Source organism: Candidatus Villigracilis affinis (genome assembly GCF_016705895.1).
In the GTDB taxonomy this organism is placed as follows: domain Bacteria; phylum Chloroflexota; class Anaerolineae; order Anaerolineales; family Villigracilaceae; genus Villigracilis; species Villigracilis affinis.
Map to the genome: position 1 here is coordinate 1 of NZ_JADJKT010000010.1, position 57671 is coordinate 57671.

Annotated in this window: 52 protein-coding genes and 2 tRNA genes (1 of these 54 running past the window's edge); 32 read left to right on the forward strand and 22 right to left on the reverse strand. The window is 51.0% G+C overall.

Going from position 1 to position 57671, the window contains the following annotated elements; genetic code table 11:
• Positions 1-36: 36 nt before the first annotated feature.
• The 5 genes from IPI86_RS06795 to IPI86_RS06815 all read right to left on the reverse strand — a co-directional run bounded on the left by IPI86_RS06795 (position 37) and on the right by IPI86_RS06815 (position 6473).
• Complete coding sequence (locus IPI86_RS06795; RefSeq protein ID WP_345297238.1) at positions 37-807, reverse strand: hypothetical protein; 771 nt, start codon at positions 805-807, stop codon at positions 37-39.
• A gap of 129 nt (positions 808-936) precedes the next feature.
• Complete coding sequence (locus IPI86_RS06800; RefSeq protein WP_345297239.1) at positions 937-2067, reverse strand: hypothetical protein; 1131 nt, start codon at positions 2065-2067, stop codon at positions 937-939.
• Between the two features lie 104 nt (positions 2068-2171).
• Entirely contained in the window at positions 2172-3491 is a 1320-nt protein-coding gene (locus IPI86_RS06805) for a cytochrome P450 (protein ID WP_345297240.1), read from the reverse strand.
• Positions 3492-3640: 149 nt separating this feature from the next.
• On the reverse strand, positions 3641-4279 hold the full coding sequence (locus IPI86_RS06810) for a response regulator transcription factor (protein ID WP_345297241.1): 639 nt from the start codon (positions 4277-4279) through the stop codon (positions 3641-3643).
• Between the two features lie 103 nt (positions 4280-4382).
• Positions 4383-6473 (reverse strand): sensor histidine kinase, encoded by a 2091-nt coding sequence (locus tag IPI86_RS06815; RefSeq protein WP_345297242.1) that lies wholly within the window; start codon positions 6471-6473, stop codon positions 4383-4385.
• Between the two features lie 51 nt (positions 6474-6524).
• Between IPI86_RS06815 and IPI86_RS06820 the strand changes: the two genes are divergently transcribed.
• From IPI86_RS06820 to IPI86_RS06860, 9 genes are all read left to right on the forward strand, one after another.
• Positions 6525-7784 carry a GAF domain-containing sensor histidine kinase gene (locus tag IPI86_RS06820; protein ID WP_345297243.1) on the forward strand — a complete coding sequence of 420 codons (1260 nt, stop codon included), beginning with the start codon at positions 6525-6527 and terminating at the stop codon, positions 7782-7784.
• 69 nt (positions 7785-7853) lie between these two features.
• Positions 7854-7926 (forward strand) — tRNA-Ala (locus IPI86_RS06825).
• A gap of 22 nt (positions 7927-7948) precedes the next feature.
• Positions 7949-8024: transfer RNA gene (locus IPI86_RS06830), tRNA-Ala, on the forward strand.
• A gap of 512 nt (positions 8025-8536) precedes the next feature.
• Complete coding sequence (leuS, locus tag IPI86_RS06835) at positions 8537-11383, forward strand: leucine--tRNA ligase (RefSeq protein ID WP_345297244.1); 2847 nt, start codon at positions 8537-8539, stop codon at positions 11381-11383.
• Between the two features lie 428 nt (positions 11384-11811).
• Positions 11812-12441: an MEDS domain-containing protein gene (locus IPI86_RS06840; RefSeq protein WP_345297245.1), complete on the forward strand. Its 630-nt coding sequence runs from the start codon at positions 11812-11814 to the stop codon at positions 12439-12441.
• Between the two features lie 40 nt (positions 12442-12481).
• Positions 12482-14788: a PAS domain S-box protein gene (locus IPI86_RS06845; protein WP_345297246.1), complete on the forward strand. Its 2307-nt coding sequence runs from the start codon at positions 12482-12484 to the stop codon at positions 14786-14788.
• Positions 14715-18386: a PAS domain S-box protein gene (locus tag IPI86_RS06850; RefSeq protein ID WP_345297247.1), complete on the forward strand. Its 3672-nt coding sequence runs from the start codon at positions 14715-14717 to the stop codon at positions 18384-18386. The genes IPI86_RS06845 and IPI86_RS06850 overlap by 74 nt, the downstream gene beginning before the upstream one ends.
• A gap of 11 nt (positions 18387-18397) precedes the next feature.
• Positions 18398-18847: a response regulator gene (locus tag IPI86_RS06855; protein WP_345297248.1), complete on the forward strand. Its 450-nt coding sequence runs from the start codon at positions 18398-18400 to the stop codon at positions 18845-18847.
• A 48-nt stretch (positions 18848-18895) separates the two neighbouring features.
• Positions 18896-21238, forward strand: a complete 2343-nt coding sequence (locus tag IPI86_RS06860; RefSeq protein WP_345297249.1) for an HD domain-containing phosphohydrolase — start codon at positions 18896-18898, stop codon at positions 21236-21238.
• Positions 21239-21249: 11 nt separating this feature from the next.
• Here the strand turns inward: IPI86_RS06860 and folK are convergent, their stop codons facing one another.
• The 3 genes from folK to IPI86_RS06875 are packed head-to-tail and all read right to left on the reverse strand — an operon-like array spanning position 21250 to position 22858.
• Positions 21250-21729 carry a 2-amino-4-hydroxy-6-hydroxymethyldihydropteridine diphosphokinase gene (gene folK / locus IPI86_RS06865; protein WP_345297250.1) on the reverse strand — a complete coding sequence of 160 codons (480 nt, stop codon included), beginning with the start codon at positions 21727-21729 and terminating at the stop codon, positions 21250-21252.
• Complete coding sequence (gene folB / locus IPI86_RS06870; protein ID WP_345297251.1) at positions 21722-22078, reverse strand: dihydroneopterin aldolase; 357 nt, start codon at positions 22076-22078, stop codon at positions 21722-21724. Before folB ends, folK begins: the two co-directional genes overlap by 8 nt.
• Positions 22079-22105: 27 nt before the next feature.
• Positions 22106-22858 (reverse strand): SDR family oxidoreductase, encoded by a 753-nt coding sequence (locus IPI86_RS06875; protein WP_345297252.1) that lies wholly within the window; start codon positions 22856-22858, stop codon positions 22106-22108.
• Positions 22859-22994: 136 nt separating this feature from the next.
• Between IPI86_RS06875 and IPI86_RS06880 the strand changes: the two genes are divergently transcribed.
• A complete protein-coding gene (locus tag IPI86_RS06880) occupies positions 22995-24008 on the forward strand; it encodes a hypothetical protein (RefSeq protein WP_345297253.1) in 1014 nt (337 codons plus the stop codon).
• Positions 24009-24071: 63 nt separating this feature from the next.
• Here the strand turns inward: IPI86_RS06880 and IPI86_RS06885 are convergent, their stop codons facing one another.
• Positions 24072-24518 carry a hypothetical protein gene (locus IPI86_RS06885; RefSeq protein WP_345297254.1) on the reverse strand — a complete coding sequence of 149 codons (447 nt, stop codon included), beginning with the start codon at positions 24516-24518 and terminating at the stop codon, positions 24072-24074.
• A 199-nt stretch (positions 24519-24717) separates the two neighbouring features.
• Between IPI86_RS06885 and IPI86_RS06890 the strand changes: the two genes are divergently transcribed.
• The 13 genes from IPI86_RS06890 to IPI86_RS06950 all read left to right on the forward strand — a co-directional run bounded on the left by IPI86_RS06890 (position 24718) and on the right by IPI86_RS06950 (position 38139).
• Complete coding sequence (locus tag IPI86_RS06890; protein WP_345297255.1) at positions 24718-26823, forward strand: hypothetical protein; 2106 nt, start codon at positions 24718-24720, stop codon at positions 26821-26823.
• Positions 26824-26941: 118 nt separating this feature from the next.
• Positions 26942-27385 carry an HNH endonuclease gene (locus tag IPI86_RS06895; RefSeq protein WP_345297256.1) on the forward strand — a complete coding sequence of 148 codons (444 nt, stop codon included), beginning with the start codon at positions 26942-26944 and terminating at the stop codon, positions 27383-27385.
• Between the two features lie 258 nt (positions 27386-27643).
• A complete protein-coding gene (locus IPI86_RS06900) occupies positions 27644-28063 on the forward strand; it encodes a hypothetical protein (RefSeq protein WP_345297257.1) in 420 nt (139 codons plus the stop codon).
• A gap of 207 nt (positions 28064-28270) precedes the next feature.
• Positions 28271-28804: a DinB family protein gene (locus IPI86_RS06905; protein ID WP_345297258.1), complete on the forward strand. Its 534-nt coding sequence runs from the start codon at positions 28271-28273 to the stop codon at positions 28802-28804.
• A 176-nt stretch (positions 28805-28980) separates the two neighbouring features.
• Positions 28981-29751: a hypothetical protein gene (locus IPI86_RS06910; RefSeq protein ID WP_345297259.1), complete on the forward strand. Its 771-nt coding sequence runs from the start codon at positions 28981-28983 to the stop codon at positions 29749-29751.
• Positions 29752-30277: 526 nt separating this feature from the next.
• Complete coding sequence (locus IPI86_RS06915; RefSeq protein ID WP_345297341.1) at positions 30278-31543, forward strand: sorbosone dehydrogenase family protein; 1266 nt, start codon at positions 30278-30280, stop codon at positions 31541-31543.
• Positions 31544-31912: 369 nt separating this feature from the next.
• The gene (locus IPI86_RS06920) at positions 31913-32458 is read left to right on the forward strand and encodes a sigma-70 family RNA polymerase sigma factor (protein WP_345297260.1); all 546 of its coding nucleotides are present in this window, start codon (positions 31913-31915) and stop codon (positions 32456-32458) included.
• On the forward strand, positions 32445-32990 hold the full coding sequence (locus IPI86_RS06925) for a hypothetical protein (protein ID WP_345297261.1): 546 nt from the start codon (positions 32445-32447) through the stop codon (positions 32988-32990). Before IPI86_RS06920 ends, IPI86_RS06925 begins: the two co-directional genes overlap by 14 nt.
• Positions 32991-33041: 51 nt before the next feature.
• Positions 33042-33827: a hypothetical protein gene (locus tag IPI86_RS06930; protein ID WP_345297262.1), complete on the forward strand. Its 786-nt coding sequence runs from the start codon at positions 33042-33044 to the stop codon at positions 33825-33827.
• Positions 33791-34309 carry a hypothetical protein gene (locus IPI86_RS06935; RefSeq protein WP_345297263.1) on the forward strand — a complete coding sequence of 173 codons (519 nt, stop codon included), beginning with the start codon at positions 33791-33793 and terminating at the stop codon, positions 34307-34309. The genes IPI86_RS06930 and IPI86_RS06935 overlap by 37 nt, the downstream gene beginning before the upstream one ends.
• Positions 34310-34396: 87 nt before the next feature.
• The gene (locus IPI86_RS06940) at positions 34397-35878 is read left to right on the forward strand and encodes a DUF1800 domain-containing protein (RefSeq protein ID WP_345297264.1); all 1482 of its coding nucleotides are present in this window, start codon (positions 34397-34399) and stop codon (positions 35876-35878) included.
• Positions 35879-35941: 63 nt separating this feature from the next.
• Positions 35942-37156, forward strand: coding sequence for a DUF1501 domain-containing protein (locus IPI86_RS06945; RefSeq protein ID WP_345297265.1), 1215 nt, complete (start codon positions 35942-35944; stop codon positions 37154-37156).
• Between the two features lie 65 nt (positions 37157-37221).
• The gene (locus IPI86_RS06950; RefSeq protein WP_345297266.1) at positions 37222-38139 is read left to right on the forward strand and encodes a hypothetical protein; all 918 of its coding nucleotides are present in this window, start codon (positions 37222-37224) and stop codon (positions 38137-38139) included.
• A gap of 78 nt (positions 38140-38217) precedes the next feature.
• On the opposite strand, the gene IPI86_RS06955 is transcribed toward IPI86_RS06950, so the two are convergent.
• The 3 genes from IPI86_RS06955 to IPI86_RS06965 are packed head-to-tail and all read right to left on the reverse strand — an operon-like array spanning position 38218 to position 42478.
• A complete protein-coding gene (locus tag IPI86_RS06955) occupies positions 38218-39255 on the reverse strand; it encodes a CAP domain-containing protein (protein ID WP_345297267.1) in 1038 nt (345 codons plus the stop codon).
• 3 nt (positions 39256-39258) lie between these two features.
• Positions 39259-41493 (reverse strand): hypothetical protein, encoded by a 2235-nt coding sequence (locus tag IPI86_RS06960; protein WP_345297268.1) that lies wholly within the window; start codon positions 41491-41493, stop codon positions 39259-39261.
• A 19-nt stretch (positions 41494-41512) separates the two neighbouring features.
• Positions 41513-42478 (reverse strand): glycosyltransferase family 2 protein, encoded by a 966-nt coding sequence (locus IPI86_RS06965; RefSeq protein WP_345297269.1) that lies wholly within the window; start codon positions 42476-42478, stop codon positions 41513-41515.
• Positions 42479-42527: 49 nt separating this feature from the next.
• On the opposite strand from IPI86_RS06965, the gene IPI86_RS06970 reads away from it, so the two are divergent.
• Together IPI86_RS06970 and IPI86_RS06975 are read left to right on the forward strand one after the other, a co-directional pair.
• The gene (locus IPI86_RS06970; protein WP_345297270.1) at positions 42528-43679 is read left to right on the forward strand and encodes a response regulator; all 1152 of its coding nucleotides are present in this window, start codon (positions 42528-42530) and stop codon (positions 43677-43679) included.
• A gap of 10 nt (positions 43680-43689) precedes the next feature.
• Positions 43690-45138: an ATP-binding protein gene (locus IPI86_RS06975; RefSeq protein WP_345297271.1), complete on the forward strand. Its 1449-nt coding sequence runs from the start codon at positions 43690-43692 to the stop codon at positions 45136-45138.
• A gap of 188 nt (positions 45139-45326) precedes the next feature.
• Here the strand turns inward: IPI86_RS06975 and IPI86_RS06980 are convergent, their stop codons facing one another.
• The 5 genes from IPI86_RS06980 to ssb are packed head-to-tail and all read right to left on the reverse strand — an operon-like array spanning position 45327 to position 47859.
• A complete protein-coding gene (locus IPI86_RS06980) occupies positions 45327-45743 on the reverse strand; it encodes a nucleoside 2-deoxyribosyltransferase (RefSeq protein ID WP_345297272.1) in 417 nt (138 codons plus the stop codon).
• Positions 45740-46360, reverse strand: a complete 621-nt coding sequence (locus IPI86_RS06985; protein WP_345297273.1) for a hypothetical protein — start codon at positions 46358-46360, stop codon at positions 45740-45742. The genes IPI86_RS06980 and IPI86_RS06985 overlap by 4 nt, the downstream gene beginning before the upstream one ends.
• A 21-nt stretch (positions 46361-46381) precedes the next feature.
• A complete protein-coding gene (locus IPI86_RS06990; protein WP_345297274.1) occupies positions 46382-47029 on the reverse strand; it encodes a haloacid dehalogenase in 648 nt (215 codons plus the stop codon).
• Between the two features lie 5 nt (positions 47030-47034).
• The gene (locus IPI86_RS06995) at positions 47035-47373 is read right to left on the reverse strand and encodes a DUF3467 domain-containing protein (protein ID WP_345297275.1); all 339 of its coding nucleotides are present in this window, start codon (positions 47371-47373) and stop codon (positions 47035-47037) included.
• 54 nt (positions 47374-47427) lie between these two features.
• On the reverse strand, positions 47428-47859 hold the full coding sequence (ssb, locus tag IPI86_RS07000; protein WP_345297276.1) for a single-stranded DNA-binding protein: 432 nt from the start codon (positions 47857-47859) through the stop codon (positions 47428-47430).
• A gap of 210 nt (positions 47860-48069) precedes the next feature.
• On the opposite strand from ssb, the gene IPI86_RS07005 reads away from it, so the two are divergent.
• From IPI86_RS07005 to IPI86_RS07015, 3 genes are all read left to right on the forward strand, one after another.
• Positions 48070-48273 carry a hypothetical protein gene (locus IPI86_RS07005; protein ID WP_345297277.1) on the forward strand — a complete coding sequence of 68 codons (204 nt, stop codon included), beginning with the start codon at positions 48070-48072 and terminating at the stop codon, positions 48271-48273.
• Positions 48252-48401, forward strand: a complete 150-nt coding sequence (locus IPI86_RS07010) for a hypothetical protein (RefSeq protein WP_345297278.1) — start codon at positions 48252-48254, stop codon at positions 48399-48401. Before IPI86_RS07005 ends, IPI86_RS07010 begins: the two co-directional genes overlap by 22 nt.
• Before the next feature lie 103 nt (positions 48402-48504).
• Entirely contained in the window at positions 48505-48870 is a 366-nt protein-coding gene (locus IPI86_RS07015; protein ID WP_345297279.1) for a hypothetical protein, read from the forward strand.
• A gap of 31 nt (positions 48871-48901) precedes the next feature.
• Here IPI86_RS07015 and IPI86_RS07020 read toward each other — a convergent pair whose 3' ends face one another.
• Positions 48902-49456: a DinB family protein gene (locus IPI86_RS07020; RefSeq protein WP_345297280.1), complete on the reverse strand. Its 555-nt coding sequence runs from the start codon at positions 49454-49456 to the stop codon at positions 48902-48904.
• A 107-nt stretch (positions 49457-49563) separates the two neighbouring features.
• Between IPI86_RS07020 and IPI86_RS07025 the strand changes: the two genes are divergently transcribed.
• Positions 49564-50514 carry an NBR1-Ig-like domain-containing protein gene (locus IPI86_RS07025; protein WP_345297281.1) on the forward strand — a complete coding sequence of 317 codons (951 nt, stop codon included), beginning with the start codon at positions 49564-49566 and terminating at the stop codon, positions 50512-50514.
• A 41-nt stretch (positions 50515-50555) separates the two neighbouring features.
• Here IPI86_RS07025 and IPI86_RS07030 read toward each other — a convergent pair whose 3' ends face one another.
• The 4 genes from IPI86_RS07030 to IPI86_RS07045 all read right to left on the reverse strand — a co-directional run bounded on the left by IPI86_RS07030 (position 50556) and on the right by IPI86_RS07045 (position 55362).
• Positions 50556-51743, reverse strand: coding sequence for an alkaline phosphatase family protein (locus IPI86_RS07030; RefSeq protein ID WP_345297282.1), 1188 nt, complete (start codon positions 51741-51743; stop codon positions 50556-50558).
• 55 nt (positions 51744-51798) lie between these two features.
• Complete coding sequence (locus IPI86_RS07035; RefSeq protein WP_345297283.1) at positions 51799-52284, reverse strand: pyridoxamine 5'-phosphate oxidase family protein; 486 nt, start codon at positions 52282-52284, stop codon at positions 51799-51801.
• A 1-nt stretch (position 52285) separates the two neighbouring features.
• Positions 52286-54628 (reverse strand): S8 family serine peptidase, encoded by a 2343-nt coding sequence (locus IPI86_RS07040; protein WP_345297284.1) that lies wholly within the window; start codon positions 54626-54628, stop codon positions 52286-52288.
• A 68-nt stretch (positions 54629-54696) separates the two neighbouring features.
• On the reverse strand, positions 54697-55362 hold the full coding sequence (locus IPI86_RS07045) for a hypothetical protein (RefSeq protein ID WP_345297285.1): 666 nt from the start codon (positions 55360-55362) through the stop codon (positions 54697-54699).
• A 35-nt stretch (positions 55363-55397) separates the two neighbouring features.
• On the opposite strand from IPI86_RS07045, the gene IPI86_RS07050 reads away from it, so the two are divergent.
• The 3 genes from IPI86_RS07050 to IPI86_RS07060 all read left to right on the forward strand — a co-directional run.
• Positions 55398-55841 carry a GNAT family N-acetyltransferase gene (locus IPI86_RS07050; protein WP_345297286.1) on the forward strand — a complete coding sequence of 148 codons (444 nt, stop codon included), beginning with the start codon at positions 55398-55400 and terminating at the stop codon, positions 55839-55841.
• Positions 55842-55926: 85 nt separating this feature from the next.
• Complete coding sequence (locus IPI86_RS07055; protein WP_345297287.1) at positions 55927-56937, forward strand: lysylphosphatidylglycerol synthase transmembrane domain-containing protein; 1011 nt, start codon at positions 55927-55929, stop codon at positions 56935-56937.
• A gap of 127 nt (positions 56938-57064) precedes the next feature.
• Positions 57065-57671: the 5' portion of a response regulator gene (locus IPI86_RS07060; protein ID WP_345297288.1), read on the forward strand. 56 nt of this gene lie beyond the right edge of the window; only the first 607 of its 663 coding nucleotides appear in the window; it begins with the start codon at positions 57065-57067; its stop codon lies beyond the right edge, outside the window.

Consider the following 57671-nt stretch of genomic DNA (forward strand, 5'->3'; position numbering starts at 1 on the left):
CGCCTCATCTGTTTTTGATTGTCTTAAGTCGACTGGCTATTCCTCTGGAGCGTAGATGTTGAAATTGTCGATCTCGAAAACTGCCTTATCGCCTGCGTCTAGAAAAACGCCGATGCCGAATTGCCCGGAAGGATAGGTTGAACTTTCCACCTCTCCTACAATGAATTGATTAACGCAAAATGTATACGTCCACCCATGGACATATACAACGAATTGGTTGCTTTGATCTTTTTCTACATGATTCGAGTATTTTACAAGCCAGTCATCCTGCCATACCCCGCCAACATCACGCGGAGTAACCGCAACCATGCCAGAATCTTGTATGCTGAAAACAACCTGCCGTTCTCCGCGTGCGCGAAACACAACTCCATATTCTGCATCGCGCGGCCCGGATACTTTTTGAATGTCAGCGGTCATGTAGAAATTCTCCAGACTCTTGCCCAGACCCGGGTGCTGATGGGAATACACCCCTTTGTGAGCAGACACTTCATAACGAAGAACGCCGCCTTCCATCATCAGGTTGGTGGTGTCATATTCGTCGGAGGCTTTCCCGAGCGGCCATTTATTTACATTTTCGTCGAAGGTGTTTTCCTTTACGATCCTCCACCCTTCGGGAACTCTTGGACAGGCAACGCTCGGCTCTATCGAGTCCTCGATTGCTGGAAATTCTTGTTGGGTTGCCTTGTTTGCAAGAAAAAGTGCTGAAGAAAAACAGGCACAGATTCCCGTTGTAACGAGACAACTCGAGATCAGCAGGAAGATAAAGACCTTTGTTTCCCAGCGCATGGATTCTGTTTGACCATTCATGTTTTCCACCTCTTGGTATGAAAGATGATTTCACGGTCATTGTAAAACTTTGATTCGCGCGGGTCAAGCAAGAAGTGACGAAAGGCATACAAAAAGGGATGACAGACAGAACTGCCATCCCTTTTTGTTTTACGGTCGCGGACCGCCGGGGCCTCCGCCGCCGGGTGCGCCTGGTCCTCCGGGCCCGCCTCCACCCGGGGCACCAGGACCGCCGCCACCGGGGCGCCCACCGAGTGACATCTCGAACTGACCGAGTCCGCTGCGGGCTTGCGGCATTTGTCCACGGGCGAACTGGGTGGTGATGTCGTTGAACTTTCCGCTCATTTGGGTGAAATCGAGCGTTCCACCGCCGGGCAGGCTGGGTCCACCGCCATTTTTGCCGAGCTCCATGAAGCCAGCTTGGGCGTTCTTGCCGAGTTGGGCCAGGTTCATCAACTCATCTCGGGAGAGTTTGTTATCACCCATCGCAAGGTTGGCAGCATCGACGAAATCGAAGGCGCTTTGCAAAGCTGCGATCTGGTCGGTGGGGATGTTGTTCGGTTGGATGCCAGTGATCGCATCCACGCGGCCCTGCTGATCTGTCTTGACCACTTCGAGCATATCCTGCGCCTGTCCTTTCACGGCTTCTGCTTTCACCTGTGCCTGTTGGGCGGCATTCTCCAACTGAGCAATGCTTTCTTCCGCCAGTTCAAGGCCTTGTTCCAGCGTGGTGCTGATCTCCTGCAGAGACTGGTCAATGGAGACCAGCGTTTCATTCAATTGATTCAACTCTGCTTCGATGGCCTGCATTTCAGCGATGGCTTCGTAGGCGAGGTCTGAATACAGTGCGTAGTATTCTGCCATCAGGTCTTCGGCGTATTCGACGTAGTAATCGGCGTAGTAATAATAATCGTACACATAAGTGACTTCTTCGGTGGTGACCGCGTCATCGCTGGTGGTGGTATATACCGAACTGGTGGTGGCTTCAGTGGCGGCGACAGCTTCAGCGACGGCTTCATCAATGAGAGCGGCGAGCTCTTCTTCGGTCAGTGCCACGTAGTCTACAGTGGGACCGGGGGTGGGGGTGGCGGGCATGGCGGTGAGCACATTGGCATTGACGGTGGCTTGCGCCAATGCATTTGCCTGCTGTGTCCCTGCGATGGCGGTATTGATGACGATGTTCGGGTCTTGCGCGGCTGGGGTGGCGGCTGTGCCTCCGCAGGCGAGGGTCACAGCCATGAGCAAAATTACGCTGATGATGATCTGAAGTTTGTTTTTCATTGGTTTCTCCAATATATTTATGAAAGGTTGTGTAGTGGCGACTTCAGTCGCCTTTACTTGAACGACTAAAGTCGTTATTACGTTTTGTGAATTCTGATAATTCACTATACATCTCTCTTTTCAATAAGCACCTTTACACCTTTGTTGGGCCGCAAAGTGACGCTGGGTTTCGGCGCCGCGTGTTTGGTTTGAGTCGGAAGCACCTGCCAGCGGCGCGAGATCATGGCGAGGATGGCGATGGCTTCTGTCATGGCGAAGTGCTCGCCGATGCAAACCCTGTTGCCGCCGCCGAATGGGAAGAAAGCGTAACGGGGAAATGGAAGCCTTTCGAGCTCCGACCAGCGTTCAGGTCGGAATTGAAGCGGTGAGTCATAAAATCGCGGGTCATGCTGGGTGACCCATTGACTCATCAGCACGACCGATCCAGCCTTGATATCCTGTCCGCCGATTACACAATCTTGCACGGCCTGCCTGCCCAATGCCCATGCGGGCGGGCGCATTCGCAAAGTCTCTTTCACGACCAGGCGGGTGTAGTTGAGGTTTTTGATATCTTCCGGGGTGGGGAAGCGGTCGCCGAGCACGGCATCGGCTTCGGCTTGCAGTTTGCCCTGCACGAACGGGTCCTGTGAGATCATGTCCCAACACCAAGAGAGGAGCAACGCGGTGGTTTCGTGACCCGCCAGCAAAAAGGTGAGCACATGCGCGTGAATTTGCTCGTCGGTGAATTGGTCGCTGTGTTCGTTTTTCAAAATGTTGATGAGCGCGCGCTGTGCCTGTTCCGATTGCGGATTGGCAAGCAGGGTTTCGGTGACGATGTTGAGGTCGGACTTGGCCTGCCTGAATTTGGGGAATAACATGCGCGTCGCCTCCGGTAACGGAAGCTGGGCCAGCGGAAAGAGGCGGATCAGCGTCTTCATCGCTTCGCTCACGCGTTCCACCGAGCCTTCGGGTGCGCTGCCGAAAAACGACCACAGGGCGATGTTCAAGGTCAACCGCATCATTTCATCGGACATATCCACGACCGAGCCGTGCTGCCAACGGGTGAGATGGTCGAACGTGCTGACGCCCATCACGGGCAGGTACTCTTCCATCTTTGTGCGATGGAAGGCAGGCTGCAAGGCGCGGCGCTGTGAGAGGTGTTCGTCGCCTTCACTGGTGAGTAAACCTTCTCCAAGGATGATGCGTGCGCGCTGCAGGCTGGGCCCTTTGATGAAATTCGCCTGCTGTTTGACCAGCACTTCTTCGATGAATTCGGGATGATTGAGCAGGTAGAAATCACGTTTCGGCATTTTCACATGGGCGATATCGCCGTTGTCACGCGCAAGGTCGGCCAGCGTATGCAGCGGACTGCGCAGCATGCCCCAGATAAATCCGAGCGGTGAAATGTCCGCATCCATTGTGCTGAGAGTGAGATTTGTTTCCATGTCTGTCTCCTTTGTTCTTGTTACCCCAAGGATACAGGCGCTGGCTTTGTTATGTATGCCCGCCGTGGTGGGTGATTCCTCCCCCTATTTAGTGGGTCATCTCCTTCCCCTATTTCGGTTTTTGAAATGGGGAAGACTGCGATGGGGGGTCAAAGTTCTTCTGGCTTTACCAACCCAAACCGCACCGCCATCAATGCGGCTTGCGTGCGGTCATTCACCCCCAGCTTCATCAATACATCGCTGACATATCCCTTCACCGTCATTTCGGTCAAGGTCAACGCGGCAGCGATTTCCTTGTTGCTCATGCCGCGGCCGAGCAATTTCAAAATTTCGCGTTCGCGTTCGGTCAATTTTTCGAACGGGTCTTCGGGCATCGGCGCGCGCGCCATCAGGCGTTTGGCAATATCCGGGTGCAATTGCGGTTTGCCTTTGGCCGCGCCGCGAATCGCCTCGACCAATTCATCTCCGCCCATTTCCTTTAGCAGAAATCCGCTTGCGCCTGCGCGCAATGCCGCATACACATGCGCATCATCGGTGAACGAGGTCAGGATCAACACAGGCAGTTCGGGGAATTCAGGGCGGATGGTCTTCAATGCTTCGACGCCGTCCATCTCTGGCATTTGCAAATCCATCAGCACCACATCGGGGCTGTGCTTTTTGATGAGCGCCAAAACCTCCGTGCCATTTACGGCTTCGGCCAGCACCTTCAAATCTTTTTCGGCTTCGATCGTCATCCGCAATCCGCGGCGGACGATCTGATGGTCATCGGCGATGATTATTTTTAGCATGGGCTCTCTCCATTTCTTAGCCACGGATAAACATAGATGAAAAGTATTTTCGACAGCATCATTAAAATCAGAGTTTATCTGTATTCATCTGTGGTTAAATTTTTTATGGTGCTGCTGGCAACGGCAAAGTAAACGAAACAACTGTGCCTTCGTCAAGGTCAATTTTCAATTCACCGCCGAGGGCCAGCACGCGTTCGCGCATTCCGCGCAGGCCGTAATGCCCTGCAGGCAGATTGTTCACATCGAATCCTTTTCCAAAATCCCGTATCGTTCCATGCAGCATTGCATCCTTTTGAACGGTCACTTTTGCATCGCGGCTTTCACTGTGCTTGATGATATTTTGCAGCGACTCGCGAATCACCCACAGGGCTTCATCGGCAATGCTTTTTTGGAGGATGACTCCCTTTGGCATCTCCAGCGTTATCGAAAGGAGTGGCCCGCCTTCAGGTCCGCTTCGTTGAGCGAACGCTTCGCACACGCCTTGAACTGCTTCCGTCAAATTGACATTTTCTTCGGCTGCGGCATTTCGCAATTGATCCAACAGCAGGCGCATTTCACGCAGGGTCTCCCGCGCCTGAGTCTCCAGCGCGACCAGATCCTCCCTCATCTCAGGCGTGGATTTGGCCGCCAATCCGCGTGCCATGAGGTGCATGCCGAACAGGCTTTGCGTCACCGAGTCGTGCAGGTCACGGGCGATTCTCTGCCGTTCTTCATACGCCGCCACCGATTTTTGATTCGCAAGCGCAAGCTGGGTCTGTTCTTTCACGCGCTCTTCAAGCGTTTGATTCAACGCATACAAATTTTCATACGCGTTCGCATACGCCAACGCAAAAGCAGCCTGCTGACCCAATGCGCTCAAGCGTGCGCGTTCATCCGAATCATAGAGCGGACCCGCTTTGCGCGTGCCCAGCCAGTAACCGCCAAAAGAAACACTCCCTGCGATCAGGCGGGTGTTCCAGCCTGGGGTCAGGTGCGGGGGCGGCACATCGGGTTCGGGGAATAATTTCAACGCGCCCCATTCCGCTCCGATCTGCGCGGGGAAGACTTCATTTAGAAGGTGGATGATCTGCTCGCGGCGGTTGGCGCGTGCCAGCGAATTTTGCATCTCCTGCACGGCGTTTTGGAATCGCAGCCTGTCGGGGTAGAGGATTCGATCCAGCCAGGTTTGGACGAATTTGCGAGTCGGTTCGAAGAGAATGGCGGCGATGAACAAACTGACCAAAGGTGCGATGGGCCGCGACGTAAGCGAATCCGCAAAAAGGGCGGTCATGCCTGTGGTCAGAGCCAGATACAAGGTTAAGAGAAGAATCGAAACCGTTCCGTAGGCCAGAGTCCGCCTGAGGACTCGGTCAATGCCGAAGAGGTCGTGTCGCAATACGGCGTAGGAAATCCCCAAAGGCACAAAAAGCTGGAAGAACAGCACGACGTTGTAGGGCAGGGCGTCGAGATTGAGGGCGATGGAAAATGGCCGCATCAAAAGCGGAATTTCTGCAACGGCGATGCTGAAAAAAACGATGCGCGCGCGTTGGGCGTCTTGAAGGTTTTCTGTATCTCTCGCAGCTCTGAGTAAATTGATGAAAAAGAAAGCGATTGCAACCAGAAACCATCCCAGTGTGGACATGAGCATGATCAACCTTTGCCACGGGTTGGACGCGATCAGGAACAGGAACAGCAATGTGATCGAAAAGATATATGCACCCACGATCGTGCGCGTGGGCATGGAGTTGCGTCTTGGAAAGCGTGCACTCATATGGATCGCCATCGGTAAAAGGATGCTTCCATTGATGAGGCGCGAAAGGATCAGCGGCGGCACGAATTGAACCAAAGGTGCGCCAGGCTGGGCAAAAGGCATGTCGCTGATTTCAAAGGGGATGAAAAGTAGAAAGGCAAACGAAATCGCAAAACAGGCAACGATGGTGTGACTCTCCTGCGGGCGGACGATGGCAGGCAGCAGGCCGGTGATCAGGATCAAAATGGAAATGACCAGCGAAAAAAGCGAAGCCACCTGCGGCAGCGTTCTGCCATCTGCGCGCACTGCCCAGAATAATAAGATCCCTTGAAATACGAGGGTTCCTAAAATAGGCAGATGGAGGCGGATAAAACTTTTCATCGTGCTTGAATTGTAGGGTGTGCGGGGGAGCGGGTCAAGGAAAAGAGATGCATCCTTTGTACCTGCCACGTTTTTGACATGCAATTCGGACAACTGGGGCTTGAATTCACTTTGAAAAAGAAGTACACTGTTCGCATGCCAAACCTTTCAAAGACGGGTCAACTCAAAGAACTTGAAGGCCGACACAGCCTGCTTTTGCGTCTTGTGGAGTTAAGTGTCACGCTGAATTCCACGCTTGATCTCGATGAACTGCTCCAGCTCATCACCGCAACCGCAACCGAACTGTTGGAATGTGAAGCATCATCCATTTTGCTTTATGATGAAAAGAATCCGCGCCTGTTCTTTGCAGCGGCTACAGGGTCAGATCCTGCGAAATTGGCGGAGATCCCCGTTCCCATTGATAGCAGTCTCGCGGGTACGATCTTCCGTACGAACAAACCGCTTATCCTGAACAATGCCGAGCAGGATCCGCGTCATTACGCCCCTGTTTCAGATCACATCAAATTCAAAACGAACACATTGCTTGGCGTGCCCATGCCCATTAAGGATCGCACGATGGGTGTGTTGGAAGCGGTCAACAAACGTGACGGCGCCTTTACCGACAGCGATGTGGCGACCTTATCCGTCATTGCCGCGCATGCTGCGATCGCGATCAACAACGCGCGTTTGCTGCGCACTACACAACAGGCTTTGGAAAAAGTTAAGGTAACGAATCAGATCAAGAGCAATTTCCTTTCGCTGGCTTCACACGAATTGCGTACCCCGCTTGGGATCATCATCGGTTATGCCACCTTCCTGCAGGAAGGTGCCAAAGGTGAATCATCGGATCATGCCAATCAGGTGCTTGGCGCGGCGTCGCAGATGCGTTCGCTCCTCGATCAGATGAATAACCTGACATTGCTTCAGGCCGATGAGATGGAAATGCGGCCCATCCGCATCTCGATTCAGGATGTTTTGAACTTTGCGGTGGATGAGATCAAATACTTCGCGGCAAGGCGTGACCTGAGTCTGGTTCTCGATTTTCAAGAGACTCCCATCTTTGTGAAAGTCGATGCGGAGAAGACTGCGCTGGCATTTGTTAACCTGCTCAATAATGCGATCCGTTTTTCACCTGAAGGCAGTGAGATCGTCATCGGCGCGGCTGAACAGGGCAAGCAGGTTGTGGCATGGATACAAGATCACGGTATCGGTATTCCTTCTGATAAATTACAAAAAATATTCGAAGAGTTTTATCAGATCGAACCGCCGAACACCCGTCATTATGGCGGGTTGGGCATTGGCCTTACCATTGCAAAGGGATTGATCGAAGCGCAGGATGGAAAGCTCTGGGCTGAATCTGACGGGGCAGGGCAGGGTGCGACCTTCAAAGTTTCACTTTCGGCGGCACAGGGATAGTCCACAAACCCATTTTTCCACATTGACATTCCCAAATGCCTCAGGTAGAATACGCTTCGCCTTATAAACGGGCCTGTAGCGCAGTTGGGAGCGCGCCTCAATCGCACTGAGGAGGCCAGGGGTTCGAATCCCCTCAGGTCCACTGCTACAGAAAAAATTTATATGGGCCCATAGCGCAGTTGGGAGCGCGTCTCAATGGCATTGAGAAGGTCGAGGGTTCGAATCCCTCTGGGTCCACCAAATTAAAAACTGAAAAGTCATGACAGGAGTAGTAGGTCAACCCGTCAGCGAGTTGGGAGAGTGAGGTGGAAGCCCAGCACCAGTGTCAACGGGGCACTATTCGAGAAGACCGAACTCGCCTGTTATCTCGTAAGAGGACTTCGCTGGTGAAACAAAGTAGTCAGCGACGGGTAAGCCCGTTACAGCAACAAAGAGCGTTTGAAAGTTGAAAGGTTGAATGTTGAAGGGAAACCTGCAACTTGTAGCCTTCAAACTTTTCAACCGAATCTGGGTGGTACCGCGGAGTGAACTCTTCGTCCCTGATGTGGATGAAGGGTTTTTTGTTTAAGTTGGATGGTTGCCTAAAGAAAAGGAGGCTCGTATGAACATTCGGATCAATTACATCTTCTGGAAACAGGGGCCTCTTCTCTTTGGCCTTGCTCAGAACAAGCCTCAACGCGCTTACAGCAGCAGAGGATGACGAAACTGAAATCGAAATATCAATCGATGAGAATATTTATGATGAGGTAAGAATGGCGACTACAAAAAAGAAAACAGTCAAAAAGGCGACTCCCAAGAAGGCAGTTGTAAAGAAGACCGTAAATGCGGCCAAGGCAGCTCCGAAAGCGAAACCTGCTGTCAAGAAAAGCACGGCAAAGAGCAAACCCGCAGCCCAAAAAGCTGTAACGAAGAAGGTTGCTGCAACATCGTCCCCGAAAGGGAAAAAGGCGGTTGTAAAGAAAGCCGCGCCTAAATCAACGAAGAAAACCACAATGGCGATCGAGCCTGTGAAGAAGATGGCCTTGGTTGTGGTGGCTGAAAAGCAGAAAGCTGTGGTGCCCGTGACCGAAAAACCAAACGAGATCGTCCCTGTCAAAACAAAAAGACCCGCCGATTCCGCTCCGAACTGGCAGGATAAAGCCTACAACCCGAAGGAAATCGAATCAAAATGGCAGAAAAAATGGGAAGCGGACAAGCTGTACCGCGCGGTGATCGATAATAGAAAACCGAAGCATTATGCATTGACCATGCTGCCTTACCCCAGCGGTGACTTGCATATTGGTCACTGGTTTTCGATGATCCCCCCGGATACGCGTGCGCGTTTCATGCGGATGAAGGGCTACAACGTATTGTTCCCGATGGGCTTCGACGCATTCGGTCTGCCCGCAGAGAATGCAGCCATCAAAGATGGCGTGCACCCGATGAAGCGCACCTTCCAAAATATCGACCGTATGCGCACACAGATGAAGACCATGGGCACAATGTTCGATTGGGAGCGTGAGGCCATATCGGCGTCACCTGAATATTACAAATGGACAGAGTGGTTCTTCATTCAGTTGTACAAGCAGGGATTGGCCTATCGCAAAATGTCTGCGGTGGACTGGTGCCCGAAATGCAATACGACTTTGGCACGCGAGCAGGTTTGGGGAGATGACCGTCATTGCGAACGCTGCGGCACTCCAGTCATCAAAAAGAATCTGGACCAGTGGTTCTTCAAGGCCACCAAGTACGCTGATGAATTATTGAACTTCGATGGCATTGACTGGCCCGAACGCGTGAAAACCTTACAGACGAATTGGATCGATCGCAGTGAAGGCGCATCTGTCGTGTTTAAGACTGAAATTGGCAACCATGATGTGGAGATATTCACCACTCGTCCCGATACATTGTGGGGCGCGACGTTCATGGTGTTCTCACCAGAACATCCATTGGTGAGTGAAATTACCACGCCTGAAAATAAAACTGTTGTTGAAGAATACAAGGCACAAGCCGCGCGTCAAACTGAAATTCAACGCGGCGCAGTGGACAAGGAAAAGACGGGCGTGTTCACGGGCGCGTATGCCATCAACCCTGTCAATCAGGCACGCATCCCAATTTGGATCGCGGACTATGTCATGATGTCCTACGGCACGGGCGCGATCATGGCGGTGCCCGCGCATGACGAACGCGATTTTGCTTTTGCCAAAAAGTATGAACTGCCCATCGTACCAGTCATCAAGCCCGAGGTTGAGTCCGAAGCGGATGGAGCGGAGTTAACTGCCGCTTTCGTTGGAGCAGGCGTAATGGTCAACTCAGGCATGTTGAACGGGACGAAGGTCAACACAGAAAAAGGAAGAAAGAACCCGAGCATTGCGGCCGTGTTGGATTGGCTGGCACAACAGGGCATTGGCAAAGAGTCTGTCAATTATCGTTATCGCGATTGGTTGATCAGCCGACAGCGTTATTGGGGCGCGCCGATCCCGATGGTCAATTGTGAGATACACGGCTGGAACCCTGTGCCTGATGACCAACTGCCCGTGACACTGCCCGAAGATGTGGAATGGCGCCCAACTGGCGAAAGTCCGTTGAAACTGCATCCGACCTGGAAGAATACAACCTGCCCTGTCTGCAACGGACCCGCGACTCGCGAGACCGATACGATGGATACATTCATGTGTTCATCGTGGTATCACCTGCGCTACCTGTCGCCGCATTATGATAAGGGTCCGTTCGACCCTGCCGAATATGATTACTGGATGCCCGTTGACACATACACGGGCGGCATTGAACATGCCACCATGCATTTGCTGTACACACGCTTTTTCCATAAGGCGCTGCGCGATGCGGGCATTGTGGAAGGTCACGAGCCGATGCTGCAATTGCGTAATCAGGGCATGGTGCTGGGCGAAGACGGTGACAAGATGTCGAAGAGCAAGGGCAATGTGATTGCCCCCGATGTGTTGGTGAATAAATACGGTGCAGATAGCGTGCGTGCCTACATCATGTTCTTCGCGCGTTGGGAAATGGGTGCGCCGTGGGATTCGCAAGGCATTGAAGGATCAGTACGTTGGATACGCCGCGTGTGGACTTTGTTCACGGATCCGACTCCGCCGATCACTGCCTCTGACGAAACGAAAAAGAATCTGCGCCGAAAGGTCCACCAGACCCTGCGCCGTGTGACTCGCAACTTTGAACAATTTGAGTTCAATACAATCGTTTCATCCTTGATGGAATTGATGAACGAAATGTACAAGGCTCGTGAGGCAGGCGCGGCAGGCACTGACGAGTGGAAGGAAGCACAGGATATTTACTTGAGAATGATGGCTCCTGTCACCCCGCACATTGCCGAGGAATTATGGTTACAGTTGGGCAAACCTTACTCTGTTCATACCCAGCAATGGCCCACCGTGGACGAAGCCGCCGCGAAAGAAGATGTCATCGAATTGCCCGTCCAGATCAACGGTAAAGTGCGTGACCGCATCACCGTCGCAGCTGAAGCCACCGAAGAGGAAGTCAAGGCTGCGGCACTGGCGAGTGAAATTGTCCAGAAATATTTGGAAGGCAAGGAACCTCGCAAGGTGATCGTGGCGAAAGGAAAATTGGTTAGTGTGGTTGTGTAATAAAAGGTAGAAAATTGACAGGAAAAGTCCCTGATGGTTATAAAACCATTAGGGATTTCTTGTTCAAGGAACTTCGAATACCAGTCGATACCTGGGATATGATCGGATTTAGATTGTCCGGTATTTTGATGATTTTTTGCAGTAGAAAAATACCTTTGAATGTGTCAAAATAAGAGATACAATAAGTCTTATTGATATCCAGCTTCCACCCCGGGAGGTTTTTATGCAATCTTGTCATCAGAAGGATCAGGCGGGGGGAAGAGTCATTTCATCCCAAGGGGGGATTGTTCGGATGAAAAGCCCAAGGCAATGATGTGCTAAAACCAGTCCGGACCGTTACCGCTATCTTTTGGCCGTAACGCAGTTTGGTGTGTATTTTATACCCACAGGTAACCACATTCTGCCTGGGTGTTGCAAAGGAGCTTGTGATGAATAGTTTGAGAAAAGAAATAAACATGGACTTCACGAAGACTCATTTTCCTGAGGGGGTCCATATGTGTCTAATCTATGACAATGATGATGACCGTCAAAGGATCGTTTCAGAGTATATGGCGGCTGGTCTCAAACAGGGGGAGCAGGTGCGCTATTTGGCCGATACGACTACCCCGGAAGTCGTCCATTCCTGGCTCCTGGAAGCGGGAGTGGAACTTTCGGAAACGAGCGAAAACCCACCTGTGAAAGTACTCAGCGCCGAGAGCGCCTACTGCCCGAATGGATACTTCAATCCGCGCGAATTGATCAGTACCCTGCCGCCCCGCTATGAAATGACGAAGGAGGCTGGTTTTAATGGCCAGCGCAGCTGCGGCGAGATGACCTGGGCACTCAAGGGTATTCCCGGCTCTGATCATTTGCTGGAGTATGAGGCTTTGCTCAATACGATTGTTGCAAATTTCCCCCACAGTGGAATGTGCCAATATGATGCCCGTCTGTTTGACGGTGCGACATTGTTTAAAGTGCTAAAGATACATCCCTGGATGGTGGTGCAGGGGAAAATTGTTCAAAACCCATACTTTATGTCGTCGGATGAATTCCTCGAGGAATTTAGATCAGGGCAGTAAAAGTCTACGCAGATTTCAAGGCTTCAAGAAGGTGCTACTTATGAAAACAAGTAATACCCGCACCAAAAAGAACGATTGGCAAAAAGCTGACGTGCGCGTTTTGGGGCAAATCCTTGCGGCACAAAATATTGACTTCGTTCTGCCTGATTCGACACGCCTTGCAGAATTCTTTGCTGAAACATTGATTGGTATTCCCGCAATCAAGGCTTGTCGAGTCTGTCTGTATGAGGTGAGTATTCAAAGGGGGGAAATGGAAACTGAAATTTGCGAAAGCTGCAAGGTGATGAGAGAAAGAGATGGAAAACGCGAAAAGGTCTCTTCGTTCGAACCTGGCTTCCAGTGTGAATTAGCTGCCCAGCCAGGGATGCAATTCAATGCCATTGTTTCACCCTACCATTATTTCGGTTTCTTTATCTTCCAGGTCGACGATCTTGATGTTTTTAATGTCTATAAACCGTTTATCAACAACCTTGCCAATTACGTGGCGCTTTCACTTGAAAACCGCCAGCAAAGGGATTTGCTGCAAAAGGCCCGCGATGAATTGGAAAACAAGGTGGCAGAACGCACGGAGGAACTTCGCGCCTCAAATGAGGCGATCAAGGATCTTTATAATAATGCGCCCTGTGGCTATCATTCACTTGATAAAGATGGTTTGATTATTCTTATCAACGACACCGAACTGCGCTGGCTTGGATATTCCCGTGATGAGATCGTCGGGAAAGTCAGGTTTCGAGACTTTCTCACGAGCAACAGTCTGAAATTATTTAAAGAAAAATTTCCTGTTTTTAAAGAGCGAGGCTGGGTATCTGATCTGGAATTCGAAATGATTCGCAAGGATGGAACCCTTCTGCCCGTGCTCCTGAACGCGACGGCGATAAAAGACAGCGACGGCAATTATGTGATGAGCCGTTCGACAATATTCGACAACACGGAACGCAAACGGGCGGAGCTGGCATTGCACGAAAGCGAGGAACGGTTTCGCTCGTTTGTGGAAGAAGCGAATGATATTGTCTACACAGTGTCGACGGATGGGGTCTTCACATATGTCTCTCCCAATTGGAAGGAGATGTTGGGGCATGAGACCAGCGAGGTGGTGGGCAAGTCTTTTGAAGTCTTTGTTCATCCTGATGAACTTGCTTTATGTCGCGATATTCTGAATCGAACAGTATTGAGCGGTGAGAAACAATCGGGATTTGAATATCGGGTAAAACATAAAAATGGCAGCTGGCAGTGGCATACATCGAATTCTTCAGTGATCCGTGATGGTGACGGGAATGTAGTCTCTTTTCTGGGGATAGCGCGTAATATCACTGAACGCAAACGCAATGAAAGAGAATTGATCATACTTAACCGCGCTATTAACCAATCGTCTGATGCAGTCTTCCTGATCAACGAACAATTGACCTTCGCTTATGTTAACGATGCGGCCTGCCGTTCCCTGGGCTACACGCGGGAAGAACTCTTAACCATGGGGCCATCCGATATTGATGCTGTTATTACATCTGGCGGAGCCAAAGACATAATGGATAAACAGTTCTCAAACGACTCTTATCCAATATTCGAAACACGACATAAAATGCGCGATGGCCGCACTTTTCCCGTAGAGATCGGTTCTTCCGTCGTTGAATACGATGGCGCGAAATTCAGCCTTACAACAGTCCGCGACATCACCGAGCGTAAGCAGGCGGAAATTTCTTTGCAGGAACGTGAGAAACATTCCCAGTCTCTGCTTCGCCTTTCCCGCAAACTGGAACAGGCCGAGACCTACGCCGAAGTCATGAATTCCGCACGTGATGAAGTGCAAGCCGTTATCGGTTATCAAAATCTCTGGGCATACCTTTTTACTCCAGATAAAAAACAAGCCAAAGTTTTGCTTGCAAAAGGCCCCGTGTCTGAAAATGTTATGTCGGAGGATGGGGTTGCCACACTTACCGTTCAGGGTGACCGCATGATGGAGGAGATCGTAGAGACGAGGGAGATCGTTGTTGTTGAAGATGCGCGGACCGATGAACGAACTGATAAGAAGATCGTGGAAAAGCTGGGGAACCGTACACTTGTGAATATCCCCATCTTGTTGTTTGACAGGCATATGGGGTCGGTCGGTGTGGGTACGTTTGGGGATGAGGGGATATTGGTCCCAACTGCCTCAGAACAGGAATATCTCAAAGCGCTGGCCAGCCATATGGCGGTTGCGCTTGACCGAATCCATCTGCTGAATAAACGCAGGCAGGCCGAACAATCTCTGCGCGAAAGCGAGGAGAAATATCGGGCTCTTGCAGAAAATATTCCCAATGTTGTTTTTCAATGTAAAAATGACCTGCGCTACACCTTTTATATATCTCAATAGTGCCATTGAAAACCTGACCGGATACGCCAAAGAAGACTTTCTTGAAAACGGGCTTAGCTTTTTTGACCTGTATCATCCCGACGACCTTAAAACCATGCCGACGCCTGAAGAGAATAACATAACGGACGTCAATCGCAACCCATTCCATATTACATATCGCATTCGCCACAAATCTGGAGAGTGGCGTTGGGTGGATGAATGGGGAACAGGAATTATGGGGTCGGATGGAAAAGTTGAATATCTCGAAGGCGTCATGGTAGATATTACTGAACGCAAACGTAATGAACGGGAACTGATCATACTTAACCATGCCATTAACCAATCGTCCGATGCTGTCTTCCTAATCAACGAACAATTGACCTTCGCTTACGTCAACGATGCAGCCTGCCATTCCCTGGGGTACACACGGGAAGAACTCCTGACCATGGGCCCGTCCGACATTGCTGCTGTTATCACATACGATGCAGCCGGAAATATAATGAATAGACAGTTCGCAAACGGTCACTATGCAAGATTCGAAACACAACATAAAACGCGCGATGGACATGTTTTTCCTGTGGAAATCAGTTCTTCCGTAGTTGAATATGATGGCGCGAAATTCAGCCTTACAACAGTCCACGACATCACCGAGCGCAAGCGGGCGGAGGATGTGCTGCACGAGAGTGAAAATCGTTTCCGGATCTTGAGCGAAACGGCATTTGTTGGTATTTACATCATTCAGGACGGATGCCTGAGCTATGTCAATTCAACCCTTGCAACGATATTCGGATATACGCCCGAGGAACTGACCGGTGCTGATCCTAGGCTTGTCATCCATCCTGAGGACCATGCAATGGTGTTAGAGAATATTCGGCGTCGCATCGACGGCGAAATCGAAACTATACATTATGAATTCCGCGGACGATGCAAAGATGGCGGAACAAAAAATATCGAAGTTTTTGGTGGACGGATCGCTTTTGGCGGAAAGACAGCGGTGATCGGAAATCTCATGGATATCACCGAACGCAAACAGGCTGAGGAGAAGGCATCCCGACTTGTTGCCATCGTGGAATCTTCCGATGATGCCATCACCGGTAAGGATTTAGATGGAATTGTCACAAGTTGGAATAAAGGTGCGGAAAGAGTCTACGGTTATACCGAAAGTGAAATGGTTGGCAAACCCATCTCAATACTGGTACCACCTGAACACGCAGATGAGTTGCCGATGATCCTTGAAAAGATAAAGATGGGCGAACATATTGAGCACTATGAAACGGTGCGCCAAAGAAAAGATAGGCAACGCATTGATATATCCCTGACTATCTCACCTCTGCGGGATGCGGAAGGAAAAATTATTGGTGCGTCCACAATTGGCCGGGATATCACCGAGCGCAAGCAGGCGGAGGAGAATCTGAGGCAAATGAACGAACGGTTCTCCCTCGCTGCCCTCGCTGCCCATTTGGGAGTTTGGGACTGGGATATCCAAAAAGATGAACTGGTCTGGGATGATGGGATGTATGAACTGTACGGTGTTAAAAGAGAGGACTTTGTTGGCGCCTATGAAGCCTGGCTGAAAGGAATCCATCCCGATGACCGCGCCCCCAGCGACAAAATTTCGCAACAGGCGCGACGCGGAGAACGGGAATACGATACCGAGTTCCGCGTGATATGGCCCGATGGCAGCATCCACTATCTCAAGGCTTACGGTCAATTCGTGCGAGATGCAGACGGCAAGCCATTGCGCATGACGGGTGTCAACTATGACATCACTGCGAGCAAGCAGGCGGAAGCTGAAATACAAGCGCTGGCTAAATTCCCAAACGAGAACCCAAACCCGGTATTGCGGGTCACACAAGATGGAATTCTGCTCTACGCGAATCCAGCAAGCGTGGATTTGATACGCGGTTGGAATTGTTCTGTGGGGGAGCGGCTGCCGGATATCTGGCGCAAGTTGGTATTGGAAGCATTGAACTGTGGTTTGCCCCAGGAAGCAGAGGTGGACTGCGGAGAACGGCTTTTCGCATTGACGTTTGCTCCAATCATGGAGAGCGGCTACGTGAATCTCTATGGGCGTGACATCACCGAGTACAAGCGGGCAAATGCCGCGCTTAAGCGCAGCGAATCATTCTCAAGGTCAATCATTGAGAACGAGCCGGAATGTGTAAAGATTGTGGGCGCGGAAGGCATATTGAAGTATATGAATCCGGCCGGGCTTGCAATGATAGAAGTTGAAGATCTCGCGGTTGTTGCGGGACATTCGGTGTATCCAATCGTGGTACCAGAACACCGCGAAGCATTCATTGATTTGACAAAAAAGGTTCTGCATGGGGAACGAGACAACCTTCAATTTGAAATTATTGGGTTGAAAGGGACTCGACGTTGGCTCGATACACATGCTGTGCCGCTATTTGACGATCAGGGAAATGTTGAGGCGCTTTTAGGGCTGACGCGTGACGTTACCGAGCGTAAGCGGGCGGAAGAAGCGCTCCGGGAGAGTGAACGGCGGTATCGTGACATCTTCGACAACGTTCTCGACGGCTTGTACCTGCTCGACGTCACCGAGGATGGCCGTTTCCGAACTGTCGAAGTTAATCCCGCCCTTGAACGGGTTACCGGAATACCTCGTTCCCAGTCCATCGGAAAGACTCAGGAGGAAACCGTCCCTGAAAATGTTGCCCGTTTGGTTAACGAAAAATATCGCCATTGTGTCGAAGCGGGTCATCCTATCGAAGAGGAACTTGAATTGGATCTGCCCTCTGGACGGCATATTTTTCATTCGAGCCTCATCCCCGCGCGTGACGAAACCGGTCGCGTCTCTCGCATTATCGGTATCTCCCGCGATATTACCGACCGCAAACGAGCGGAAGAAGAAATCCGTAGACTTAATCAGGACCTTGAACAGCGGGTTCTTGACCGTACCGCAGAATTGGAAACCGCAAACAAGGAACTGGAAGCCTTTGCCTACTCTGTCTCGCACGACCTGCGTGCGCCGTTGCGACATATAGATGGTTTCATCGAGTTGTTGAAAAGCAGGACAAAAACACCTCTCGACGATAAAAGCCAGCACTATATGGAGGTGATTGCCGACTCGGCCAAGAAGATGGGAACACTCATTGACGATCTCCTGTCGTTCTCGCGCATGGGCCGCAATGAAATGTTCAAATCGCAGGTTGACCTGAATGAATTGGTTCAGGATGTAATTCAGGAATTCAGGCCCGAAGCCGTGGGCAGGGATATCCTATGGGAAATTTCTCCGCTGCCATTAATCACCGGCGACCGGGCCATGTTGCGCGTCGTGTTGGTTAACCTGATCTCGAATGCCTTGAAGTTCACCCGTCCGAGAAAGACCGCGCAAATCGAGATCGGATGTGAAAAAAAAGATGAAACCGAAGTGGTAATTTTCTTCCGCGATAACGGCGTTGGCTTCGATATGAATTACGTCGATAAACTCTTTGGGGTTTTTCAACGCTTACATCGCGCCGATGAATTCGAAGGCACTGGCATCGGACTGGCAAATGTTCATCGCATCATTCACCGGCACGGCGGTAAAATATGGGCGGAAGGAAAAACCGACCACGGCGCCGCGTTTTATTTCTCACTTCCACAATTAAAGAATTAGGAGTCATCATAATGTCCCTCAAACGCATCCTTCTCGTTGAAGACGACCCCAAAGACATTGAGTTGACCGTCAATGCCCTGGAAGAGAATCATCTCGTAAACAATATTACGATTGCCCACGACGGGGTTGAAGCGCTCGATTATCTTTATCGCAGAAAAGCCTTTGAGCACCGTCCCCCCGGGAATCCTGTCGTTATTCTCCTTGATCTTAAAATGCCAAGAATGGACGGTATGCAGGTCCTGACACAAATCAAAGCCGATAATGACTTGCGAACAATACCGGTTGTCGTTCTGACATCTTCGCGCGAATCCCAGGATTTGGAAGTTTGCTACCGGCTTGGCGTCAATGCTTATGTTGTGAAGCCTGTCAAATTTGCAGATTTTGTCGAGGCGGTCAAAGAGGTAGGAATATTTTGGGCACTGATCAATGAACCTCCCCCAATCAGCATGGAAACAGCATAAACATGTTGTTTGTCGTCAACCCAAGAAAGCGCGGATGAGATAAATCAAATGATATATATTCTCCATCTGGAAGATGACCCCGTAGACGCTGAACTTATTCAGGTAACATTAACATCGGCAGGATTGGTCTTCAAGATAGACTGGGTTCAAACCGGTGATGAATTTAGCCAGGCGTTGCGCAGGGGAGGCTATAACCTGATTCTTGCCGATTATCGGCTTCCATCCTATGATGGCATGTCTGCACTGCTGTTGGAGCAGGAATGGCGTCCTGATGTCCCATTTATCTTTGTATCTGGAACCTTGGGCGAAGACGCGGCAATTGAAGGGCTTACCAAAGGCGCAATAGATTATGTTCCAAAGACTAAACTTTCGCGCCTTGTACCGGCTGTCAAACGGGCATTGAGCGAGACGGAGAATCAGAAAAAGCGAAAGCAGGCTGAAGATGCCCTCAAGGATAGTGAGGAACGCTACCGCACTCTCATCGAACAGGCAAGTGACGGTATTTTCCTTGCCGATCCACAGAGAAACTTTGTGGATGTAAATCCCAGCGGTTGTAATATGTTGGGATACACACGGGAGGAAATGCTTAAGTTGAATATGAAAGATCTGACTGATGCCAGGGATAAGTCAATTTCACCATTACGGTTTGATGAATTGTATTCTGGGCAGGTCATCCTTTTGGAAAAAAAGTTAATCACCAAAAGCGGGGCATTACTCCCTGTGGAGATCAGCGGCAAGGTTTTGGATAATGGCAATATGCAGGGAATCGTTCGTGACATCACCGAACGCAAACAGCATGAACGCGAACGGGAAGCCATCATTACTGTCAGTGCGGCACTGCGACAGGCGACAACACGAACCGAAATACTCAACATTATCCTCGACCAATTGGTTGACATGTTTGATTCTGATGGCGCCATGCTAGTATTACCCAATCTGCAGACTGGAGGCTTTATCGATGAGATGGGACGCGGGGCTGTTGCCGAGAGAATGATCGGGTTGAACATTCCACTTGGGAAGGGAGTCTGCAATTGGGTCGTTACAAATAAAAAACCCTACCTGAATAACCATGCGGAGAACGACCCATTTTTTTATAGACCCGACCTGCTTGGCGCTTCTCATTGCCTCGCGTCGGTCCCACTCATTACACAGGATCAAACGATCGGCGCATTGTGGATCGCCCGCAAAGCGGATATTCTGGAACAGGACCTGCGCCTGCTCAATGCAATTGCCGATATTGCAGCCAATGCCATCCGCCGTGTCAAGCTCTACGAGCAGACCGAACTGCAATTACGTCACCTGCTTGCCCTACATCAAATCGACATTGCCATCAGCAGCAACTTCGATGCGAACGTTACGCTCAATGTTATTTTGAATAACGTGAAGAACGAGCTTGAAGTGGATGCTGCCAGCATTCTGTTATTGGATCCCATTACTCACACACTGGACTATGCCGCAGGAATTGGATTCAGGACAAGGAGAATTGAACAATCAAATGTCAAACTTGGCGATGGGTGTGCCGGACGCGCCGCCCAGGAATATCGTACCGTTTCCTTTCAGGATATTGGGCAGATGGACGGGGCTTTTATTCGCTCCTCATTACTGGCTTGTGAAGAATTCGTGTTGCAGTATGCCACTCCGCTAATGGTTAAAGGGCATGTCAAGGGTGTGCTGGAACTCTTCCATCGAAAGGTTTTTGAGCCAGAGATGGAGTGGCTCGACTACTATGAAACCCTTGCCACCCAGGCTGCCATTGCGATCGAGAATGCTTCCTTGCTTGAGAATTTGCAACGGTCCAATGCGGAACTCATGCTCGCTTATGATGCTACCATCGAGGGCTGGTCGCGTGCATTGGACTTGCGTGACAAGGAAACAGAAGGCCATACTCAGCGCGTAGCAGAGATGGCGCTGGCGCTTGCCGAAAAGATAGGAATGAGTGAAGTCGAGAAACAGCATCTTTGGCGCGGGGCCTTGCTGCATGACATTGGAAAGATGGGTGTGCCAGATTCCATTTTGCATAAACCTGGGCCGCTTTCAGAGGCTGAAAAAGAGATCATGCGGCAGCATCCCATATTTGCATACCAGATGCTTTCCCCGATCATATACCTTAAACCTGCGTTGGACATCCCCTACTGCCATCATGAAAAATGGGATGGCAACGGCTATCCCCGCGGACTCAAAGGGGAGGATATCCCACTCCCGGCGCGCCTGTTTGCCGTGGTGGATGTGTTCGATGCGCTTACATCAGATCGTCCCTACCGCAAGGCGTGGACGCGTGAGAAGGTCTATCGTCATATCGAGGAACAAACGGGCAAACACTTTGACCCGCAGATTGTAAAGATATTTCTTGAAGATAAGCATTTTCAGAAATGGGATGAGGATGGAGCCTAAACGCTGTATTTTCAAGATATCGCCACATCACTGCGCGGCACGATCCAAACCTGATTCTGTAACTGCTCGGAAACACGAGAGAGTTTTTCGCCTCTGATGGGATGTTGAAAATCGGGGATCAATTCTGCCAGAGGCACGATCACGAAGGCGTATTTCCAAAAATCCAAATTGAGCGGCTGGCGATCAAAGAGGACGATGTCAAGGTCGATGGTACGCGGGGCGTTCTTATCTGCGTGGCGGACCCGCCCAAGTTTCGATTCGATCTGGCGGATAACCTGCTCCTTTAATTCAACAGGCTGCAACGGGTTGAGAAATAGAACGCACAAGTTCAAAAAGTTTGGGCCGTCTGAACCAACTGCTTCCGATTCCCAAATACTGGAGATGCCCTGCACCTGACCATATTCGCGAAGCATTTGAACTGCCTTTGGAATATTGGCCTCAGGCTCGATATTCGAGCCGATGCTCAGATAAACTTGATGAAGCTCAGTCATCGCGGCTGCGTTCGATCTCAACACCAACCGATTTCGCAAACCGCACCGCCCCGGGCTTTTCGACACTGACGATCGTTCTCCTGACCCCGTTTTCCTTTAAACATATTTCCGCAAGATCATTCGCCAATGCCTCCACTGTGAGCCTTGCAGCAGTTTCAGCATGAGTTTGGACCTTCTTGGCCAGGGCGCTGTAATCCACACAGTAGGCAATGTCATCGGTTTGCGCGGCGCGAGTGGTATCGCTGAATACAGTGACATTGATCAAAATATCCTGCGGTTTTTCGCGTTCCCAATCTCGAATTCCGATAATGCCGCGTACGAGTAAATCTTTAATAAATGTTTTATCCATGGGGTCTCCTGGTTTTTAATTCTTCGATCAAATCAAATGCCTGCCGCCATCTACATGGATGATCTCACCAGTGATATAGGCTGGGCCTGACAGCAAAAAGAGCAATGCATCTTCGACTTCGCCCGCTTCACTCCACCGTTTGGCTGGTACGCTTTCAACGATCTTTTCACTCGCCGACAAATTGTCCGCAGGATTGCCATCTGCGGGCGGAAGGATCGCGCCAAGCGCCAGTCCATTGACCGTGATGTGCGGTGCAAGCGCCACAGCCAGAGATTTTGTCATCGCGGCCAGCGCGGACTTGGTGATGGTGTATGGGAAATGGTCTGCACCGGGACGTAAAGCGCGCCAATCCAATATATTGACGATGCGTCCTTTTTCATTTTCGGGGATCTGTTTTGCAAATGCCTGGCTTAACAAAAATGGCGCGGTCAGGTTGATGGACAGATGACGTTCCCAATCTTCGAGCTTTGTTTCCTGAAACGAAAGTGGTTCAAAAATAGCGGCACTATTGATAAGGGCATATAGCGGACTAAATTCATTCGCACGGTAAATAAGCCGCGAAACTTCGTCAGCGTTGGAAAGGTCTGAGGGCAGTGACCAGGCTTGAGGTCCGAATGATTCGATTTCTTCTTTTAAATCCAAAGCTTCTTGAGCGGAATTCCCATGATGAATGATGACGTTCGCGCCTGCGCGTCCACATGCCAGCGCAAAGAGACGGCCAACTCGGCGGGCGCCGCCCGTGACCAATACGGTTTTCCCTTCCAGCGATTTTTTGAACATGCTCAAAATTGTATCATCGCAGACAGGAGTTGGTTTATTTGGACTGGGCCTGTCTGATTATTGACTTTCATTTTTGGTGGTGATAATATCGTTGTAAAGAGGGTGTCCACTATTTCTCTAAAAGAAAGGTGAAACTATGGCTAAAAATCAAGATGGAACCATTTACACCGGTGATATTGTTCGTGAGGAGTTCGACCCGACCCGTGAGTATACGGCTGAGAATCAGGAACTTGTTTTCTCTGATGAACAGCATGGGATCTGGGCCGACCTGTTTGCAGGGATCCATCAGCCTTACCTGCTGGAACACCTGTGTCATGAATACATCAAAGGGTTGGAATTGTTACAGCTTGACCCGCAGCGCATCCCCACTGTTACTCATCTTAATGAACGTATTACTCCACGTTCTGGCTGGCGCATCGAGCGGACTGCGGTGCGTTACACGCTTGCAGATGACTGGTATAAAAAATTCGCCCAGCGTATTTTTCTGATCACCGATTACCTGCGTACCCGCGACCAGATGGAGTTTACGCCTGAGCCCGATATGTTCCATGATATCTTCGGCCATCTGCCTTTCCTCACCCAGGAATTCTATGCGCGGATCGAGGATAAATTTGCCCCAGCCTATATGAAAGCGACAGAGGAGGAGCGGGAGGTCATCAAGCATCTGGCCTGGTATAGCACCGAGTTTGGGCTTGTGATGGAAGATAATCGTTTCAAGATATTTGGCGCGGGCATTATCTCCGGGCGAAGTGAATTTGCGAACACGGTAATGGAATTCTACCGACTCAGCCGTGACAATGTGATTGATTACAGTGGGAATGTGTTTGAACAGCTTCAGGAAAATTTCCACGCCCACAAAAAGGATGTTGACCGCATCACCGAAGGCATCAATGAGCTGCATCAAAAGGGACAGATGTCTTCGCACGATCAGGGCTGGAACGTGGTGCGGGCGCTGTACAACAAATTGGGAATCTCACGGGAAGGTTACTTTGGCGGCGAGGTCATCCTCGCTCCGTTCGAGATCGAAACCATCGCGCAAATCCCAAAGACGGTTTATGCTTTTAACCCGATGTTCTTCGTCTGTGAGAATTTTGAGAAAATGGATGCGCTGCTGGATTCGTATTTGAAGCCGATCGCGATGAGGAATTGAAGAAAGTAATATATGAATCATGCCCTTGAAACTTTCAAGGGCATGATTTTATGGATGAAGCGATTATTTTTTGCGCGGTATAAAATTACGCCCCGCCACCCATGCGCCGACGGCTGTGCCGAGGCAGGCAAGCAGGAAACTGACCAGAATCGCCATTTCAAATGTCCCATTTGCCAGAACGGTGAGGTAGGGCATTTGGTCGGTGGCGATGCTCTCGCGGAATGAAGCGGGGATGAAGGCACCCAGAATCAAGCCGAGAAATCCGCCGAAGGCCATGCCTCCATACGCCCCGAAGCTGACGCCGCCCGTGCGCCCGGCGACCCGCGCCGAGATCAGGCCAGTCAGGGAACCTGTCAACGCCCCGGCGATCAGCCCAACGATCCCAGTTAACTGAACACCGCTCCAGGTCAGGCTCAATGCGCCGGTGGCTGCGCCCAATATCAAGCCAAGGATGGCTCCAAGCCCCGTACCGAAAATCGCGCTCTTTACATATAACTCTCTGTCTGCCATCACGAAGTCTCTTTTCTTGAAATATGATTAATGAGACAAGTATATTTTCATTGACTCTCATCTGCAAGAGCAAACCAGAAGTTCCTGTTGAGAGATGGGTAAATCATTCCAATGAAAAACCCGTGTCGTTTTTTTGACAGGTTTGGAATAAAATTGGGCATTATTCCCGGGAAACATCCAACGCATAAGGAGTCAATTCATGGCTGAGCCGCTGTATTTTCAATGGCAGAACGATGTTTTGTGCAAGACCATTTATCCCATGCGCGAACCGAAACTGCGCGATTTTCTGGTCTATTACATGGAGATCGACCTGTGGAAGCAGTACAAGGACAAGGATATCTCCACGCTCAAAACCGAAGTGGATGCATACGTCAAAGCGCAGGAACTGGCTGCGATCGTTGCTTATAAGGCCTACTCATCCCTGCGCGGATATTTTCAACAGAAGGATGTGCGGGGATATTACCTAAAGTACCGACCCATCAACGAAGCCGAGTTGACCGAGATCAACAACTTCCACGCCATCTTTATCGAAGGCTGGCCCAAAGATATTCGCGGTGAAAGAAGTTTTGTGGAAGGCCAACTTCAATATTGGACAAATCATCGTAACATGCATCGCGAAGCGGTCAAATCCAAGAAGCGCCGCGTTGAAAACATGGACCCCGCCCACCCCAAACGGCCTGTTGAGATCGAGGAGCTTGCCGTCATGGAAAAGGTGACCCTGCCGATGGCTGAGCAGGAGATCGAACAGGTGCGCGCTTTCCTCAAGACCTATGACAAGATCGAGGCGAGAAAACTCGCGTGGTACAAGCTCTCGAAGGCTGATCCAGCTTTCAGTACGTCAGAAGCGGAATTTTTAGTCCAGTACAAGCCTGAGAATCCAGTCACGGTCCGCGATATTGTCGTGTGGAAAGCCGAAGAGTACGAAGCTTCCCTCGAAAAGAAAAATCAATACGAACTGCTGGAGGAAATTTATCAGCGTTTCAAGAAGGAACCGAACCGTTATCCGCATTGGCTGCAATACATGGTCGTCCATTTTTCGGGGATGCGTTACGCCAGTGCGCACAATTCATGGGCCGACCCTAAATTGCTGTTGATGCGCCTGCGCGGATCCAATGCTGGAAGCGAGATTCGCAAACTGGATGACGCCGCCGTGGAAAAACTCTGCGCCGAAAAGATCGCAGCCTACGAAACTGGAACAGGGTCAAACATCCCAAAACTGGCTCGTGCCTCTGAAAAAGAATGGAAAGATAAGGTTGCCCTGCACATGCTGAGCGTGAAAGCCAGCGGACCCAAGACCCGCCGCAATGGGTTGACCGCTTTGCAGGCTGAAGAGTTGAATTACGAAATAAATTCAATGAGCACAGATGAGGCGCTTAAGAGTCTTGAAGCCATGAAATCCACCTTCCCTGCATGGGCCTGGAAGGAAATCGTCAAACTCACGCCGCTGCGCGTGAACCATGTCACCGACCCGAATTGGGAGAAATTGACGCCCGAAGAGGAAACCGCGCGTTATTCGCAAGCCTATAATGATATTCGCAATGTGCTGGATGCCTGGGAAAATTACGATTCGTCCGCATGGCGCGAAGAGCATGGACGTACTCACGAGTTGATCGTCAGCCGTGCCGTGTGTAACGAAACCGCCGAACACTGCCAGCACTTGCGCGGACATTTGCCCCCCGGCGGCCTGACCCCCAAGCCCAAATGGTATTTCAATAACGAAACCGAAGGCAAGTTGACCGGTGAGCCCCGTCCGTTTTATACCAAGCCCACTACCGCAGCGGACTATGTCCCCGGCGCGAGCATCCTTTGGCTGCGCTTTGTAGATAAAGAACCGAACGCCTGGCAGATTGCAAAAGAAGTGAAAACCAAATCAGGCGTGGGACTTCTGCCAAACATGGAAAAGAAAAAAGGTGACAAACCCGATTCCAAGGCCGCGACGACCCCGTGGGAATATCAAAAAGGTGAAACGGTCACCCGCTCGCGCACAGTTGTTGACCCCGCCACCAAGGCCAAGACTCAGCAGCACCAATGGCTGCGCTGGATCCACGAAGCGACCGTGGCCGAAGTCGCCGAAACCGCCGACGGGACGATGGTCATCACCTACGAAACCGCCCTGCCCGACGACGACAAAGGCACTTCTTCAGTCGGCACCTTCAAAATGCCGCTCTCCTGGCATCTCGACGATGGCCCCGAAGACACCTACAACCGCTCCTTCGTCGGCTTCGTGCCCGAGGGGCAGGTTCCGACCGAACACCTGAAGTCCATGCTTGATTGGAACAGGATCTTGAGGAAGAAGGTCGTGTAACTGGTCACTGAGGAATGAATAAGGCGTCTATAAGCAGTTATACGGAATATGGCCGTCTAAACACTAGTTAGGCGCGCGAGCAGTAGTAGTCAATGAAAATTAGCTAAGAGATCAATTAATGAAAACAATACTTGCTCTTCAAAGTGCAATTAGATTTGCTAACAGACTAAAGTTGCTTCGAAAACAGAGACAACAAGGAAAGATTGCTGGCGCAACACAAAAGCGACAGAGTTTATCAAAAGAACAGCGCAATCTTATCTTGAGCAAAACAGGAGGCAGGTGTCATATATGTGGCGGAAAGATAAAGAAGAGCGAAAATTGGCAAGCTGATCATGTGCTTGCACATGCTTATGGGGGCGAACATTCCGTTGAAAACTATTTAGCCGCCCATGCAATCTGCAATAATTATCGTTGGCATTATGGCTCTGAAGAATTTCAATGGATAATCAAGCTTGGCGTTTGGATAAGAACACTTATCGAAACGCGAGATAGCTTAGCTATGATTCTCGCAGAAAGATACATAAAGCATGAACGACATCGCATCACTCGCCAAAAACAGTAGAGTGAAATCAAAATAATGAATATCCTTACCAAGTAGTTGCAACTCAAATGACGATTTATTCCAGCCAATGAGATTTGGCACTCGGTGAAATGCGCCCAACAAAGCGCACCTGGATTGGCGGGTAGCGTGCGCGTTCTAAAGTAAAATGGCGCAAATTTCTGTTTTCGTTGGCAAATACATCCCTGCCCAACCCAGGTAACGCAAACCGTTGGGCTGCAATCGGGATGGCAAGAGTAACAGTTGATCGTTGAGTAAAAAATGATAAAGAAAAAAGACCTCGACCATATTTTGGCTTTACACAAAGCCCAGCCTGTTGGGTTTGGGTATATTGATATCATTGTAAAACAAGAAAATGTCCGTCAATTAATTGAAAACTTGGTTTCCAGCGGTATTCAGATTAGCACAATTACATGGTGGGAGTATGTGGATTCATTTCCCAAATCGTCAAAATATGGGATGGGCGGGCCAAAAAGTAATTTTTACGACGGCTGGTTCTCTGAATTATGCTTTGGAGAAGATGAAATAAATACAAACAAAAAAGATGATATCTTGAAGATTATCGAGAATAAAGAAATTCATTTTTCAGATGGTGAAGTTGTCAGATATAACGAGCAAGAATGTTTAACGCCAGCATTATGGCTGGAAGTTCCAGAGGAATGGAAAAATATACAGCAGTAGATCTAGTAGGTTTGCAGTCCAACACCGCGTGCACTGTACGCTGGGAATTCTGCGCGACTTCAAGCACTTCTCTGGCCTCGGTTTTTTTCTACTCCCAAGCAGAGTCCGCGCCCGTACTAACACCAGTCCACGGGCGCAAACCGTTGGGCCGCTGCGTAATTGCGAGGAAAGAAACGTCAACAGGAATATAGGATAGAGAATACTACGATGAAAATAGATGAAATCAAGCTACTGTATGGCTACAATGACTGGGCTGATGCGCGCATCCTGGCGGCCTGCGCCAGGGTGAGTCCAGAGCAGTACGCCGCCCCAACCTCCTACGGACACGGAGGGCTGCGCGCCACGATGGTTCACATACTGGACAACATCTGGCAGCAACGGATCACACTCCAGGGGTATTACCAAGAACCTTTGGCAAATGAAGCGGCCTATGATGCGACCGAGCTTCACGAAGACGCCTTTCCGACACTCGCCATGCTGCAAGAGCGCTGGCTGATCGAACAACGGGAGATGTGGGCTTATCTCGACACATTGACCGAGGAAATGCTGAACAGCACGATCCGCTATGTCATCCCTGGTGCGATCCGCAAGCGTGTCGTGTGGCACATCCTGCTGGATCTCACTATCCATGCCACGCAGCACCGCAGTGAGGCCGCCGCGCTGCTGACCGATTATGGTCAGTCGCCGGGTGACTTCGACTTTACCATGTTCCAGTCTGAGCGCGCTGAAGGAAAACCCTGATTTGTTTCAACTCTGGCATTAGAAATTATTTCGTCTCCATCCAAAAGTGACCCAACACAACGTGGACTGAGCGCTGGGGATTCTGCGGCACGCTTCGCGTCGAGCATTTTCTGCTCTCAAGCAGAGTCCACGCACGAAAACCGTTGGGCTGTTTCTTTATAATAAGGCAAACTATTATGAAAATACTCATGGACGGTAACGGGTTACAAACACGAATCCATGTGCAGAACGAAAGACGTCTTCAGACCTTTCTTGCACAACTTGAAGATATTCCATTTTGTGTCGTCGACTTTTCTCCTGAACTGCCATTGGCTAAAAGCCTGCTAAATAATTATGATGTATTAGTGATCACAACACGGCATGGAGAAGAATACTCCTATTCAATCGAAGAGATTACAGCTATTACTGATTTTGTGCGTCAAGGAGGCGGGCTTCTGCTCATGTCCAATCATGGTGACTTGCCAGGACATAATATAAATGACATGACCAAGCAGGATGCCGTTCTTGCTCGTCAGTTCGGTATTGAAATCGAAAACTCATGGTTTGCAAATTCGAAATCAGGTGTCCTTTCCGAATTTTCCGCATCAGATTTGTTGGTCACGCATCCAATTATCTGCGGCGGTTTGGGAGAAGAACCAATTCGTTCAATTGTCACGAATAACTGTTGTAGTCTCGTTTCTGCAGACGCTGTCCCAATTATCAATTTGCCGAGCCAAATGATTGACCACCGGAATGGACTTCCCGCTCATGGAAGAAATTTTGCCATGGCATTGGATGCCGAAGCAAATAGCGCCCTGGACAGAATGGGGCGGGTGGTTGTCGTCGCAGATTCAGGATTTATTGGAACGGAAGGCACTACGAATCCAGGACCAGGGTTAATCGAGAAAGGTGATAATCGTCGTTTCGTGCAAAACGTAATTCGTTGGCTGGGACGCGAGATTGATTGACGATTAGATTGATAAAGATGTGATCCTTCCTTTTGCCATCGGCACAATCTTCTTGCAAAAACTATCGCCCCACAAAGCGGGGACCTGATGCTGGGAATTCGCGTCGAGCATTTTCTGCTCCAAGCAGAGTCTGCGAACGTAAGTCATTAGCCTGCTTATACCATTGGGGATAAGATCGATGTGAATCACAAGAAGTTCTACCAATAAATGTTTATTTAGGCACGGCTATCGCTAGCGCGCCGAATGACAGCTTGTAAAGAGAGTTATTAAATAGTCACTTAAGCATGAAACACCTCCCCTGGGTGGCGGAGAACAATACTCCCCGGTTGCGGGATACAGATGAAGGACATTCAATATATGATAAGTATCTGTATTAAGGTGTGGGGAATTTAAAAGCACCGCCCATATAAAAATCAAAATTTCAGCTTTCCTGTCACCGGAGGTTTTTAGTATGAAGAAAAGATCGAATGTGCTCACTCTCGTAGTGAGTTTGGTATTGGTTGTGGTCGTTATCGCAGGCTTTTCAATGTTCGGGGGTCCGGCATCCCTGCCGCCCAGCAGCGGCTATGGACCCAATCCTGAGCTTCCAGAGCCGAATCAACGGCTGATTCCGGTGGTGAATCCGCCCAATGCCATCGGTTGGGCAGATGGTGAGAAACCAGTAGCAGCTGAAGGCATGGAAGTGACCGCATTTGCCAGTGGGTTGGATCATCCGCGCTGGCTGTATGTCCTTCCGAATGGAGATGTGCTCGTTGCTGAATCCAATGCTCCTGCAGATCGCCCAGACGATGCAAAAGGAATCAAGGGGTGGTTCTTCAAGTTCTTTAAGAAGAAATCAGGCGGCGGCGTGCCCAGTGCGGATCGTATTACACTCCTGCGGGATGCGGACGGAGATGGTGTTGCAGAGACAAAATCTGTATTCATCGATGGCCTGACCTCACCGTTCGGGATGGTTTTAGTGGGAGATACCTTCTATGTAGCGAATACCGATGCAGTCGTGTCCTTTCCCTATTCAGAAGGAGAGACGGAGATCACTGCCGAGCCCACAAAAATAACAGACTTGCCAGCAGGCACGATCAATCATCATTGGACCAAAGGCCTGGTGGCCAGTACAGATGGAACGAAGTTATATGTTTCCGTTGGCTCGAATAGCAACGCCGCAGAGAACGGATTTGAAGCAGAAACGGAACGCGCTGCGATCTGGGAAGTGGACCTTGCAACAGGCAGTCACCGCATTTTTGCTTCGGGGCTGCGAAACCCTGTGGGGATGGCATGGGATGCAGAGTCTGGAGCATTATGGGTGGTAGTGAATGAACGCGATGAGTTGGGAAATGACCTGGTGCCAGATTATATGACCTCAGTACAGGATGGCGGCTTTTATGGCTGGCCTTTCAGCTATTATGGCGATCATGTGGACGCGCGCGTTTCACCGCCGAATCCCGAGCTGGTGGCATCGGCACTTGTGCCTGATTATGCGTTGGGATCTCATACTGCTTCATTAGGGCTTACCTCTGCAGACGGAAACACATTGCCTCTTCAATTTGAGAACGGAATGTTTATTGGGCAGCATGGCTCGTGGAATCGTCAGCAGCCCAACGGCTATCAGGTGATCTTCGTGCCGTTCACAGCAGGCATGCCGTCAGGTGACCCATTGCTTGTTCTAAATGGGTTCCTCAAAGAAAATGGTGATGCCATGGGGCGGCCCGTGGGCGTTGCAATTGACGCGCTCGGCGCACTTCTGGTGGCAGACGATGTGGGGAATGTGATCTGGAGAGTGGCAACAGCGCCATAAAGGCAGAAATAAATGTGATTTTCAAAAAGAGACGCACGATCTCCGTGTGTCTCTTTTTGGATTACCCAATTAATGGTTCCCTAGGTTTCAGGTTATTAATATACGATTCTAAACTTTTTCTCCTGTGTTTAGTATCTACATGATGACAAAGAGCAATTCTGAATAGATGAAATGTTTATTTCATAAAACTGCCCGACAAAGCATGGACTAGACCCTTCGACAAGCTCAGTTCAGGCGCGGGGATGCTGGCTTTTTTGTGCTCCCGAGCAGAGTCCGCGAACGCAAACCATTAACCTGGGGGAATAAAACCTGATCTGTTCCCTCCATTCTGCAACTTTTTCCCACCGACTCCTGTATTAAACTCTAGCCATGACTATGCCCACCGACCGCGACCTGATTCTGCAAACCCGTCGCGGTGACGCCGACAGTCGGGCGGCATTCGGCGAGCTTGTCACACGCTACCAGACGAGCGTGTTCAACGTCTGCTACCGTATTTTGCACGAGCGCGGCGAAGCCGAAGACCTTGCACAGGAGACCTTTATCCGCGCCTACGACCGCATCCACACTTTTGATATTGAGCGTGAATTCGGCCCGTGGATTCGACGCGTGGCGGCCAATCTGTGTTTGAATGCCATCGAGGCAAGCAAAGACACAGCCGAGTTGGACGATGAACGGGACGCTGATTCTGCCCAATTGCCTGAAGCAGTCTACGAGGTCCGCGAAAGAAGCGAGACCATCCGCAGTGCCCTCGCATCACTGCCCGCGCATTATCGCGTTGTCGTCGAATTGCGTCATTTTCAAGAACTGTCCTACGAAGAAATTGCCGCAGAATTGAAAATCCCATTGAGCGATGTGAAGAGCCATCTCTTCCGCGCCCGCAAAATTTTGGCGGAGAAACTCCATGCATCTCACTGACGAGCAACTCAACGAATATCTTGACAACGAAACCAACGAGCGCGTGCAGATCGAAACGCATCTATCTTCATGCGGCGAATGCGCGGCGCGACTTTCCACGCTTCAGGCATTGTTCACCGAATTGGATTCCCTGCCCGAAGTGGCATTGACCAAATCCCTCGCCGCGCCGTTCCTGACGACCCGAAGCCTGCCAGCCCCGCTGCCAAAATTCCTCACGCTGACAGTGATCCTGCAGGCCGCCTTCGCGTTGACCGCCATCATCATTGCCGTGCCGTTCGTCGCAAACCTGCTGCCTGCCATCGAAATATCTTCCCTCATGGAAGGAATCACCCAATTGCAATCGCAATGGATAAATCTGCTCGACCAACTTTCAACCTTCAACTTGCAGCCTTCCAACCTTCCAACCTTCAACCTTCAACCTTCCAACTTCCAACTTCCGCCCCTTGAAATTTCGAGTCTGTTGATGGCGCTTGCGGGTGTATCTGTGCTGTGGATTTTGGGCAACGGTGTGTTTTTGAGAAACCAAAGGTAGGGATACAGCGTTGCTGTGTCCGTGAAAATAGTAGTTCAACAAGGAGAATTCATGAACGAGTTCCTGCAAATTATTGTCATCATCCTGCTGCTTACCATTCCCCTCGCTGCGTATTTTCTTGTCCTCGCCGCGTTATTTCCGAATCGCGCCGCCAAAACCCAGCGTGTACTCACTGCCATGCCTGGGCGTTCATTTGGCGTGGGAGTGATCAACTTTTTGTTTTTTGGGTTGATCGCGTTGGTTCTTTTTTCCATTGCTGAAAATGCGGGCAGTGTTGTAAAAACCATTCTGATGATTCCCGCATTGGTGATCCTTGCCGCGCTTACGATCGCATTGAGCTTCGGTCTGACGGGCATGGTCAACCAACTGGGCGAACGCATCTTCTCCGAATATCCCGCCTGGAAACGAACTGCATGGGGGACAGTGATTTTATCCCTCGCCTGTCTCCTGCCTGTGATCGGCTGGTTCCTGCTTTTTCCGTATGCGGGTTTTGTTGGCATTGGTGCATTCATTTTGGGATTATTCCAGCGCGAAATTAAGTACGAAGTATCTTTTTTTCTTCACACCGCAGAGACGCGGAGTTCGCAGAGAAAATTCTGCGCGCTCCGCGTCTCATTTTTGGGTGCGTCGCACCACCTTGAACAAGATGGGTCCAACCCGTTGGATTTCCCTTATTTAGTGAAACAATCCACCCGTCTGGTGCGACGCACTTTCACTCACTCACTATTCTTTCCCCTGCAACTTTTCCCAACCCAGCCCTGTACAACCTATAACTCTCCATACATGAAAGGAACTTCCCCATGGCCGACATATCCGCCATCTTCTTCGTCTTGTTGATTCTAGGCATTGCCTTCCCCGCCATGCTCACCGCGTGGTGGCTGTTGTTCCCATCGATCATTTCCCGCGCCCAAACCCGCGTGGATAAGACTCCCTGGGGTACATTCTGGATGGGACTCGTCATCGTGGTTGCGGTCAGCATTCCCGTCGTCATTTTGCTTGCGCTTCCCTTTGGCCCCGCCAAATTCATTGGTTGGCTGTTGCTTGCGGCGGCGCTGGCATTTTCATCCATCGGCTCGGCGGGCATCGCCGCTCATTTGGGCGCGCGCCTCACCAGTCACAGCGGACTTTCGCCGTTGAATGCATTCGTGCGCGGTTCCGTCATCCTTGAGCTGGTGGCCTTCTTCCCTGTGTTGGGTTGGTTCTTCATCTGGCCTATTGCGCTCATCATGGCCTTCGGTGCTACAGGCTTCGCATTCTTGAATTGGATGCCGCGTGAGAAAACCGTCCACGTGCCTGACCCTGTTCCTTCGCACGCATAAATTTACCGCGAAAATTCTGTCTTCTTTACATCCCATCCACTTTCCACTCACTACTTTCTATTCACTGATACCTGACCACTGATTCCCATGACCCTTTCTCGTAGAGACTTCCTCAAACTTGCCTCCCTCGTTTCTGCCAGCGCAGCGCTTTCCTCGTGCGCGCCTGTGTATCGCAGGATCGCGGGCGACCTTCCCACCCTGCCGTGGGCTGCACTTGGCGCAGGCGATTTCCTCGCCCTCAACCGACTCACCTTCGGTCCGCGTGTGGAGGAGCGTGCTCGTTTCAGTGAGATCGGTTTGCAAAACTACATCGAAGAACAGCTCGATTTCGAATCCATCAACGACTTCGATTGCGATTTGCAATTGATGCCCTTCAAAACCATCCGAATGGATGCCAATGAGATCGAAGGCGTCAGCAATCAACTCTTCGACGGCTATGATCGTGAACGGGCTCCGCAGGAACTTCGTCAGGCCACATTGCTTCGTCAGATGTACAGCAAACGCCAATTGTATGAAGTGATGACCGAGTTCTGGAGCGACCATTTCAACATCTTCATGGATAAGGAAAAAGAATTCTTCCTTAAATCCGTGGATGACCGCGAAGTAATTCGCAAACATGCACTTGGTAACTTCCGCGATCTGGTTTGGGCCTCGGCACATTCGCCCGCCATGCTGGTCTATCTTGATAATCAGGCCAACGAGCAGAGTCACCCCAACGAAAATTACGCGCGCGAGTTGATGGAACTTCACACCCTCGGCGTGGATGGCGGTTACTCCCAGCAGGATGTGATGGAACTTGCGCGTTGCCTCACTGGTTGGAAAGTGAAGGAGCATTTCTGGCTGGGCGAGTTCACCTTCGACAAGAATCTCCATGACACAGGGACGAAAAATGTTCTGGGTCTTTCGATCCAACCCTCGGGTGTCGAAGAAGCGGAGCAAGTCATCGAAATGCTGGTGAAACATCCGAGCACGGCGCGATTCATTTCCACCAAACTCGCCCGTCGCTTCCTCGCCGATGACCCGCCGCAGGAGATCATCGAAAAAGCCGCGCAAACTTTTCTGGCCACAAAAGGCGATATCAAATCTGTGCTGCGAGTCATTTTGCTCGATGGCCTGCCGCTGGCGCAGCCCAAATACAAACGCCCCGTAAATTTTGTGTTGTCTGCAATGCGCATGTTGAATGTCGAAACCGATGCCGCCGCACTTCACGACTATCTCGTCCGCATGGGGCAGGTCGCGTTCAATTGGCCCACACCCGATGGCTATCCCGACCGAAGCGAACCGTGGCAGGGCAACCTCATGCCGCGCTGGCAATTCGCCTTCGCGCTGATCCGCAATGAGATCAACGACACAAAACATAATTTGCAAAGTTTATTGGATGTCGCTTCGAATGGCATTTTGCAAGACGATGTGGATTCAATTACATCCCTGTTATTAGGCACCCCTTTGGAGCGCGTCACCCGCGACGGGTTGATTGATACCGTCCGAGCGGCAGGCTCCACCGAAGAAGAGACTCTGCAAGTCATCACCGCCAGCATCATCGCCTCCCCCGCGTTTCAGTGGAGATGATATCTCATCATGTTGGAGATTGCTTCGGGTGAAAGAAAAGTCGAAAATTTTAGGAGTAAATAAATGCTTACCCAACTTCCCACCAAAACCTGGCTCCCTCGCCTCTCTTTTGCCCCCGTCAACACCGCCCCGCGTGGTGACACTCTGGTCGTTGTATTTCTCCGCGGCGCAGCAGACGTGTTGAATATGGTCGTTCCGCATGGCGAAGACGCTTATTATCAATTGCGCCCATCATTGGGAATTGCACGACCTGATGATTCGAAAACGAAAAAAGAAGAAAGGACAGTGGATTTGGATGGATTTTTTGGTTTTCATCCAAACCTGAGTCCCTTGCTCGAAGCATGGCAAAGCGAACAACTTGCCATTATCCACGCCTGCGGCGCACCTGATGAATCGCGCAGCCATTTCAAAGCAATGGAACTCATGGAGCGCGGCGTGGACGATGAACGCGGCCCCGCCTCAGGGTGGATTGGGCGTCACCTGGCTACACTGAATACAGGTAACACCTCTCCGTTGCGCGCGGTGGGAATGGGCACCCGCCCGCAGCGCAGTTTGAGTGGAACGGTTCCCGTCTCTGCATTGCGCTCCATCGCAGATTTTCACCTCGGCGGTGACCAGCGCGCCCTTCAACAAATGCGTGCTGCATTGAGCACGGTCTATCAAAATGACCTGATGGGTCAGGAGACCTTGTCCATCATGGATACATTGGAAAAGCTTGACCCCGCCAAGTATCAACCCTTCGGCGGGCTCAGGACGGCGTCTCCAATTACCTATCCCGACTCTGAATTCGGCCTCGCCCTCAAACAAACTGCCATGCTCATCAAAGCGGAAGTAGGTCTCGAAGTCTCGGCTATTGACCTTGGCGGCTGGGATACGCATTTCGCGCAGGGCTCATCCACTGGCCTCATGCCCAACCTGATGAAAGACCTCGCCGAAGGTCTCGCCGCCTTCCACGCCGATATGGCTGATCATCAAAATCAACTTACCACTGTCACCATGTCTGAGTTTGGGCGGCGCGCTTCTGAAAACGGCAGCCTCGGCACAGATCACGGTCACGGCAGCATGATGATGGTCTTGGGCGGTAACGTGGACGGCGGCAAAGTCCACGGGCAATGGCCGGGGCTGGAGGAAGGTCAACTCATTGGCCCAGGCGATCTGGCTGTCACCACCGATTACCGCGATGTGCTCTCCGAGGTTTTGACCAAACGCCTGAATAACCCCGCTACCAATGAAATTTTCCCCGAATACCAACCGAAGATGCCGAATGTGATTGTATGATTTTGAGGGCGGCCTTTATGGTCGCCCTTTTTTGTTTTACAATAGAGGAATGATAGCGAGGGAATATGACCGAACCAACCATTGCTCTGCAAGATAATAAAAAGAATTCCTTTTGGTCGCCGCTGGCGGTTTTCCTGTTGGGAACCCCGGCTGCTGCATTAAATTGGTGGCAAATGGGAAATAAACGCAAAGCCATTGTTTTCGTTTGTGTGACCATTTGCATGATGTTCTTCTTGAAATGGATCAAACCTTCTCAACTGGATTGGCAATATTATGGAAAGGGAGTGGTCTATAGCCTTTATTTTGCCAGGGTGTTAATTGGGTTGGTCTTTTCATTTGTGGTTATGAAAATAAACTGGCGGGATGTTGAGGAGTTTATTGGTGCTGGCAAACCTGTGTATAGAGTTGGTTCAAGTTTGGTTTTGGCTATTTGGCTTGGATTGGCACTGATTTGGATCCCCATAAACTTGGGAGCAGAGTATATGGGGAGATTCACAAGCTATTGCCATTTCCCGCGCCTGCTCGATATCGTGTATCGTTATCAGGTTTCGCAACGTACAGATCTGGATTCGATTCTCATGAGGCGAAGTGACTTTTCATGCGATTTGATATGGATGCATGAAACTAACGAAGACTCTTCCAGCTTATCTGAAAATGAAATGATCCAATCCTACAGACTGTCGGGTGTTTATGGCGAAAATGATTCTTTTCGGGTTTATCAGGATGTATTTTTTTATGAACAACCTGTTGGTCAGAAAGAGTTTGATGAGGCTATTTCCTGGAATGCGAATGCTGAAGATGCTGACCTTGGGATAGTTCTTCCCACAAACCAGCCGAAACCTGATTTTATGAAGATTTATTGCAGCCACAATTCTGTGACTAAGGAATGTTCTGTTTACATTGCACATGGCAGGACATTGGTGCATCTGAGGTTTTTGGGGATAATGCGTTCGATGAATATATTGTTTCCCCCGTTCTGTTGATAAGCCAGCGTATTCTTCAATTTGAAGATTGAAAGTAGGGACACAGCGCCGCTGTGTCCCTACTGCGTCCCTACATTTTTACCCGCCAAAATCCACAGTGATGTAATCTCCGTACGCGCCGTTTGAAAAATAAGCGTAGCCGACACCCATCTCGGTAGTGTTTGGGTTGAGGATCGCATCGCGGTGGATTTTGTCATTCATCCACCAACTCATCGCGGCTTCGGGTCCGCCGCCGCCGTAGATGATCTCTTCATAGAATTGGCCTGAATACCCCGCAGCCAGAGCCCGCCCGTACGAGGAAGAACCGTCTGAGCCTGTGTGGCTGATGCTGTTATTGCAGGCCATGTCGGCGGCGTGTCCTTGCGCGGCGGAAGATAGCTCAGCGTTGATCGTCAATTGTGGCAGGCCTGCGTTGGCCCGCTCCGCGTTGATCATGGATGCGATCTGATTCACGTAGCCAGCGTTCTGGCTGAAACTGCAATTCGCGCCACCGCCGTTATTCACGGGAGTGATTCCCACCGCCTGTGTTGGGTTGACTCCCGATGTGGTCGGGACAATGGCTCCGCTTCCCACGATGATCTTCACCCAAAATGTTTTTTCCGTGCCGATGGGCAGGGCATTTCCGTTTGCGTCGTTCAGGGTGAAATACCCTGTGAAGGTGCCGTTGGAAGCTGGGGCGGTCAACTCTACTGAGGCGTTGACTCTTTCCTTCGGAAGCGTATCAGGAATCGGCGCGGAGAGAGGCGCGTTCATTTTGTCGCCTGTTGAAAACTTGAGCGTGTATCCGAACCATGGGCAGGTTCCGTTGTTGATGAATTCCCAGGTCTTCGTGAATTTCTCGCCCGCTTTCACTTGCGTGTTGTCAGGGATGGTCACATCGCGCACGAGCACGGCGCTGTCTGTGCAGTTGGCGGGCGCAGTGACGGGGATGCGTGTCGGCGTGATGGTTGATTCGGGCACAGGCGTGAGCGTGGGCGGCACGTAGCCTGCCTGGGTGGGCATCAAAGTCGATGTTACGAAATCAGGTTGTGACGTGGGCTGTGCGTTGGAATCCACAGAAATGGAAACGCAGGAGGCGAGAAGCAAGGCAAGGAGAAGGATTATTTTTTTTGTCATGGTTTAAAACATCATCATCTGCCCCGTGGATTTTTCAACGGGGTCGCTGGCGATCTGTTCTTCGAAGGAGTCGCGCGTCAGAATCGGGACCTCGAGAATGGCACGCAACAAACGATATTTCACCACGCGACGGGTTTTCAATTGCGCGGCGAGGGCAGGGTCGCGTTGAAGCTTGTAGGCGGCAAGCGCGGCGCGTCCGCCGGGGATGACGAGGATCGTGTCTGGCGCGGTTGTTTCCAGCGCGCGCCCAAGCAATGCGGAGGCCATCACATAAAACGAGCGGACGGGTTTTCCATTTTCAAACCAGGTCAGGGTTTTATCATCGCGGCGTGTTTTGTATTCCAGCCGTTTGCCGATGGCTTCGATCAATGTAAAGATGTTGTTCAATTCATTTCGCCGCGCTGAAGATAGATCCTCCGCGCGAAGTTTCCATCCGCCTGATTCCTTTTCTGCGTATGAATTCAGAACGGCGTAGATCAATCCTTTTGAGGGCGTGAGCAATCCCGTAAAGCGCGGATTCAACTCATCCTCCACTTCAAGATAAATGGCGTGCTGATTCTTTTGCAGGAAGGTGACGATGGCCACCTCCACTTGATCTGAAAGCGATTCGTTCTGAGCGGAGCCGCTTCGTGGCGAAGTCGAAGAACCCCACATTCCTGTTTCCACATTTTCGCCCGTCGAATAATGGACGAAGCGTTCATCGTTTTTCAACGCTGACTCAAAAAGCGCGTTCGTTTTCCGCAAGGTCTCATCGAATTCATGCTCAGGCTGTTTGAGCGTGTTCGCTTCGGCCAGCGCGATCAACCCCGCCGTGTGGACGTGCAAGTAACTAGCGGGCTCTCCACGTGAAGCGAGATATTCCTGAATCGAATTTTGCAAAAGGGCCGCATCGGCTGTTTGCGGTTTTTCTTTTTTGCCGCTTTTCCAGGTCACTTGCACGGGGTCATGCTCGGTGCGCAAGGCTACATTCACCAGCGAAAACCCCGCAGCATTTGCCGCCGTAAACGCGGAAGTGAGAAACGACGGCTCAGGTTCGGGTAGCAATGCAAAAAACGGAATCCCATCGGGAAGCAGATCATTCAAATGATTGAAGGCCGAATGCAGCGCGGTCGCGTTCCACGCCCAGTCGTAGCGGCGGCGGCGCAGCGCAACCTTGTACGGCTCCACTGCTTCCTTGCCCCACAACCAACCCGCCCACAACGCAGAGAGAGTCCAAAAGGCCTGGTTGGGACGCGGCACTGAACCAATGACTGCCGAAATCGGAATCTCTTTTTTGACGAGTTGCGCAAGGTCTTTGAGACGGCCTTCGTAGATGCAGATGCCGCCGCTTTCAGGAATCTTTTTCGGCCACGCTTCACACGGGACCGTTGAACCTGTCTCTGACCAAAGAGTGAGTCCACGCTCGAGCGCCATCCACACATTGTGCTCGCGGAATTGACTCGGCGTGCTCAACTGCTTCGGCCGCGGACGTTCCGCAGGATGCGCCCAGATGGTATTGCCCGCATCGCAGGCGATGAGGACGAGTGCGGTCAATGCCCGTTTTCGCTCCGCGGATAGATTCAAACTGTCCAGGCGGTTGACGATGGTGGTGATCACATACAGCGGACGAGGCAAATAATATTGAATTGCTTCTTCCGCGTAGAAACGGTCTTCATCGTTCAACGCCACGACTTTTTCAAAGGCGCGTGTGCGGTGCAGTGCATCGGTTTCGGCGATCTTTTTTGCGCGTTCGATGTCTTCTTCGGTGGCGGGGTGTTCGCCTGAGTCACCACAGTGTTTGCATTCGTAAATGCGGGCGTAGGGAGCATCTTCGCCTTTGCGCCAGAGAAATGCGTTGGCGTAAATTTGCTGATTACATTTTTCGCATTTGGTGAGATACAACGATTGCAGATGACCCGCGAGTCTTTCGTCCCCTTTTTTGACGGCACCGAGGTCTGCCAGCGCGGCGATGAATTCCGATTCGGGCGGCGGGTTGGCGAACATTTCCAGCAGAAAACGCGTGATGGGGTTGTTCGCCGTGACCAGCACACGGGTTCCACTGCGCGCGGCTTCGAGGACGAGTCTCGGGGAGAATCCGAATGGGTCGAGCAACCAGGTACCGGGTCCGCTGTGAACCGCGCCGAAGGGCTGAGTCGAGAGCCAGGCAGAGATGACTCCCTCTTCAAGCGGGGGCAGAAAGCGCGAGAGCGGTCCCGGGTCGGCGGGTTTCATCCCTGGAATGTAAGGTTGAAAATCCATCTTGGGTTAAGTATACAGCTTATAAAGGATCGCAAATTGGCTGGCTGGGTGTGGACTTCATGTCGATTTCGATGGCGGAGAGCATGATCTGAATGCCGAGGATGACGCACAAGGTGGGGAGCATCACGGTGCCTGTGGGGGCGGGGATGTTACGGCTGGCGTAGTCGATCCATTTGATCGCGCCGAAGATGAAACCGAATAGCAACAGCGGAATGCTGGTGACGATGTACAGGGAAATGATGGAAAAATCGTAGATGTAATACTTCAAGAGGATGCGTCGAACCAGCGTGGAAAAAAGTTTGAGCGGGAATTCAAAAAGACTGCGGCGGATGGAAAGATGCGAGGTCTCGTTCCCGTAGCGGGCGGGGATGGGCACATCCACCACGAAAGCATTGATGAGGTATAGGTTTGCCAGCAGTGAGGTTTCGAAGAAATAGCGTTTGTCAATTCCTTCAAGAGGTAACTGTGCCAGCACTTCAGCGCGGATGGCGAAAAAACCGTTGGTGGGATCGAAGATATTCCAGTAGCCCGTGGCGGCTTTGGTGAGGAAGCTCAGCCCGAGGTTGCCCACGCGCCTCACAATGGGCATGTTGCGCAGTGAAACAAAATCGCGGAAGCGGTTGCCTTTGGCATAATCAGCCTTGCCGAGGACCAGCGGAGTGACAAGGGCGGGGATGTGCGCAGGGTCCATTTGCCCGTCGCCGTCGAGTTTGACGATGATTTTTGCGCCAAGTTCCAGCGCCTTGCGAAAGCCAGAGATCATGGCCCCGCCCACGCCCTGATTTTTCTCGTGGCGCACCAGAACGATGCGGGAATCTTGTTGTGCGGCGGCGGCCACCAGGTTTGCACTTGAGTCAGGAGATGCATCGTCCACAACGATGATGTGTTCTATGTAGGCAGGCAGGTCTTTCAACACGGATGCGATGGTATCCTGCACCCGATAGGCTGGGATGACTGTTACAATACCATTGGTGGAAAAATCCATAAATAAGATTGTACTTGAAAAAGTGATAGAATCAACCAAAGGAAAAATCATGGCCACTGGGGAACGAATTCTTCTTGTTGAAAGCGATCCAGATATTGTCGATTTGATCGTCAGGCAGTCATTGCAGCCGCTGGGATACAGGGTGGGGACAGCAGGTGACGCGGCCTCCGCGATCAAACTCTCGATTCAGACTCCCCCGGACCTGATCCTCGCCAATTTAAATTTACCCGGCCTAAGCGGAAAAGACATGCTCGCCGCACTTAGCGCACAGGGTGTGAAATCCCCCGTCATTGTCATTGCAGAAAAAGGACAGGAAACCGACGCGATCCAGGCTTTTCGCCTCGGCGCTTCTGACGTGATCTTCTGGCCCGTTCGCGATGCGGAAGTTGTTTCCATCGTTGAGCGCGCCCTGCGCCAGACTCAGCAAGCCCGCGAACGCCAAAAATTAGACCGTCAACTCTCGGCGATGAATACCGAGTTACAACGCCGCCTGCGCGACCTGACCACCTTGCTTTCCACCGCCAAGGCGGTTATCTCCATCACCGATCAACGCCTGTTGTTTGACCGCATCCTCGAAAGCGCCATGCAGGTGGCCGAGGCAGATTACTGCTGGCTGACCCTGCGCGAAGAAAAGGGCAATGCTTATTTGTTGCGTGCCCATCGCAACCTGCCCGAGGCATGGGCCAAAAAGTTGAACCAGCCTTTGGATGACGGCATCAGCTCCCTCGTTGGATTTTCGGGCGAGAGCCTCGTGATGAACGGCTCGCCTTTGCAGAAGTTCAAGATCGCAACGTTGGGCAAGTCGGTTGGCGTGATCCCGATCAAGATCCAGGGCGAGGTCATCGGCCTGTTGATGGTGGCCCGCAAAGTTGACCGTGAGATCGCCCGCGATTCACAGACCATGCTCGAAGCCATGGCCGATTTCGCCTCCATTTCGCTGGTCAATGCGCGTTTGTTCCGCGCTTTGGAACACAGCGCCGAGACCGCCCGTACAAATGAAAAGCAGCGCCATGCAGCATTGGAGCAGGTGCGCAGCAACATCCGCAATGAAATTCAAGCTGCTGGTTATCCGCTCAACCTTGTGTTGACAGAGTCCCCGGGGCCGCTTAACCCCGAACAGAAGAAAGCTCTCGAACAAGTTCAGGTTGCATTGCAACGCCTTGTAAGTTCCTCCGAGAAAACAACCATCCCAAACAGGTAACAGGCAGCATATGGCAAAACAAGACCTGATCTTATTAGCGTTGGATCCATCTCCCATTTTGGGATTAATGGAGCGCACCCTGCATTCGGCTGGTTTTGAAGTGGCGATCGCAAGTGATTTGATCGGTTTAAATAAATCGATGCATGAAGCCATCCCATCTTTGATGATTGTCGGTGAAAAGTTTGCCGAACAGAGCGGCTTTACTATTGCAAAAGAATTACTCGAACGCTTTCCCACCCTGCCGATCATTTTTTATGCCGAACAGGACACGACTGGCTTTGCAAAGACCGCGTTAAAGATGGGGCTCAGCGGTTATCTTTATCCACCGCTCAAGGTGTCTGATATCACCGAAGAAGTTCAAAGAAGCCTCGACCGTTCCAGCAAACTGGGTGATTGGCTGCGCCGTGAGGTTCGCCGCACCACGTCCTCGCTGACCGAACGAGCAAAACTTTCTGAAAGCGAACGCTCCAAGCTGGATGCGATCATCGCCAACATTCAAGACGGTGTGATCGTGCTGGATGATAAAAAGAGCATTTTGCTTGCTAACCATGCCATTTACGACATTTTCAATTTGGACGGCAAGGAAATCACCGGCAGGCCTCTGGACGAAATGATCAAAAATGCAGACTTGCAGGCGCTGCTTATCCGCGCCGGCGATGGACCCTTGAAATACCATGAGATCAACTTTGACGATGGTCGCGTATTCAACGCGCAATACACGCCCATTCCGAGAATTGGTGCAGCCGTTACCATGCAGGATATTTCCTACCTCAAGGAACTGGACCGTCTGAAGAGCGACTTTATCCACACGGTTTCGCATGACCTGCGCTCCCCGCTGACCTCGATCCTGGGGTATACAGAATTGGTCGAGCGCACCGGTCCGCTGAATGCCAATCAGTTGGAATTTTTGCACCGCCTGCAGGGTAGTATTCACCACATCACGACCCTGATCAATGACCTGCTCGATCTTGGCCGTCTTGAAGCTGGGTTCGATACGCGCCGAGAGGCCGTGCAACTTGAAGGTGTGCTGCATTATTCCCTGGATATGTTCGATGGCCAGTTGAAGAAGAAGAAGATCATCCTCAACACCGATATCACTCCAGACCTGCATCCGTTGCGGGCAAATCCCATCCGCATCCGCCAGATGCTGGATAACCTGATCGGCAACGCCATCAAATACACGCCAGATGGCGGACGCATCGGCATCAGTATGTCCATGCAGGATGACCAGGTGATCTTAAAGGTGGAGGATACCGGCTATGGAATCCCGCCTGACGAGCAGGGACGAGTGTTTGAAAAGTTTTACCGCGCCACCAATGCAGTGGAAGACATCGAAGGCTCCGGTCTGGGGTTGGCGATCGTTAAATCCATTGTGGACAGTCATCAAGGCCGTGTATGGGTGGAATCAGTAGTAGGGAAGGGTTCAACCTTTATCGTGCTTCTCCCTGCACACGAATAAAAAAACAATATAACCACTTAAAAATGTTGCCGCCGGTAAAAACCGGCGGCAACTTTCGCCAAAGGAGGAGACAAGAAAGGTATTTTGGAGGTGTCTATGTTCCGTCTCCGTCTTTATAATAGTGCACTTCTTTTTTTTCAACCATTCACGAATGTCATGTTATGGTTGTGACAAACTTCACAAATATTTCACAGGCTGTCAAGAAAAAGTCTTGCCTGTGAAATGGCTTCTTCCACATTTTCGTAGGCTTGCACACTCAACCTGGGGTCTGGATTTCCACTGATCATTTTCGACACTTTTCGACCTTTTTGAGAGATGCATAACACAGGCTTGCCGATGTTCAAGGCAAAGCTGATCTCATAACCCACTCCATGTGATGGCGTGCCAACTTCCGCGATCAGCGCATCGCAGTTCTTTATCCAATTCACATCCCGTTCATAAACATCCTGCGGAGTGAGCAGGCGTTCCTTTTCCATTACTTCAGATCGAACCAGATGCGATGTGGGAATTTCATGTCCGTCTTTTACCAGCGCGGCCACGATCTCCTGATAGGCTGATTCGAATTCGCGCCCGCCTGTGATGGAGCATGCGAAATATATGTTCATTTGTCCTTGTTTGGCAGGCGGGAAAGGATCGATGCGTTGCGTTTTTGATGTGCAGGGACAGGGCCGGTGCTCGAGCGCATGCTGTCCATTTCCGAGCTGAATTTCATCCAGTCATCCACCAGGATCACAAAATGCGGTGATTTATCCTTGAAGAATAATGGGGAGAGGAACAACCGCAATTGAGCCTGCGACATAGGGTAGGCATTCAATTCGAGCACGAGCGCGGTCATTTTCGCCAGAGGCTGAATGATCTCAGCCCGCCAGTTTGAAACACTGCCGGGTGGGAACAATGCGCCCATATTCGATGACGATGCACGCCGAATTCTTTTATATGAAATATTAAGCCGTAAAAATGGGGTGACCAAACGAAGATGATCGCTGAAAGGCTGCACATAGGCGCTCTTGCGCATGAGCCACATCGAAAGACCAATAAAGACATTCAGGCCGCCAATGCTGGCGAGGGTAAGCCAGCGCCATTGATCCATTCCGCGGCTGTATACTGCCCAGGCCAAGGCCAGCAGGGCGAGACCCAATGTGAAAATCGCCGTCCACCAGCGACTCATCATATGAGTGTAGACTACAAGAGGGTAGCGACGTCCGCCTTTTGCTTTTGCCATGCGATGATTCCGAATCTCTATTTAATCTGTGGGCTGGTCGTTGTTTAATTGGGCACTCAGCTTGCTGATGGCTTGAGTGAGATGTTCACCGCGCAGGCTAAAGGTGATGTCGCCGCGCGTTTTTTCGATGATGCTGCGCGCAAGGTCGGTCTGGCGGCGCAGGCCATTGGTAATCGCATCGGGATAATCCATGGTAACCAGTATGGAGTAGATCTCGTCCATGTAACTCAGCAGGCGTTCGGCTTCGGGTGAATATCCGTGACGGAGAATATCCAGGATGCGGCGACGCAATTCACCGACGACTTCCGCCAACCCGTTGAGAAATGTCGAGGGTTCAACGACCAGTTCTTCGGGAGTCTGAAGCGGTTCATTCCTGATCAAGGCGCAGGTGACATTGGCTTCCACAAATTCCTTGAGTGCGTCCTGTGTGTATCCCGCGTAAAAAAGATCGGGGTATGCCGCGAGGGAGGCGCGCAGGGTATCTGCGAGCTGACGCGCTTCCTGTAACTGAGCGTTCATTGCATCGGCTTCGTCACGATGCACGGCGCGGATGGCGAGGGAGCAGGCGCGGGTAAGCTGGCGCGCCTGTGCAAGGGCATGGTCACGTGCGGATGTACGCGCGTCAAAGACCTTTCGAATTCCGTCTGTGATCTGTTCTAGCTTATGCATGTTGCCTACGGTTCTTTTGGGGGTTCGGGGGGCTGTTGAAAGGGACGAAAGAGATTATCGGCGAGAGAGTTGTTGGAGGGGATGGCGATCTCGCCAAAGGCGGTTTCGTAGCGGGCGATATTTTCGGTGAGAGCCCGAACGAGCAGTTTGGCGCTGAGCGGGGTCATCACCACACGTGATTTGATCTTGGCGCGCGGCTCGCCAGGGAGGAGATGGGCGAAGTCAAGAACGATATCGGCCGGGGAATGGGCAATGCGCGCGAGGTTGGCGTAAACAAGCTCAAGGTCGGCGGGAAGTTCGAGGATCGGGCCTGTGGATTTTGGAGGAATTGGGGGAGTGGTCATGGAAGTATCCAAATGGGAGGCAGGTCGCTGGCTGACCTGCCTCCGTTGATTCGGTTAGAACGGAATGTCGTCTTCGGGGGGAAGCTCGGCCATTTCCATGCCGCCACCGCCCGCAACTGGACCACCTTCGTGGGTTTCACCGCGTGATGAAAGGAAGCGTACGGTGGATGCTGTGACTTCAAATGAGGTACCGGCGGAGCCGTCTTGTTTGGTGTAGATCCGTGGGCTGCCGGTGTTTTTGTCCGGCGTCAGACGTCCTTCGACGAGCACTTTGGAGCCTTTCTTGACGTACTGGTTGCAGACCTCGGCGGTTTTACCCCATGTAGAAACGCGGAACCAGATGGTTTCCTTCACTTGTTCGCCGTTCCCGGCGGTATACTGGCGGCTTGTGGCAACTGAAAACGAAGTGACCGCCTGACCTGATGGCGTATAACGCATTTCAGGATCCTTGCCTACATTGCCTACGATGATAATAGTGTGATACATGGGGGGAAGCTCCTTGTGGGTTTAGGTACCCGCCGAACTTCGGCGGGGAAAATAAGACAGTTCGTATTGTACTCGTACTTGCATGATTTGTTAACGAATGGATGCTTTTGGACATAAAAGATGATAACTGGTAAGATAAACGGACTCATATGTTATCTATATTAAACAGCTCAGCCATTGGTAATTTATCCATCTAGCCAAGGAGAAAAAATGAAACTCAGCCTTAAACACTATGTGATTATCCTGGGAAGCCTGCTGGCTGCCTACTTTCATCTGGTTCTCTTTCCCGATATTGGTTTCACCTTGAATGGATTGGGCTACCTCGGTCTGCTCGGTGCTTATTTTTACCGATTCCCTTCTTTCAGCAGCGACACAAACTGGTCTGGTGGGGATTGGTCGGCTACACCCTGCTGACCATTGTCCTGTGGGCGATCATGGGAAACAAGCAGTTCGTGGCGGGCACGACCAGCGCGATCGGATATTATGCCAAGGCAGCCGAAGTGCTTTTGCTGGCCGGCTTGTGGGCTGATAAGCCGAAATAACCACGGCGACCATCACAAATAAAAAGCAACGTGATAAGCAAGACTGTCATGTTGCTTTTTGATTTTTCAGTAAAGTCTAATTTCTTAACGGTAATAATGCAGCATGGAATGGCAAATCGAATATATTTTGGATGAGCATATCATCTATGTGAAAACAAATGGGTCAGTGACCGCTGAGGTTGCGAACCTAATGGTGAAAGAGATCGTCGAGGCGGCGGCCTGTCATCAATGCGACCGTCAGATCGTAGACCATCGCAATTCTATTTTTGCGTTTAGCCTGTTCGAATTCTATGAACGCCCTGAGGTCAACATGCGAATCGGGATCTCACGCAAATGGAAGATCGCCATGGTCTTTAGAGAATTGAACGAGAATACATTGTTTATGGAAACCGTATTCCGTAACCGCGGTTATGACTTTCACCAGTTCGATGACATTGAAAAGGCCAGAACCTGGGTTCTGGGTAAATAAAAAAGAAGGCCTATGCGCCTTCTTTTTATTTTTATGCGTCTGTACGGGCGAGCCTTCTCATTGCCACCATTTGACGGAGATGGTCCACTTCGTGGGCGAGCATGAGCAGGACCCAGGTCTTGTAGTTGCACACACCGAAAGCGGAGTTGACTTCGGTCTTCTCTGGGTCGTGTAGATTGCGTGTTTGTTCAATAATGGCGTGGATGCGCTCTGTGGCCGCCGCCAACCCCACGTGCAGGTCGTTGGCTGACACATTTTGTTTTGCGCCTTCGCCAAATCCGCGTGCGGCTTCGACGATGTGCGGAAGCTGGCTTGTTGAAATATCCAGTAGTTTATTGTGATAAAAACCCTGGGTGTGGATGAGGTGGGTGACTGATTCGCTGATGGACCAAAGCGAATGTGCCGGTGAGGAGTATGCCACCTGGGCATCGGTCAACGGAATCAGGTTTTCCTCAGTGCGTTCGCGCGTGTAATAAAAAGTGTCAATGATCTCATCAAGCGAAAACCGCGAAGCTGCTTCCAGCCAGGTGATTTCCTTGGTGAACGCAGAAAGTAAAAGGGGATTTAATACTTCAGAAGTAATCATATGTGCTGCAATTGTATCCCGATTCTGCTTGAATCCACCTTAAGTACCAGGAACTTTTTAGGCTCTTTCATCGTTCCTGAGGGGCAAAGAAACTTGAGAGGTGCAACATGAAACTATCAAACAATATGATTCTTATTATTTTCGGGATTTTAGCCCTTGGAATTATGGCTATTGTTCCCCTTACACTTGTAGCGGCACAGGTTTTGAATCCAAAACCAGATGTCGATCCACAGGCGACGATACAGGCGATGGTTACACAAGCCCTCGGCGCAATGACACCTACACCAACTTCGACCCCGCTTCCGCCTACGCCTGCGCCGATCTATATTCCGGTAACAGTCACCCCTGTCCCCACTTCCACAGCGGCACCGACCAGTGTCCCTGTCACCTATTGTGACTGGGTGGCGTTCATCAAGGATGTGACCGTTCCCGATGGGTCCGCGTTTAATGTAAATGAATCATTCACCAAAACCTGGCGATTGAAGAACCGCGGAACCTGCACATGGACACCGGATTATATGCTGGTCTTTTCCAGCGGCTCACAAATGGGCGGTACCACCAGTGTACGCCTTCCATATAATGTGGCTCCCGGACAGAGCGTGGATGTCTCTGTTCTGCTCACCGCTCCATCAACCCCTGGTGAATATTCCGGGTACTGGATGCTGCGTACGCCCTCCGGTGCATTGTTCGGCTCCGGCGATAAGGCAAATGTTCCTTTCTATGTGAGCATCAAAGTGAGGCAGCCGCAGCTTTCACATGGCACTGTTGGAGGCAACCTATGCTATCCGAGCGAATTCAACCCGCCGATGACCCTTTACTTTGAAAATGCAAATACGGGTGAAAGAATCCAGTTTGCCATTCCGGAGAACGAGATGGTTTACAGCGTCCTGCTCCCTGTCGGTAGATATTATGCCTATGCCTGGGCGCCCGGTTACAACCTGGAAGGTGCATATACAGAGACGAGCGGCCTGATGAAGATTTTCAGTGTTGAGGCCGGTATGACCACCCCATTTATCAACCTGTGCGATTGGAGTCCGTATCCGCATGCGCGTGGATGATCCATTAGAAAAAAGACGACCGATATCGGTCGTCTTTTTGTTTATCCGATTTCATAGGAATACAGAATAGTTTCCATCTCCTGCGGGGTGAGTCCGCCGTGATGACCGTAGAAGTTCTGCTCAAATTTATCTTTTTCGTACCACCAGACGGATTCATAACGATAAGACAAAATGACCAGATTTCCGACACGTTCCAGAAAGCGGGCTGAGATCTCTTTGCCAAAGTACCCTTCTGCGATGAGCGTTTCAGTTTTGACGACATCCGCCCTGCCTTCCAATCTTCTGGCAAGGAAGTCTTGCGCTTCATCCAGAAATCCATCCTTAATATAGAGGAACATGTCACGCGCCGAGCCAGCAGGGACGATCAAATGGTCTTTACGATTCCGTTTGATGAAACGTTGAACGCCTTCAAAGTTTGGATTTGTATTCAGGAAGGTCGTGGTCTTTGGGTCGATCTCACACATACCGTGATCGGCTGTCATGAGGAATAGGATTTTCTTTTTTCCTTTGAAAATGCGCTCGAAATAATGTTCCATCATCAGCAGGAAGGTTTGGATTTCTGCTTCGGTTTGCGGAGCATTTGGTCCATATTCGTGGCCCAGTGCGTCGATCTTGTCGAAATACAAATGGATGTAGGTGGGTTTTTCTTGTTTTTCCAGCAATAGGCCCACATTTACGAGGGCTTCTGAAAGTGTCTTGAAGGAAAGTATTTCGGAACCCTTCATGACGACCTTCGAATATGTGGAAGGGGTGTAGTCACGCAGTCCAAAGTTGAATGATTCCACGCCCATCTGTTTTAATTCAGGATACAAAACCCCAGTTGGGTAAAGTTTTTCGGGGTTTATCTTTGCGGAGCCCAGGCTTTCGCGTTCCCTTGTGCCCGCATATGAAAATAACAACGGAGTAACGATCCGATCCACCAGCGGCTCGTAGTATTGCCATTCAAATACGCCGCTCTGGCCAACGGGCAGACCCGTATGCATAGTGGTGACGTGTGCTGCGGTGGTGGACGGGAATTGCGAAGTCAGTTTTTCGATCTTCCCATGTTTCTCGATCCGTTTGATGAATGGGTCATCCTGAAAACGTTCGTAGAAACGCCAGCCGAAGGCATCAATGAAGAACATGACAACCGCGTCGTATTTCTTAGAGGCGAATGCTTCCTTGATCCGATTTGGGGTCCCCGCAAAGCCGCCTGAATCATAACGAGGTTTGACGAATGTTTTGTTCATTAACTTGCCTTTCGTGAGCTTGTTTCCAATGCATGGGTGCGTCGCGCACTCTGTTTTATTCAAAAATGAATTTGGTCGGGTTCTCGAAGAATTTTGTCCATGCCAGGCATTGACGCGGAGTGAAGACGTATAGGCCGCCTTCATCCCATTGATCGGGCTTCGGGGCGTAGCCGTCGGATTCGTATTTGGCGCAGTAGGCTGCCGATAGTCGCTGGGCCAGTTCGAGGTCGGGTTTGGATGCGGGGATTGAGGTCCCTTCCATGATGACTACGTCGTTGCCGCTTTCGAGGTGCAGGGTCGTGTTTGGATTCTTTTCCAAATTTCGGGCGTGACGTGTTTCGGGGCTGCCATCGTAATATAGTTTGCCATCCAGAAATGCGCCCCAGCGCGGGACGACATGCGGGCGGCCATCAGGGTAGACCGTGCACAGCCAGTAGTTAATGGATTCGGTCAATCGCTTTTCAACATGTTCCCAGGGCACTTCGGAAATGGGATTGTCAACGTAACCCTTTGGGAGTTTGGGGCGTGATATTGTTGGCATGTTATTTTCCTAAAGCCTGTTTTACAGCGGCGTAAACATCTACAACGCCATAACCGAAGGCGTTGCTCGGATTGCTTCCAGTAAAACAGCCAGCAGACGTATCGCCGGTGAATGGCTGGGCGGTGTCGATGATGAGTTGTTCGGTCGCGTCGATATCGCCGATCAATTCAGGTTGTGCCGACCAGATCAACGCCACCACGCCCACGATATGTGGTCCTGCCATCGAAGTGCCGCTGAATTCGGCATAGGTTCCCTCGGGGGTGGATGAAAGGATATTCACACCCGGCGCGACGATGTCAGGCTTTGTGCGTCCTGAGTCATCGGCGGTGACGGGCCCACGGCTGCTGAAATCGGCCATGTTACCGAGAATATCAATGGCGCCGACCGAAAAGACCGAATCATATAACGAGAGCGGCGATTCAACCGTTTCGCAGTTGGGTCCATCGTTGCCTGTGGAAACCACTACGAAGATGCCTGCATCTCTCAAGTTGTTTGCTGCATACAACAGCGCGTTTGGGTCACAGCCTTCGATGGATGGACAACCCCAGGAATTGTTTAACACATGCGCAGCTTTGGTTGGGTCGCCGTCTTTCAACGGGTTGCCGCCATGCGGAAAAGGCGCCAGCATGAATTGCATGCAATCGAGATACAGCGCAGGGTTGGCAAGATTGCGGTCCAAATTTACACAGCCGATCCATTGCGCGCCGGGCGCAACACCGATTCCATTTGTGCCGAGGATCGTGCCTGTGGTGTGTGTGCCGTGCCCGCCTTCATCGTTGGGGGAGGTTGTGTCATCCCACGGATCGAACCAGTTATAGTCATCGCCTTTGTTGAAGCCGCGATACTGTTCGCGGATGGCGGGGTGATTCCCGTCGACGCCTGAATCAGATTGACCGACCACGATGCCTTCGCCGGTGACGCCGAATTCATTCCACACTTTATCCGCGCCGATCATGGCGATGTTCCATTGTATATTCGCTTCCACATCGGTGGCACCGCCAAAGGCGGGAAAATCTTCAGGGACAGCACGCAGGCGTGGGCTGGGGATGACGCGATCCACTTCGGGACGGGTCATCAAATAGAGTCGCGTCAATGTTCCGCCGCGTACCTCCATCGCGTTTTCCAAATAATACGGTGTGTATTCCACGCCCGCCTTGTCGAAGAAATTGCGCAGCTCAGCCTGTGTTTCGTTGGCATGCGAAGTCAATATTTCGTAGGCCGCATTCAAACGATCGTCGCGGTTTTCGATCTTCGCCACAGATGAAATATCCGCCTGATCTTTCAGGATGACAAAGAGGCGGTCGCCATAATTTCCTGGATTTCCAAACATGAAAAATACTGCGGCGACAATGAGCCACATGACGCCAGCGCCAGCCCATCCGATCGCCCGCTTCGTTACGGACCGTGTACTGGTCGCTGTTGCGAAGCGCAGAATCAGCGCGACGATGCTGGTGCCCCACCCGATCAAAATGACGATGCCGCCTGCCTTTACAGCCAGGCCTGCAATGTCACCGAGCACAGCCGTCAACTCGGTCGGGTCGAACATGGACAGGGTTGCAAATGTGAGTAGTCCAGCCGCAGCGCCTGCCGCAAGTTTTGAAGGCATGACCGCCGCAATCGCAAATGCGAACGCTGGCAGAACAGCAAGCAAAAGCAATTGTGAACCGTCATACCCAATGGATGCGCCAAGCAGTGACAGCACCGCACCGATGCCCACTCCATCCAAAAGGATGTTGTCAGTGGTCGATTCCATCAACGTGGCGGCAAGCAAACCAAATGCAACTCCCGCGAACAGGCTTGCGACGATATCGCCGATCGAGCCGAATGAACCATAAGCCGCAAACGGGATCACACCAACGCCTGCCACAACCAAACCGAACGGCAATGACGGACGGTCCCATTTGATTTTGTTTTTGCGAAGAAGGATGATAATGCCTGCGCCGATGACGCAGAGAATGAACTGTATGATCGAGCCCAACTGGTCATTGTTGGGGCCGATCATACGCAGGATCAACGCAGGGAACGCCATTACAGATGCGCCGAACAACCCAGCATACACAGATTTGAAGCGGTCATCCTTGGTGAAGCGCCATAAAACGGCAGTCAGGCCTGTCATGAAAACGGCCTGGATCAATAAACCAATAAGACCCGCCCAGGCAAGGTCTTTTACGCTGGATGAAATGATCGCACTTTGCTCGGTGGACCATACGATGAAATGATACATGAACAGGCAGAACGGCATCGGCAGCGCAATGAACAGGAACAAGATCAACGCGCCCGTGGAGCGGTTTTGCGGTTCGACGATTTGTGGTTCGATTTCGATTGGAGGGGTTTCTTCGGTCATGGAATTCTCCTTTTATTTTATATGTCACCCTGAGCGGTAGCGAAGGGTGACATGCGAAAGTCCAAATATTAATCTTCAGGCGCCTGTGGAACCAACGCCTCAGGCCCATGTGGGTGAACATTGAAAACCTTGAATCCCCACTGCACCGCTGGCCCGACCAGAATGGCATAAACCAGTGTGCCGATCCCAACGGGGCCGCCCAGCAACCAGCCGATGGTCACCACGGTCACTTCGACGATGGCGCGCGCCACGCGGATGCTAATTCCCGTGGTGCGTTTGATCGCCAGCATCATGCTATCTCGCGGACCTGCCCCAGCATCCACGCCGATGTAGATGGCGCTTGCAATTCCCATCAGAAAGATCGCCAGTAGAAGCATCCCGCTTTGTAAAAACAAGTTATCTTTTACAGATGGAATGATGGAAAGCCACAAATCTTCCCAGGGGCCGATGGAAAGAATATTTCCCAGTGTGCCCCAGCCAATCTTCTCACGCATGATCAATGCTCCCGAAAGCACCATAAAGCCCATCAATACGGTCATCGTGCCGATGGAAATTCCGAGCTTGTGAGCCAGAGCCACTTCCAACACGGCCCAGGCGCTTGTGCCCAGATTGCCCTGGATCATCAAGACAATGGCAAGGCCAAACATCATGAAGCCGATCTCGATACGAATAAAATCACGGATAAACGTGTTCCAGCGTATGGGTTTGAGTATGTTTTTGAAAAATTGTTTCATTTTAGGATGATACCATGATGTGATAAACTCGCCGCATGACACAAATAATCGAAGCTCAACGTGATCGATTCACCATTAGTACCGACCCCGCGCGGCTGGATCTTGACGCCATCCTCGATTTTTTCACCCGCGCCTACTGGACAAAAGGCCGTCCGCCTGAACGCACGAAACGCGCCATTGAGAATTCACTGGTTTTCGGTGTGTATGAAGGTGTGAAACAGATCGGCATTGCCCGCGTTGTCAGCGATTTTTCCATATTTGCCTACCTTTGCGATGTATTCATTCATGAAGACTATCGCGCCCACGGACTCGGCAAATGGCTGATCGAAACCGTTATGGCGCATCCCGACCTGCAAGGCGTCCGCCGCTGGACTTTGGTCACACGCGATGCGCATGGGTTGTACAAGCAATATGGTTTTGATTCGCTCACGAATCCCGACGGCTGGATGGAAGTGATTCGGCCATTTCCGGGCGAGTAGTAAGGGCGCGGATTTTAGTCCGCGCGAGAAAAAGCGAGATAAACCTCGCGACACCGGCCGCATTGCTTTTGGTACAATCCTGCCCATGAAAATAAAAAACTGGCAATTTTGGCTAGGGGTGCTGATCAGTGTCATATTCATTTGGCTTTCCCTGCGCGGACTCAAACTCAATGAATTTTGGGGCACGGTTCAAAAGGCAAATTATCTCTGGTTGATCCCAGGCGTTGGCGTGTATTTCATCGGTGTGTGGGTACGGGCCTGGCGCTGGCATTATCTGTTGAAACCCATCAAGGAAATCCCCACGAAAACCATGTTTCCCATTACGACCATCGGGTACATGGGCAACAATATCTATCCTGCGCGCGCGGGCGAAGTACTGCGTGCCGTTATTTTAAAAAGAAAAGAAGGCGTTCCCGTTTCAGCATCACTGGCGACCATTATCGTGGAGCGCATTTTCGACGGCGTGGTGATGCTGGCGTTCGTTTTTGTCAATTTGTCTGAGCTTGCCAAATTGACGAGCGCATCGGGTTTCGTGGGCAATATTCAACAGGTGGCGATCATTGGCACCGGAGTTTTCCTCGGCGCATTGCTCGTCTTTTTGCTGGCGGCGATGTTCCCGCATACCACCGCAAAGATCGGCTTGTGGATAATCGAACGGCTGACCCCAAAACGCCTGCACACGAAGATCATCGGCGTCATGAATAAATTTTTGGATGGACTCGCTTCGCTGCGGTCTCCTCTTAACGTGTTGATGGTCTTCCTTACCTCGGTCATCATCTGGTTGTTAGAGACGGGCAAGTACTGGTTCGTGATGCACGCGTTCGATTTCAACGTTTCATTTTTTGCGCTGATGTTGATGAACGGTATCGTCAATCTCGCCACCACCATCCCATCTGCACCGGGATACATCGGCACATTCGACGCGCCCGGTATTGCAGTGCTGACCGCCTACGGCGTGGATCAAGCCACGGCAGCGGGATACACACTTACTTTACATGTTGCATTGTGGCTGCCTGTCACATTGCTTGGTGCATATTTTATGGCGCGCGAAGGGTTGAAGTGGAGCGATTCCTTGAGAGAAGAAACAAAAGAGTAAACAATTTCTCCGATCAGGCTTGAGTTATACTTAAAACATCGTTTATGAGGTGTTTTGGCGCTTGTTGCATAAACAGTCAATTTTGAAAGAAATAATGACTGTTTACGCGGCGAGAGTAAGGCAGAAAATGACTCAAACCAACAATCCCCAAAAAGACAAGCTGCGTGTGCTCATCGCCGACGATTTTCAGGAAACGAGGCGTAATACCCGCCTGATGATATCCACACTTGATAATGTGGAAGTGGTGGCCATTGCATCCAATGGCGTGCAGGCGGTTGAGATGACACAGGAACATCGTCCGGATATTGTGATTCTGGATGTCAATATGCCTGAAATGGATGGGTTGACGGCGTTCAAACACATTGTTCAGGAATATCCAGGTACGGGTTGTATTATCATATCTGCAGAAAAAAGCCCTGCAACGGTAAGTGCAGCCATGTCCATCGGGATTCATGAGTATCTGGTCAAGCCATTTCTTGTCGAAGAACTGGAAGCATCTATTAATCGTGTGATTGAAAACTTGCGGGAGACCCGTCAGAAGATCGCCAAGTTCAATAAGGCAAACACGAACAATCTAGTGTACCTTGAGCAATTGGCTCACGAATATTTAAAAGAAGGTCGCACGGATAATCAGGCTACACAGATCTTCGAGCGTCTGGCGGAGTATCCGCAATGTGATACGCGCTGGCTGGAGACCCTTGCCATGATGTATGCGATTCGGCGGGAATGGAGCA

Excerpts from the sequence above, each read along its gene's own strand:
- IPI86_RS06795 (WP_345297238.1), bottom strand. The coding sequence starts at position 807 with ATGAATGGTCAAACAGAATCCATGCGCTGGGAAACAAAGGTCTTTATC.
- IPI86_RS06800 (WP_345297239.1), bottom strand. The coding sequence starts at position 2,067 with ATGAAAAACAAACTTCAGATCATCATCAGCGTAATTTTGCTCATGGCT.
- IPI86_RS06805 (WP_345297240.1), bottom strand. The coding sequence starts at position 3,491 with ATGGAAACAAATCTCACTCTCAGCACAATGGATGCGGACATTTCACCG.
- IPI86_RS06810 (WP_345297241.1), bottom strand. The coding sequence starts at position 4,279 with ATGCTAAAAATAATCATCGCCGATGACCATCAGATCGTCCGCCGCGGA.
- IPI86_RS06820 (WP_345297243.1), top strand. The coding sequence starts at position 6,525 with ATGCCAAACCTTTCAAAGACGGGTCAACTCAAAGAACTTGAAGGCCGA.
- leuS (WP_345297244.1), top strand. The coding sequence starts at position 8,537 with ATGGCGACTACAAAAAAGAAAACAGTCAAAAAGGCGACTCCCAAGAAG.
- IPI86_RS06840 (WP_345297245.1), top strand. The coding sequence starts at position 11,812 with ATGAATAGTTTGAGAAAAGAAATAAACATGGACTTCACGAAGACTCAT.
- IPI86_RS06845 (WP_345297246.1), top strand. The coding sequence starts at position 12,482 with ATGAAAACAAGTAATACCCGCACCAAAAAGAACGATTGGCAAAAAGCT.
- IPI86_RS06855 (WP_345297248.1), top strand. The coding sequence starts at position 18,398 with ATGTCCCTCAAACGCATCCTTCTCGTTGAAGACGACCCCAAAGACATT.
- IPI86_RS06860 (WP_345297249.1), top strand. The coding sequence starts at position 18,896 with ATGATATATATTCTCCATCTGGAAGATGACCCCGTAGACGCTGAACTT.
- folK (WP_345297250.1), bottom strand. The coding sequence starts at position 21,729 with ATGACTGAGCTTCATCAAGTTTATCTGAGCATCGGCTCGAATATCGAG.
- folB (WP_345297251.1), bottom strand. The coding sequence starts at position 22,078 with ATGGATAAAACATTTATTAAAGATTTACTCGTACGCGGCATTATCGGA.
- IPI86_RS06875 (WP_345297252.1), bottom strand. The coding sequence starts at position 22,858 with ATGTTCAAAAAATCGCTGGAAGGGAAAACCGTATTGGTCACGGGCGGC.
- IPI86_RS06880 (WP_345297253.1), top strand. The coding sequence starts at position 22,995 with ATGGCTAAAAATCAAGATGGAACCATTTACACCGGTGATATTGTTCGT.
- IPI86_RS06885 (WP_345297254.1), bottom strand. The coding sequence starts at position 24,518 with ATGGCAGACAGAGAGTTATATGTAAAGAGCGCGATTTTCGGTACGGGG.
- IPI86_RS06890 (WP_345297255.1), top strand. The coding sequence starts at position 24,718 with ATGGCTGAGCCGCTGTATTTTCAATGGCAGAACGATGTTTTGTGCAAG.
- IPI86_RS06895 (WP_345297256.1), top strand. The coding sequence starts at position 26,942 with ATGAAAACAATACTTGCTCTTCAAAGTGCAATTAGATTTGCTAACAGA.
- IPI86_RS06900 (WP_345297257.1), top strand. The coding sequence starts at position 27,644 with ATGATAAAGAAAAAAGACCTCGACCATATTTTGGCTTTACACAAAGCC.
- IPI86_RS06905 (WP_345297258.1), top strand. The coding sequence starts at position 28,271 with ATGAAAATAGATGAAATCAAGCTACTGTATGGCTACAATGACTGGGCT.
- IPI86_RS06910 (WP_345297259.1), top strand. The coding sequence starts at position 28,981 with ATGAAAATACTCATGGACGGTAACGGGTTACAAACACGAATCCATGTG.
- IPI86_RS06915 (WP_345297341.1), top strand. The coding sequence starts at position 30,278 with ATGTTCGGGGGTCCGGCATCCCTGCCGCCCAGCAGCGGCTATGGACCC.
- IPI86_RS06920 (WP_345297260.1), top strand. The coding sequence starts at position 31,913 with ATGACTATGCCCACCGACCGCGACCTGATTCTGCAAACCCGTCGCGGT.
- IPI86_RS06925 (WP_345297261.1), top strand. The coding sequence starts at position 32,445 with ATGCATCTCACTGACGAGCAACTCAACGAATATCTTGACAACGAAACC.
- IPI86_RS06930 (WP_345297262.1), top strand. The coding sequence starts at position 33,042 with ATGAACGAGTTCCTGCAAATTATTGTCATCATCCTGCTGCTTACCATT.
- IPI86_RS06935 (WP_345297263.1), top strand. The coding sequence starts at position 33,791 with ATGGCCGACATATCCGCCATCTTCTTCGTCTTGTTGATTCTAGGCATT.
- IPI86_RS06940 (WP_345297264.1), top strand. The coding sequence starts at position 34,397 with ATGACCCTTTCTCGTAGAGACTTCCTCAAACTTGCCTCCCTCGTTTCT.
- IPI86_RS06945 (WP_345297265.1), top strand. The coding sequence starts at position 35,942 with ATGCTTACCCAACTTCCCACCAAAACCTGGCTCCCTCGCCTCTCTTTT.
- IPI86_RS06950 (WP_345297266.1), top strand. The coding sequence starts at position 37,222 with ATGACCGAACCAACCATTGCTCTGCAAGATAATAAAAAGAATTCCTTT.
- IPI86_RS06955 (WP_345297267.1), bottom strand. The coding sequence starts at position 39,255 with ATGACAAAAAAAATAATCCTTCTCCTTGCCTTGCTTCTCGCCTCCTGC.
- IPI86_RS06960 (WP_345297268.1), bottom strand. The coding sequence starts at position 41,493 with ATGGATTTTCAACCTTACATTCCAGGGATGAAACCCGCCGACCCGGGA.
- IPI86_RS06965 (WP_345297269.1), bottom strand. The coding sequence starts at position 42,478 with ATGGATTTTTCCACCAATGGTATTGTAACAGTCATCCCAGCCTATCGG.
- IPI86_RS06970 (WP_345297270.1), top strand. The coding sequence starts at position 42,528 with ATGGCCACTGGGGAACGAATTCTTCTTGTTGAAAGCGATCCAGATATT.
- IPI86_RS06975 (WP_345297271.1), top strand. The coding sequence starts at position 43,690 with ATGGCAAAACAAGACCTGATCTTATTAGCGTTGGATCCATCTCCCATT.
- IPI86_RS06980 (WP_345297272.1), bottom strand. The coding sequence starts at position 45,743 with ATGAACATATATTTCGCATGCTCCATCACAGGCGGGCGCGAATTCGAA.
- IPI86_RS06985 (WP_345297273.1), bottom strand. The coding sequence starts at position 46,360 with ATGGCAAAAGCAAAAGGCGGACGTCGCTACCCTCTTGTAGTCTACACT.
- IPI86_RS06990 (WP_345297274.1), bottom strand. The coding sequence starts at position 47,029 with ATGCATAAGCTAGAACAGATCACAGACGGAATTCGAAAGGTCTTTGAC.
- IPI86_RS06995 (WP_345297275.1), bottom strand. The coding sequence starts at position 47,373 with ATGACCACTCCCCCAATTCCTCCAAAATCCACAGGCCCGATCCTCGAA.
- ssb (WP_345297276.1), bottom strand. The coding sequence starts at position 47,859 with ATGTATCACACTATTATCATCGTAGGCAATGTAGGCAAGGATCCTGAA.
- IPI86_RS07005 (WP_345297277.1), top strand. The coding sequence starts at position 48,070 with ATGAAACTCAGCCTTAAACACTATGTGATTATCCTGGGAAGCCTGCTG.
- IPI86_RS07015 (WP_345297279.1), top strand. The coding sequence starts at position 48,505 with ATGGAATGGCAAATCGAATATATTTTGGATGAGCATATCATCTATGTG.
- IPI86_RS07020 (WP_345297280.1), bottom strand. The coding sequence starts at position 49,456 with ATGATTACTTCTGAAGTATTAAATCCCCTTTTACTTTCTGCGTTCACC.
- IPI86_RS07025 (WP_345297281.1), top strand. The coding sequence starts at position 49,564 with ATGAAACTATCAAACAATATGATTCTTATTATTTTCGGGATTTTAGCC.
- IPI86_RS07030 (WP_345297282.1), bottom strand. The coding sequence starts at position 51,743 with ATGAACAAAACATTCGTCAAACCTCGTTATGATTCAGGCGGCTTTGCG.
- IPI86_RS07035 (WP_345297283.1), bottom strand. The coding sequence starts at position 52,284 with ATGCCAACAATATCACGCCCCAAACTCCCAAAGGGTTACGTTGACAAT.
- IPI86_RS07040 (WP_345297284.1), bottom strand. The coding sequence starts at position 54,628 with ATGACCGAAGAAACCCCTCCAATCGAAATCGAACCACAAATCGTCGAA.
- IPI86_RS07045 (WP_345297285.1), bottom strand. The coding sequence starts at position 55,362 with ATGAAACAATTTTTCAAAAACATACTCAAACCCATACGCTGGAACACG.
- IPI86_RS07050 (WP_345297286.1), top strand. The coding sequence starts at position 55,398 with ATGACACAAATAATCGAAGCTCAACGTGATCGATTCACCATTAGTACC.
- IPI86_RS07055 (WP_345297287.1), top strand. The coding sequence starts at position 55,927 with ATGAAAATAAAAAACTGGCAATTTTGGCTAGGGGTGCTGATCAGTGTC.